Annotated in this window: 53 protein-coding genes (1 of these 53 only partly in view); 23 read left to right on the top strand and 30 right to left on the bottom strand. The window is 49.8% G+C overall.

Features of this window, described 5'->3' with window-relative positions:
• Nucleotides 1-266 precede the first annotated feature (266 nt).
• The 6 genes from ABD836_RS16625 to ABD836_RS16650 all read right to left on the bottom strand — a co-directional run bounded on the left by ABD836_RS16625 (nucleotide 267) and on the right by ABD836_RS16650 (nucleotide 8,465).
• The gene (locus tag ABD836_RS16625; protein WP_344938143.1) at nucleotides 267-1,193 is read right to left on the bottom strand and encodes a LysR family transcriptional regulator; all 927 of its coding nucleotides are present in this window, start codon (nucleotides 1,191-1,193) and stop codon (nucleotides 267-269) included.
• Between the two features lie 844 nt (nucleotides 1,194-2,037).
• The gene (locus ABD836_RS16630; protein ID WP_344938145.1) at nucleotides 2,038-2,499 is read right to left on the bottom strand and encodes an SRPBCC family protein; all 462 of its coding nucleotides are present in this window, start codon (nucleotides 2,497-2,499) and stop codon (nucleotides 2,038-2,040) included.
• Between the two features lie 123 nt (nucleotides 2,500-2,622).
• Entirely contained in the window at nucleotides 2,623-3,558 is a 936-nt protein-coding gene (locus ABD836_RS16635) for an SMP-30/gluconolactonase/LRE family protein (protein WP_344938147.1), read from the bottom strand.
• Between the two features lie 423 nt (nucleotides 3,559-3,981).
• Nucleotides 3,982-4,989, bottom strand: coding sequence for a TIGR03617 family F420-dependent LLM class oxidoreductase (locus ABD836_RS16640; protein ID WP_344938149.1), 1,008 nt, complete (start codon nucleotides 4,987-4,989; stop codon nucleotides 3,982-3,984).
• Nucleotides 4,990-5,017: 28 nt separating this feature from the next.
• A complete protein-coding gene (locus ABD836_RS16645; protein ID WP_344938151.1) occupies nucleotides 5,018-6,016 on the bottom strand; it encodes a hypothetical protein in 999 nt (332 codons plus the stop codon).
• Nucleotides 6,017-6,086: 70 nt separating this feature from the next.
• On the bottom strand, nucleotides 6,087-8,465 hold the full coding sequence (locus ABD836_RS16650; RefSeq protein ID WP_344938153.1) for a PEP/pyruvate-binding domain-containing protein: 2,379 nt from the start codon (nucleotides 8,463-8,465) through the stop codon (nucleotides 6,087-6,089).
• Between the two features lie 149 nt (nucleotides 8,466-8,614).
• On the opposite strand from ABD836_RS16650, the gene ABD836_RS16655 reads away from it, so the two are divergent.
• Entirely contained in the window at nucleotides 8,615-9,265 is a 651-nt protein-coding gene (locus tag ABD836_RS16655) for a TetR/AcrR family transcriptional regulator (protein ID WP_344938156.1), read from the top strand.
• 307 nt (nucleotides 9,266-9,572) lie between these two features.
• On the top strand, nucleotides 9,573-9,851 hold the full coding sequence (locus ABD836_RS16660; RefSeq protein ID WP_344938158.1) for a hypothetical protein: 279 nt from the start codon (nucleotides 9,573-9,575) through the stop codon (nucleotides 9,849-9,851).
• A gap of 334 nt (nucleotides 9,852-10,185) precedes the next feature.
• Here the strand turns inward: ABD836_RS16660 and ABD836_RS16665 are convergent, their stop codons facing one another.
• Complete coding sequence (locus ABD836_RS16665; RefSeq protein WP_344938160.1) at nucleotides 10,186-11,328, bottom strand: CaiB/BaiF CoA transferase family protein; 1,143 nt, start codon at nucleotides 11,326-11,328, stop codon at nucleotides 10,186-10,188.
• A 259-nt stretch (nucleotides 11,329-11,587) separates the two neighbouring features.
• Between ABD836_RS16665 and ABD836_RS16670 the strand changes: the two genes are divergently transcribed.
• Nucleotides 11,588-12,376: a crotonase/enoyl-CoA hydratase family protein gene (locus ABD836_RS16670; protein ID WP_344938162.1), complete on the top strand. Its 789-nt coding sequence runs from the start codon at nucleotides 11,588-11,590 to the stop codon at nucleotides 12,374-12,376.
• A 6-nt stretch (nucleotides 12,377-12,382) separates the two neighbouring features.
• Here ABD836_RS16670 and ABD836_RS16675 read toward each other — a convergent pair whose 3' ends face one another.
• Nucleotides 12,383-14,833, bottom strand: coding sequence for an efflux RND transporter permease subunit (locus tag ABD836_RS16675; protein WP_344938164.1), 2,451 nt, complete (start codon nucleotides 14,831-14,833; stop codon nucleotides 12,383-12,385).
• Between the two features lie 191 nt (nucleotides 14,834-15,024).
• Between ABD836_RS16675 and ABD836_RS16680 the strand changes: the two genes are divergently transcribed.
• Genes ABD836_RS16680 through ABD836_RS16690 form a run of 3 tightly spaced genes read left to right on the top strand, consistent with a single transcriptional unit; the run spans nucleotide 15,025 to nucleotide 18,108 of the window.
• Nucleotides 15,025-15,840: an outer membrane lipoprotein-sorting protein gene (locus ABD836_RS16680; protein WP_226968291.1), complete on the top strand. Its 816-nt coding sequence runs from the start codon at nucleotides 15,025-15,027 to the stop codon at nucleotides 15,838-15,840.
• 9 nt (nucleotides 15,841-15,849) lie between these two features.
• A complete protein-coding gene (locus tag ABD836_RS16685; protein WP_344938167.1) occupies nucleotides 15,850-17,064 on the top strand; it encodes a hypothetical protein in 1,215 nt (404 codons plus the stop codon).
• A 57-nt stretch (nucleotides 17,065-17,121) separates the two neighbouring features.
• Nucleotides 17,122-18,108: a CE1 family esterase gene (locus ABD836_RS16690; RefSeq protein WP_344938169.1), complete on the top strand. Its 987-nt coding sequence runs from the start codon at nucleotides 17,122-17,124 to the stop codon at nucleotides 18,106-18,108.
• 57 nt (nucleotides 18,109-18,165) lie between these two features.
• Here the strand turns inward: ABD836_RS16690 and ABD836_RS16695 are convergent, their stop codons facing one another.
• Genes ABD836_RS16695 through ABD836_RS16715 form a run of 5 tightly spaced genes read right to left on the bottom strand, consistent with a single transcriptional unit; the run spans nucleotide 18,166 to nucleotide 23,053 of the window.
• On the bottom strand, nucleotides 18,166-18,696 hold the full coding sequence (locus ABD836_RS16695) for an MOSC domain-containing protein (RefSeq protein WP_344938171.1): 531 nt from the start codon (nucleotides 18,694-18,696) through the stop codon (nucleotides 18,166-18,168).
• Between the two features lie 28 nt (nucleotides 18,697-18,724).
• Entirely contained in the window at nucleotides 18,725-19,366 is a 642-nt protein-coding gene (locus tag ABD836_RS16700; RefSeq protein WP_344938173.1) for a TIGR04282 family arsenosugar biosynthesis glycosyltransferase, read from the bottom strand.
• 12 nt (nucleotides 19,367-19,378) lie between these two features.
• Nucleotides 19,379-20,077, bottom strand: coding sequence for a TIGR04283 family arsenosugar biosynthesis glycosyltransferase (locus ABD836_RS16705; RefSeq protein WP_344938175.1), 699 nt, complete (start codon nucleotides 20,075-20,077; stop codon nucleotides 19,379-19,381).
• 2 nt (nucleotides 20,078-20,079) lie between these two features.
• On the bottom strand, nucleotides 20,080-20,895 hold the full coding sequence (locus ABD836_RS16710) for a DUF547 domain-containing protein (RefSeq protein ID WP_344938177.1): 816 nt from the start codon (nucleotides 20,893-20,895) through the stop codon (nucleotides 20,080-20,082).
• Between the two features lies 1 nt (nucleotide 20,896).
• Entirely contained in the window at nucleotides 20,897-23,053 is a 2,157-nt protein-coding gene (locus ABD836_RS16715; protein ID WP_344938179.1) for an FAD-dependent oxidoreductase, read from the bottom strand.
• A 189-nt stretch (nucleotides 23,054-23,242) separates the two neighbouring features.
• On the opposite strand from ABD836_RS16715, the gene ABD836_RS16720 reads away from it, so the two are divergent.
• Nucleotides 23,243-24,370 (top strand): diguanylate cyclase domain-containing protein, encoded by a 1,128-nt coding sequence (locus ABD836_RS16720; RefSeq protein ID WP_344938181.1) that lies wholly within the window; start codon nucleotides 23,243-23,245, stop codon nucleotides 24,368-24,370.
• A 150-nt stretch (nucleotides 24,371-24,520) separates the two neighbouring features.
• The gene (locus ABD836_RS16725; RefSeq protein WP_344938183.1) at nucleotides 24,521-25,648 is read left to right on the top strand and encodes a diguanylate cyclase domain-containing protein; all 1,128 of its coding nucleotides are present in this window, start codon (nucleotides 24,521-24,523) and stop codon (nucleotides 25,646-25,648) included.
• Nucleotides 25,649-25,667: 19 nt separating this feature from the next.
• Here ABD836_RS16725 and ABD836_RS16730 read toward each other — a convergent pair whose 3' ends face one another.
• Entirely contained in the window at nucleotides 25,668-25,907 is a 240-nt protein-coding gene (locus tag ABD836_RS16730; RefSeq protein WP_344938185.1) for a hypothetical protein, read from the bottom strand.
• A gap of 31 nt (nucleotides 25,908-25,938) precedes the next feature.
• A complete protein-coding gene (locus ABD836_RS16735) occupies nucleotides 25,939-26,409 on the bottom strand; it encodes a Dps family protein (protein ID WP_344938186.1) in 471 nt (156 codons plus the stop codon).
• Nucleotides 26,410-26,508: 99 nt separating this feature from the next.
• On the opposite strand from ABD836_RS16735, the gene ABD836_RS16740 reads away from it, so the two are divergent.
• The gene (locus tag ABD836_RS16740; protein WP_344938188.1) at nucleotides 26,509-26,907 is read left to right on the top strand and encodes a hypothetical protein; all 399 of its coding nucleotides are present in this window, start codon (nucleotides 26,509-26,511) and stop codon (nucleotides 26,905-26,907) included.
• Nucleotides 26,908-26,974: 67 nt separating this feature from the next.
• On the opposite strand, the gene ABD836_RS16745 is transcribed toward ABD836_RS16740, so the two are convergent.
• Complete coding sequence (locus tag ABD836_RS16745) at nucleotides 26,975-28,273, bottom strand: acetyl-CoA C-acetyltransferase (protein WP_344938190.1); 1,299 nt, start codon at nucleotides 28,271-28,273, stop codon at nucleotides 26,975-26,977.
• 268 nt (nucleotides 28,274-28,541) lie between these two features.
• Between ABD836_RS16745 and ABD836_RS16750 the strand changes: the two genes are divergently transcribed.
• From ABD836_RS16750 to ABD836_RS16770, 5 genes are all read left to right on the top strand, one after another.
• Nucleotides 28,542-29,924, top strand: coding sequence for a 3-oxoacyl-ACP reductase (locus ABD836_RS16750; RefSeq protein ID WP_344938191.1), 1,383 nt, complete (start codon nucleotides 28,542-28,544; stop codon nucleotides 29,922-29,924).
• 136 nt (nucleotides 29,925-30,060) lie between these two features.
• Nucleotides 30,061-30,600 carry an HD domain-containing protein gene (locus ABD836_RS16755; protein ID WP_344938193.1) on the top strand — a complete coding sequence of 180 codons (540 nt, stop codon included), beginning with the start codon at nucleotides 30,061-30,063 and terminating at the stop codon, nucleotides 30,598-30,600.
• 68 nt (nucleotides 30,601-30,668) lie between these two features.
• Nucleotides 30,669-31,043, top strand: coding sequence for a DUF3703 domain-containing protein (locus tag ABD836_RS16760; protein ID WP_344938195.1), 375 nt, complete (start codon nucleotides 30,669-30,671; stop codon nucleotides 31,041-31,043).
• Nucleotides 31,044-31,045: 2 nt separating this feature from the next.
• Nucleotides 31,046-31,420 carry a hypothetical protein gene (locus ABD836_RS16765; RefSeq protein ID WP_344938197.1) on the top strand — a complete coding sequence of 125 codons (375 nt, stop codon included), beginning with the start codon at nucleotides 31,046-31,048 and terminating at the stop codon, nucleotides 31,418-31,420.
• Nucleotides 31,421-31,462: 42 nt separating this feature from the next.
• On the top strand, nucleotides 31,463-31,918 hold the full coding sequence (locus tag ABD836_RS16770; protein ID WP_344938198.1) for a GNAT family N-acetyltransferase: 456 nt from the start codon (nucleotides 31,463-31,465) through the stop codon (nucleotides 31,916-31,918).
• Between the two features lie 19 nt (nucleotides 31,919-31,937).
• On the opposite strand, the gene ABD836_RS16775 is transcribed toward ABD836_RS16770, so the two are convergent.
• A complete protein-coding gene (locus ABD836_RS16775; protein WP_344938200.1) occupies nucleotides 31,938-33,005 on the bottom strand; it encodes a hypothetical protein in 1,068 nt (355 codons plus the stop codon).
• A gap of 145 nt (nucleotides 33,006-33,150) precedes the next feature.
• On the opposite strand from ABD836_RS16775, the gene ABD836_RS16780 reads away from it, so the two are divergent.
• Together ABD836_RS16780 and ABD836_RS16790 are read left to right on the top strand one after the other, a co-directional pair.
• Nucleotides 33,151-34,350, top strand: coding sequence for an APC family permease (locus ABD836_RS16780; RefSeq protein WP_344938202.1), 1,200 nt, complete (start codon nucleotides 33,151-33,153; stop codon nucleotides 34,348-34,350).
• 271 nt (nucleotides 34,351-34,621) lie between these two features.
• Nucleotides 34,622-35,497 carry a DNA ligase gene (locus tag ABD836_RS16790; protein WP_344938204.1) on the top strand — a complete coding sequence of 292 codons (876 nt, stop codon included), beginning with the start codon at nucleotides 34,622-34,624 and terminating at the stop codon, nucleotides 35,495-35,497.
• Nucleotides 35,498-35,519: 22 nt separating this feature from the next.
• Here the strand turns inward: ABD836_RS16790 and ABD836_RS16795 are convergent, their stop codons facing one another.
• Complete coding sequence (locus ABD836_RS16795; RefSeq protein ID WP_344938206.1) at nucleotides 35,520-36,578, bottom strand: AraC family transcriptional regulator; 1,059 nt, start codon at nucleotides 36,576-36,578, stop codon at nucleotides 35,520-35,522.
• A 156-nt stretch (nucleotides 36,579-36,734) separates the two neighbouring features.
• On the opposite strand from ABD836_RS16795, the gene ABD836_RS16800 reads away from it, so the two are divergent.
• The gene (locus ABD836_RS16800; RefSeq protein ID WP_344938208.1) at nucleotides 36,735-37,610 is read left to right on the top strand and encodes a MaoC family dehydratase; all 876 of its coding nucleotides are present in this window, start codon (nucleotides 36,735-36,737) and stop codon (nucleotides 37,608-37,610) included.
• Nucleotides 37,611-37,637: 27 nt separating this feature from the next.
• On the opposite strand, the gene ABD836_RS16805 is transcribed toward ABD836_RS16800, so the two are convergent.
• Nucleotides 37,638-38,567 carry an NAD-dependent epimerase/dehydratase family protein gene (locus ABD836_RS16805; protein WP_344938210.1) on the bottom strand — a complete coding sequence of 310 codons (930 nt, stop codon included), beginning with the start codon at nucleotides 38,565-38,567 and terminating at the stop codon, nucleotides 37,638-37,640.
• 113 nt (nucleotides 38,568-38,680) lie between these two features.
• Nucleotides 38,681-39,466, bottom strand: a complete 786-nt coding sequence (locus tag ABD836_RS16810; RefSeq protein ID WP_344938212.1) for a DUF3014 domain-containing protein — start codon at nucleotides 39,464-39,466, stop codon at nucleotides 38,681-38,683.
• Between the two features lie 33 nt (nucleotides 39,467-39,499).
• Here ABD836_RS16810 and ABD836_RS16815 point away from each other — a divergent pair, with 33 nt between their 5' ends.
• Nucleotides 39,500-39,715, top strand: a complete 216-nt coding sequence (locus ABD836_RS16815) for a hypothetical protein (protein ID WP_344938214.1) — start codon at nucleotides 39,500-39,502, stop codon at nucleotides 39,713-39,715.
• A gap of 5 nt (nucleotides 39,716-39,720) precedes the next feature.
• Here ABD836_RS16815 and ABD836_RS16820 read toward each other — a convergent pair whose 3' ends face one another.
• Nucleotides 39,721-39,903: a PA3496 family putative envelope integrity protein gene (locus tag ABD836_RS16820; protein ID WP_344938216.1), complete on the bottom strand. Its 183-nt coding sequence runs from the start codon at nucleotides 39,901-39,903 to the stop codon at nucleotides 39,721-39,723.
• Nucleotides 39,904-40,153: 250 nt separating this feature from the next.
• Nucleotides 40,154-41,554 (bottom strand): Si-specific NAD(P)(+) transhydrogenase, encoded by a 1,401-nt coding sequence (gene sthA / locus ABD836_RS16825; RefSeq protein ID WP_344938218.1) that lies wholly within the window; start codon nucleotides 41,552-41,554, stop codon nucleotides 40,154-40,156.
• Nucleotides 41,555-41,712: 158 nt separating this feature from the next.
• Here sthA and ABD836_RS16830 point away from each other — a divergent pair, with 158 nt between their 5' ends.
• The 5 genes from ABD836_RS16830 to ABD836_RS16850 all read left to right on the top strand — a co-directional run bounded on the left by ABD836_RS16830 (nucleotide 41,713) and on the right by ABD836_RS16850 (nucleotide 46,014).
• A complete protein-coding gene (locus ABD836_RS16830; RefSeq protein ID WP_344938220.1) occupies nucleotides 41,713-42,333 on the top strand; it encodes a class I SAM-dependent methyltransferase in 621 nt (206 codons plus the stop codon).
• Nucleotides 42,334-42,505: 172 nt separating this feature from the next.
• Nucleotides 42,506-43,033, top strand: coding sequence for a phosphatase PAP2 family protein (locus tag ABD836_RS16835; protein ID WP_344938222.1), 528 nt, complete (start codon nucleotides 42,506-42,508; stop codon nucleotides 43,031-43,033).
• A 39-nt stretch (nucleotides 43,034-43,072) separates the two neighbouring features.
• Entirely contained in the window at nucleotides 43,073-44,131 is a 1,059-nt protein-coding gene (locus tag ABD836_RS16840; protein ID WP_344938224.1) for an MJ1255/VC2487 family glycosyltransferase, read from the top strand.
• Complete coding sequence (locus ABD836_RS16845; protein WP_344938226.1) at nucleotides 44,131-45,261, top strand: DUF2817 domain-containing protein; 1,131 nt, start codon at nucleotides 44,131-44,133, stop codon at nucleotides 45,259-45,261. The genes ABD836_RS16840 and ABD836_RS16845 overlap by 1 nt, the downstream gene beginning before the upstream one ends.
• A 3-nt stretch (nucleotides 45,262-45,264) precedes the next feature.
• The gene (locus ABD836_RS16850; protein ID WP_344938227.1) at nucleotides 45,265-46,014 is read left to right on the top strand and encodes an alpha/beta fold hydrolase; all 750 of its coding nucleotides are present in this window, start codon (nucleotides 45,265-45,267) and stop codon (nucleotides 46,012-46,014) included.
• Nucleotides 46,015-46,149: 135 nt separating this feature from the next.
• Here the strand turns inward: ABD836_RS16850 and olsF are convergent, their stop codons facing one another.
• The 8 genes from olsF to plsB form a co-directional block, all read right to left on the bottom strand.
• Nucleotides 46,150-47,868: a bifunctional ornithine lipid synthase OlsF gene (gene olsF / locus ABD836_RS16855; RefSeq protein WP_344938229.1), complete on the bottom strand. Its 1,719-nt coding sequence runs from the start codon at nucleotides 47,866-47,868 to the stop codon at nucleotides 46,150-46,152.
• Nucleotides 47,869-47,886: 18 nt separating this feature from the next.
• On the bottom strand, nucleotides 47,887-48,705 hold the full coding sequence (locus tag ABD836_RS16860) for a UDP-2,3-diacylglucosamine diphosphatase (protein WP_344938230.1): 819 nt from the start codon (nucleotides 48,703-48,705) through the stop codon (nucleotides 47,887-47,889).
• A gap of 146 nt (nucleotides 48,706-48,851) precedes the next feature.
• The gene (locus tag ABD836_RS16865) at nucleotides 48,852-49,277 is read right to left on the bottom strand and encodes a response regulator (RefSeq protein ID WP_344938232.1); all 426 of its coding nucleotides are present in this window, start codon (nucleotides 49,275-49,277) and stop codon (nucleotides 48,852-48,854) included.
• Nucleotides 49,264-51,261 (bottom strand): sensor histidine kinase, encoded by a 1,998-nt coding sequence (locus ABD836_RS16870; RefSeq protein ID WP_344938234.1) that lies wholly within the window; start codon nucleotides 51,259-51,261, stop codon nucleotides 49,264-49,266. Before ABD836_RS16870 ends, ABD836_RS16865 begins: the two co-directional genes overlap by 14 nt.
• A 172-nt stretch (nucleotides 51,262-51,433) precedes the next feature.
• Nucleotides 51,434-52,741, bottom strand: a complete 1,308-nt coding sequence (locus ABD836_RS16875; RefSeq protein ID WP_344938236.1) for a cobyrinic acid a,c-diamide synthase CobB — start codon at nucleotides 52,739-52,741, stop codon at nucleotides 51,434-51,436.
• A gap of 223 nt (nucleotides 52,742-52,964) precedes the next feature.
• Complete coding sequence (locus ABD836_RS16880; RefSeq protein ID WP_344938237.1) at nucleotides 52,965-55,157, bottom strand: TonB-dependent receptor; 2,193 nt, start codon at nucleotides 55,155-55,157, stop codon at nucleotides 52,965-52,967.
• A gap of 166 nt (nucleotides 55,158-55,323) precedes the next feature.
• Entirely contained in the window at nucleotides 55,324-55,713 is a 390-nt protein-coding gene (locus ABD836_RS16885) for an MAPEG family protein (protein WP_344938239.1), read from the bottom strand.
• Between the two features lie 61 nt (nucleotides 55,714-55,774).
• Nucleotides 55,775-57,671, bottom strand: the 3' portion of a protein-coding gene (plsB, locus tag ABD836_RS16890) for a glycerol-3-phosphate 1-O-acyltransferase PlsB (protein ID WP_344938241.1). It continues 596 nt past the right edge of the window; the window shows 1,897 of its 2,493 coding nt (coding positions 597-2,493); its start codon lies beyond the right edge, outside the window; it ends in the stop codon at nucleotides 55,775-55,777.

Raw genomic sequence — 57,671 nt, forward strand, 5'->3', positions numbered from 1 at the left:
ACATTTGGATGCAAATTATTATGAACCCCGCTTCCGTCTACCAGATTGATTTAAGTACGCATCGACTAATCATTCAAATGAGTAATCCACATACTCCCTTACCAATTTTGCATGGACACACCCGAGCAACAATAGAATGGCCTAATTTCAATTCACTAGACCAGGCAGCATGATTAAGGGAAATCACTTCAGATCAGAGGATACTTAAATTGTGCTTCGTGGCATAAACCAATTACTGCAGAGGGGAAGTTAAGCGCTATCGAACGCTACACCGTAATACCGAGCTGTCGCATGACTAAGGATTTCAAACGCCGACTAGCAGGTGACAATTGCCGGCCTTTTAACTGCACAACATGATAAGGCGGCATAATGATCGGCCCGCGCAGCGGCAGGACCCGAAACTTCCCGCCGACAACCGGTCCGGTTAAGAAACTAGTGACCTCACTGGATAATAATGCAATAGCTGATGTCGAACCAACAATGGCAAGCATAGCAAGTTCTGACGTGGTATTTATCCTGTCTTTCGGTAATCTAATATCGGCATTCAATGCATATTCCATTGCTTCTAAAACAGGCTCACGATTAGTTTGTACTACCCATTCATAATCCATCAGCTCATCTATCGACACCCCTTCCGCATCTGCCAATGGATGATTCTCACCCACTAATACATTCTGTATCTCTGAACGTCCTTCATAGACTTCAAAATTATCAGCATCAAATCTCGGAGGTAATCTAGCTAGGACAAAATCATTTTTACCCTCAATTAAATCCTGTATTAACTCGGAACTTGTTTCTACATTTAGATGGACAGTCACCTTAGGTGATAACTCCTTCAGTTTCCTAATTGCCGGTATAACATATGCGACCGTAGCGCCAACGATCGACCCAACGGTGGCTACACCTCCCTCCCCAAGCTTGAGTTCATCTACTTCCTTAGACAAATCATTCAAATCAAGCAAAATACTATGAGCACGGCGTTCCAATGCTTCACAAATAGTCGTTGGTAACATCCCTTTTGTATGACGCTCAAACAATTGCACGCCCACAATATTTTCAATCTCAGACAACATCCGAGATGCGGCAGACTGTGTAATCGATAGGCTATCTGCTGCCAAGCCAAGCTGACGGCGATCCACAATAGCGTGAATGAGCCGCAGGTGATTCAATTTTAACTGCCTTGCAAGATCCATCTCGATATCAGAACTCTAAAACGTTAAATGAACTCACCACTAACCCACAGCGCTGAGTGAATATTTATCTGTTAAAATACTGATCTTATTATAAATTTCAACTTGCATACGATGACAAAATCCAGCTATTAACACAAGCAGATTCATCCCTATTAAGCATCTAATAATCAACACCTAACAATATATTTACTCTTACACTCAGCTTTACACCATATTAAAATCCCCTCCATCGGCTTACTATCTACCCAGCAGCCTGATTTTCATTTATTCTAATTCCCCACCCGAATGAATACTCACATTACTACCTCCAGTCTTACTGGTTTAATCCGCGCCGATAGTTTTGCAAGCATGATTTTTACGCATAGCCTTGCACTGTTGATACTTGGATTGGATTCCCAAAGAAAACAATGGAGTGCTATAAATTCCAACAATCAATTAATAACTGGTGAGCGCGCTCGCCTTATCCCTGTAAAAAAAGAAGAGAAGACAACCGCCTCACTTCTAGCAACATTCAGGGTGACTCCCGAGCTTGCAAAAGCTGTGTGGTCTGGCGCAGGTGCAAATATTGGGTCAAGAGCGGAAATCGATTGCTATAACAAAGTAGTCTTTAGGTCTGATGAGTTTAAAACAAGCGTCCCGATCGCTTGATTATCGCTAACACGGGAAAAAATCATGTTCCGCGTTAGTTGAGCCAAAGTTCAGTAAAGCTAGCCAATCCGTTGAACAGGTTGAAAAGTATCTCGGCGCTACAAAAGCCTTAGGAACAGATGCCCTACGGTCCTGACGACCCACCACCCAATGGTGGACCTCCTATGGTCAAGGTATAACTCCGATTTCAAATAAATTACTTTGATACTTTATTCTCAACATATTTCTTAAAGCGTCCAAGCATCCAGCGATTGGCCATACTCATAACTGGCCTCGTCAGCGCGTCCACCCAGCTTGAACCGCCACGGTTTTCCATGGCCATATACCAGACCACCCTGCAACTTCCATCGCCAAGATCAGATACGCGGTAATCTTCAATAAATTTTTCCGGATCTTTTTTGCTGCAACGTACGAATGTAAAGGCCATACGTTTGCCACGCTCCCACGCGACAAACTCCTCGTATCCAACGATACCGCCAACCATAGATACCGTACGCGTAGTGCCAACACCAAAGGGCTTGGGTGACGTCCACTCAACGTTCTGTATTGGAAGGGCCCAGACCGTCCAAGACTCGGCATCTTCAAACACATCGAAAATTTGTTCCGGTGTCGCCCGAACCACCTGTTCCGCTCTAAAAACATTTCTGGCTGTATCCAAAAAAGTTAGTCCCACAGGAGTACACTCGAAATTATCCGTCATTATTCTGCCCGTTAAGTAAGAAGTAAAAATACACCTACGACTTTAGCGCCTTCGCTAAAGTCGTAGCCCTTAGTAATCCACCTATTTCAACACCCAAAGACCATCGCCCGTGTAGCGTTCAGTAACGAGTATGCTTGCCTCGTCAAACAAAGGTGGGCCGGCTATGGTCACACTGGAAGGCTGAGCAAAGAGATTACTCGCTGTTTCCTGACGCAGGCCTCCAGCTAAATCTATTTGGAACAAGCCGCCGTTTTGCCAGTCCGTTACGATCAGACTGTCACCGACGACGGTCAGATCGTCCATGATACCTCTGGGTGCGATATTCTCTGGTTCCCCTGGCGTGCCGTCTGGGTTGATAGCTAGCCGTGTAACTTGTCCGCCGAAACCGGGCCGGTAGAAGGTGACGTAGAGCACGCCCTCGTGGTGTGCCAAGCCGTTGGGATAGTCCGGCAGGGTTGACAGCCAGGTATCCTGCGCCAAAACACGCGTCGGATCTGCGGGATCGATCGTTAAGTGGACGATCTTAGGCTCGATAGCCACAGGACCATCTGTTACATACAAGCCGCTCGGGGTTGCAACCATGCCATTGGGCAAAGTCATGCCCGTTAGGCTATAGCTAAAAACCGGGGTTGCGAGCGGGTCGTCAAGTGACATTGTGTACAAACCAGAAAAATCTGTGGGCCCTCCGCTCCCTGAGCATAGCGCATAGAGAATACCCTTGTCTTCAGACATGCCACTGCAACCAATGCCGTCAGGCAAAAGCGCATCGGCTCGATATTCTTGACCGTCGCGCTGAATCTCATAAAGATTAAATTGGCCACTGACGAATAGCCGACCACCTGAGGTAAATAAGCTATTTTCCAATTGAGGCAAGCTAACAATCTTACGCGGTGAGCCGCAATCTAGACATACATCATCGGCCGCGAGGTTTCCCGCTTCATAGGGACTACCGTTGTTTTTACAGGCAGTCAAAAAGACGACGCTAGAGAATATTAAGACAGCTAAACCGTAGTTCATTGTAAAACCATTTTTGGTATTTCGATCCTAACGCGGATCGAATAAATTTTAATCAGCCACGCCGTGGGACTTATATTATTAAATGCGTCGCATACGAGGGAAATCCGCTATTTTCAGCATACGCTCAAAGTAGACGTTAAGCTGAGAATGATCCTAGCTTTCCGTTGCCACCCAATAAGAAAATTCATTGCGGTAAGGCCACAAGCACCGGTATCTGAATTTTCTCCAGCGTAGCCTGAATTCCACACCTCAGGTCGCCTCTATTCCTAGCAAGTAAATTCAGCAGCATCAGCGGACAGAAGGTCTATCATCATTACATTTCCTGCCACGCTATGCCAATTCTACTGCCGATACTGCTAAAAAATTTTCCTGCAAATATCATTGACCAAAACATCTACCCTGTAGCTAGGGCCAAGAATGAAATTAGCTCTTTAACTCTTTAATTATTTTAGCCCACATTTTATCCGGCGCAGCGTAAGGTGCGTAAATTGCGAGTCTATCAGCATAGCTCCCGTATTGCTTTTTCAGTTTCCCAGCAATTTCATCGGGCTTACCGCGAACGCAGAAAGCGTCGAGAAAATCGTCATTAATGTAGTTTCCTAACTGCTCCCATTTACCTTCTTTTGAAAGCGCATTAAGTTTAGGTTGCAAGTCGCCCAAGCCCACAGCATCCATTGGCGGCCGGTAAGCTGGGGTGGTGGAATAGAAACCCAACAAGCCTTTCACACTTTGTTCAGCAGCCTGATATTCAGCGTCTGTTTCACCGGTTATAACAATAGCGTTCACCTGAATAATAAAGTCAGCTTCACTACGACCGGACTTCTCGAGGCCTTTCCGAACGGCCGGAAGCGCATTATTCTGCACAAAAGGCACACTATTAAATGGATGAATTATCAAGCCATCGGCAACTTCACCAGCAACTTGGGTCATCAGCGGACCAAGTGCCCCAAGCAGTATGGGTGGCACGCCATAGGGATTTGGACCGGGATTGAACATAGGCGTCATTAAGGTATGCCTATAATATTCGCCCTGAAAATCCAATTTACTGCCGTTCTGCCAACAATCAAAAAACGCTTTGACCGCCAATATATACTCACGCATGCGCGCTGCTGGCGGATTGAATGGCAATCCAAATCGCTTCTCGATATGTGTTTTTATCTGGGAACCAATCCCAAGCATAAACTTACCCTGGGAAAATTTCTGCAAATCCCAAGCCTGATAGGCGATGTGCGATGGATTTCTTGGGAAAGCAACCGCAATCCCCGTTGCAATGTCCAACTCAGGCGCATGTTCAGAAGCAAGCGCGAGTGGCAAGAAAGGGTCCCAACTACCTTCAAGAGTATAAACTCCGTCATAGCCAATCGCCGCAAGCCGCTTGGCTTCAGCAGCAGCACCGGCCATATCGGCATAAAATGGTCCGTCAATTTTCATAGGTGATACCTTAGATACTTGCTAAAAATTATTGATTAACTGGGTTCGGGCGATTGTATTCCAGCCATCCTATGCTCTCTTCACCACTATCAAAATAGCAGCGAATTAACGTTCGACGATACTCGGTGCGTTTTGGCGGAGTAAACGCATGAGTAATGTCTATTTCACTGCCAGCGATCGATTCAATTCGTCCAGCAATCAATCGCCCGCTTTCACAAAGTAGAGAAAAACTTCCGCGAACGGCGGAAAATGGCTGATTACTTATAAACTCCAGTTCAAAATTGGTTTTTGACAAATTTTCCATGTCATTCCCAAGCTCATGAAAGTAGCCCATTTGAATCAATGGCCATTCAGGAATCTCGACCTGTGTCGCTTGCAGGCTAAATTTTTCATTATTCACCACAAAGAATTGCCAGTTCATATCCCAGGGTCTTGGGCCCCAGGAATGATCGCGCTCACCACGCACAATAAGGTCGGTGAGATTATCTTCAATTGCCATTGTTCCGACCGCCTGAATGGGTTGTTCATAGCGATTAGTATTAAAGCCTTGGGCACTATGGCCTTCAACGCTGCCGCCACCGCGAGAGTAGGCTGAGCCCAGCGCAGTAATTTCCAGCACGAGGCTTACCGGCAACATCATTCCCTGCCGTGGGCCATAAGCGACTCGAGCAAAACCCTCAACTTTTAGACGGCCAGCCTGCAGTGGCGACAGGCAATCGTAACTAAAGTGGAGCCCCCACTGCTCGTAACAGAATACACTCTGACCGCCTAATGTAAGCGCCGAGAACGGCAGTCGGTTTTCCTCCACAATTAGCCAATCCTCCCCGTTCCAAATGTGTAGCCAGAACAAGATTCTCTGCTGAACAGGATGCCAACCAACACGACAATGGCCTGCCCCGCTGCCATCCTCGGTATACCAATCAAAAAAATACGACTCATTCCAATCATCATGAGACTGACTAAATGGATGACTAAACTCATCTTTTAACTCAACACCAAATTGCGTTAATTCTTGTTCGGAAAGCATACTTACCCCTTATGTTGAGTTTTTCTGTGGACTTACTCACGGCCGCCTAATTCAAAACCGTGAGCCGGAGCTACAATATGGTGACCACACCGGTATCTGCGTTAAGTCGAATCATATCGCCCGTTTTTATTTGCTTGGTGCCGTAACGAGCGTTCACTATCGCTGGCAATCCATACTCCCTTGCGATAACAGCGCCATGAGACACCGCGCTGCCAACGTCGGTAACTAAGCCTGCAATCATGCTGAAATATGGAGTCCAGCCAACATCTGTTATTGGTGCAACTAAAATCTCACCCGGCTGAATGGCCGCCGCCTCTGTAACACTAAACGCTACCCGCGCCCTTGCCTCGACAATACCCCGAGACACTGGGCGCCCGACTAATTGCCCCTCAATATCGAGGCTACGATTTCGGCCATCGATAGGCTGCGGGGCACCAACACATATCTCTTCAAACTCGAGTCGATTTTGAAAATCCAGAGCTCGCCGACGCATTTTAGTGTGCTGATTCCAATACCGATTAAACTCGTGGGAGCTGGTGTTTCGAACAAACGCCATTAATTCATCGTGCAAAAAGAAAAAAACCAAATCTGCATCATCGAGCTTATTTTCAGCCACAAGCTGATTTCCCAATGCGCGATAGCCACGCTTAAGTCTATTCGTAATATCAACCAACAATGATTTTGTAGCCTCTCTGCGCCTTACTGCATTGTGCGCCTTAGGCACAATCCAACGTAGTCCACGACTTAATCCAGAAACATCTGCCACGTCTGGACGCACGCTACTTAGCGGCCTCGTTAAACGTGCAGCAACGGACGCCTGCATGGTTGCCACCAATGTTTCTGGGGCATCTGACCAGCACACTTCTCGAACACAAAGCTCTCGATAAGCCCGATGACCGTGACGATCCAAAAAATCCGCAAACTTATGACCGACTGGTGATCCATTGCCGCGCAACCAAGCTAAAGCCACCCTCGGTGTAGTGTCGACAAAGCAAGCTTGCGCATCGTGGTGACGCGAAATTTCTTCGACAATTTCATCAAGCTGGTCAACGAGCACCGCAGATTCAACGTCCCGCGCACCGGCCATCAACCTGCCGGCCTCGGCCTCCTCTTCGGGGCTACTTTCCTGCCCGCCGGAAATCATAGCCTGCAGTACATTACTCGCAAACCCTGAGGTAGTTGATGATTGCAAATGAACCGCAAATGCTTCGTAGAAAAACGCCTTGCTTTCATCTAAGGCCATAGCAAGTTCGGCACTGCTACCCTTTACAGGAATCTGAAAAGCCTTAGCGCGTTGTTTAAATTCTTCGATCACTGCATCAGCCCGATGCAAATACCACAGCATTTTAATCATGCCGAACAAGCGAACAAAAATGGCTCGCTTAGGCGGTGGTTTTAACTCATCAACAATACGCCCACACAAACTCAAACCCATCGATTTCACATCGATGCCAAGCACAGTAGAGCCCGCTGCAGCAGACCCCGTCATATTGAGAAACATTTTACCGCTGCACATTGCCACCTGCGTCCAGGTATCGGTGATCGCAGCTCTGCCAGCATAGCTTACGTGCATATGCTGCATCCCATGTTCAATAGCTCGCCCCGTAGTCGAAAAAGTGAGAGGGCAACTTGCGCCGGGCATCATCTCGCCGATATTACACCGCGTCAGAACATCACCTGGGTTAATGGGCGTGTCTAATTCATTCAGGTCTGAACCGACCGTGGTCACTGGTCGAGCCTGCAACCAAAATAACTCCCCCTCTTTATTAAATGCCCATTCCATATCCAGAGGTTCATTGGCAGCAACCACCGCCTGACGCGCCTGCCGAACAAGCAACAATCGCTGCTCGGCCGTCAGGGTCGCGACGTCACCAACGAGCTCTTGGTAACAGAGCATATTGTCTAAATCGTATTCATAATGGTCTGGTGTCTCATCCCCACTCACCAGCGCCTCGCCTAAGCCGGGTACGGCGTCAATCACCAAACGGTCATGCCTTCCAGATACGGGATCCACACTAAACAGCACGCCAGCCGCTTCCGCATCCACCATTCTTTGCACCACCACAGACATAGAGCACTCATGGGCACCGTGTTGGTGACGGTACTCGCGTGCGCGCTGGCTATTCAGTGAGTCGACACACTGAAGCACAGCATCGACGAGCTTATCTTCACCCTCAACATCGAGTACGGATTCATAAAGCCCGGCAAAAGAGTGATCATTGCCATCCTCACCCAGCGCCGACGAACGCACCGCGACCTTCCCGCCGTCCATGGCGCGGTAATACCTTGCTAAAGTAGCGGTATCCAAGGTTTTTTTAGCATCGACAATGACAAAGCCGGTAGGTATTGCTAACCCCCACCCAATAAGCTTACGCAGCCCTGCAGCCTTACCTCCGACCTCTCCTGCTTGAGGGTCGATATCCTGTATCCACTCGAAGTGCGTTCCCATCTATATCACAGCCGTAATCTTATAATTATTTAATCAACAGACTATACGATCGTATTTTTTTATGCAAAAGTCAATCATCAAAATAAATTACTGCGTTAATAACGCTATAATCCGATAAACGTCGCAACATCACCGGTACAGCCTTAAACATGAGAACAGTTGATCGCAAAGCCCCCGCCACAACGACCGAAGACGACGCATTATCTAGACGCAGCAGAATACTTGCTGCTGCCGCAGACATTTTCGCCCAGCAAGGGTTTGACGGCACCTCCCTCGGAACCGTCGCTAATGCCGCCAAGGTAAAAAAATCTCTCGTGCAGTATCACTTCAAGAGCAAGGAGAACCTTTGGCAAGAAAGCATCCACTGGGTATGGAAACAGCGTGATCACGCACTTCCGAAATACTTACTAAAACTGCCCTCAGCCGATACCACCGATAATTCTCAGATGGTTCGCGACCTGTGCAGGCAAATACTGACCTTCACCTTCGACCAACCTCAATGGGTAAAGCTAATGTTTCAAGAAGCTTCGAAACCCGGCCCACGATTAGATTGGATGGTAGATACATTTTTCAAAAAGGATTTTTCTGACGGCAAGGCCATGATCGAGGTAGCACAGCAACAGGGCTTACTGCCGCACGTAAATGCTATGGATTTGCTGCACATACTGTCCGGGGCACTAATCTACTTAGTGAACGTTGCCCCGATTAGCGAACGGGTGCTAGGCGAAAAACCCAATAGCACACAGTACATCGACAGACACATCAATACCCTCATGCACTTATTACAAAACGCCAAATAAGCAGATCGCAACCACCGCATTGAAAGCTAGTGCTCTGGAGCAACGCATATGACGCACTCTTGCCTGACGGAAGCATTAAAATATCTAATTCGTCAGCATCCAACTATCAATAAATATCCGCCAATTTAGTTATAAACATTGGCTGCAGCCGGTAATATTTACGTTATTGTCACAAATAGTGACACTTTGTTAAAAAGTAACCATTTTACACACCCAATTGCGCCACTCTGGCATTGTATGCCGCTATCCCTATTCCTATAATCTCGCTCGAAATTTATATGGGTATTAATGAGGGGGTTTACTGGTCATGAGTATTTCGAAAAAATTACCTGCTGAAGTTCACACAGAGGAATATTTTGGCTGTGAAATTAAAGTATGGCGACCTGAAACAAACCAATACACAAGCTTTCCGTGGCGATATGAAATTTCTTTTAACGGGAAAACTTACCAGTATCCTGGCATTTCAAACAATATGAAGAGCAAGAAAGAAGCCCTAACCAGAGCCCACTGGAAAGCGAAATGTTTGGCTTTGGCTTGCAAGCCAGTAAACACTACATCAGGTCTTTTAATGGCCCGAGCAGGTTAATCTCAAAAAACGTATTTGCGGCTTACGCTCTCTTTTCACGAAAAAAAATCTGTACCACCGAGCTATTTCCGGTCATTTTCTAACTAACTTTAGAAATACTCACATTTACTTTATTCCAGATTTAACTCTCCTGAATTTCGTCAAAATTCAGCGACTTTTCGACACATCAAAACTGATTACTTTACATGGATATTTTGAAATCAGTAAAAGGCGAGGACCATAAAATAGAACGAAAATTTCTGTATAAAGCCACATCAAATTCTATTTCTAAACTATCTGTACCCCGCAAATAAAAAGGGCCACAAGGGCCCTTGAAACATTGCCTGACGCCGACTTAGCTTAACACCCCATCAGCGCGCAAAGCCGCTATAGTCGCCTCGTCATAGCCGGCAACGCTATTCAATACCGACTCAGTATCGCCACCTCGGCGCGGAGCACCTTTGGTGACTTCTGGCGCAGTACGGCTAAATTTAGGCGCAGGGCCTGGCTGAATGTGTCCATCGACTTTGATAAAAGATTTACGCGCAACATTATGGGGATGCTGCGGTGCTTCGGTCATCGACAAGATCGGCGCCACACAGGCGTCGGTGCCATCGAATATTTCACACCATTCGTCGCGGGTTTTAGTCAGAAAGACTTCGGTCAATCTGTCTTTTAGCGCTGGCCAACGCGCCATATCGAACTGGGGTTCAAACTCGGCGTCGTCTAATTCCATTTTTTCTTTTAGCAAGTGGTAAAACTGGGGTTCGATCGGGCCTACCGACATGTATTTGCCGTCGCGAGTCTCGTAGGTATCGTAAAAATGAGCACCCGTATCCAGTAGGTTTACACCGCGCTCGTCTTGCCAATCAAACATGCCGGTGTTCAAGCTACCGTACATCATGTGCATCAGCGATGCTGAACCCTCTACCATCGAGGTATCAACAACCTGCCCTTTACCGCTGCGTGTTGCCTCAAGCAGGGCTGATACCACGCCAAAGGCGAGATACATGCCACCTCCGCCAAAATCACCAACCAAATTAAGCGGCGGCACTGGCTTTTCCCCAGCGCGGCCAATGCCATGGAGCGCCCCAGACAGGGAGATGTAATTTATGTCGTGACCGGCCATTTGCGACATCGGCCCGGTTTGACCCCACCCCGTCATCCGCCCATAAACCAGTTTGGGGTTTCTTGCCATACACTCATCAGGACCTATTCCTAGGCGCTCAGTAACACCGGGGCGGAACCCTTCGATCAAGGCATCTGCGGATTCGCACAGTTTCAACACAGCTTCTATGGCGCGGGGATCTTTTAAGTTTAAGGCGATGGATTTTTTGCCACGCTCGCTAATACTATTCTCTACTTTAGCGTCTGCAGGCGCTGATTTCCGCGTAATGGAGATCACCTCCGCCCCCATATCCGCCAGCATCATTCCCGCAAAAGGCGCGGGACCTAGGCCCTCAAGTTCAATAATCCGCAATCCGCTAAGTGGTCCCATAATGTATTCCTGTCTTTATAATCGAGTTTATATTTATCTAATTTAAAGTGACGCCCGGTGTTGCTCCACGATATATATTCCGCAATTAGCCCGCTATTTTGCCCTGCGCCGCCGCTCAGGCAAAGTCCGGAAAAGCCAAAGTCTGTCCGCGAACAACATTATCTAACCCACCGAATAAGACGAAAACGAGCAAACTTGAAAAATTCACCCATACTGACACACTAAAACCGCAGCTTATAACCCTAACAGCGAGTATGTCATGAGTTCAGTAGCACCAGTGCAAGTCGAACGTTGCCCGCCACTTTATTGGGTCACGATAAACCGGCCTTTAGCCCGCAACGCGGTCAATGGCGAAACCGCACGCGCCCTCGCCGAAGCATTCCAAGATTTTGAAAACGACCCAGCGCTCTCCGTAGCCATACTCAGTGGCGCCGAGGATCACTTCTGTGCTGGCGCGGATTTAAAAGCAGTAGCCAGCGACGACCCCGAGCGGCGCAATCCACTTAATACTGAAGGCATCGGCCCCATGGGCCCTAGCAGAATGCAGCTGAGCAAACCGGTTATTGCCGCCATCGACGGTTATTGCGTGGCTGGCGGTCTAGAATTAGCCCTGTGGTGCGATATGCGAATTGCCACAGAGCGCGCCATTTTCGGGGTGTTTTGTCGTCGCTTTGGGGTGCCCCTCATCGATGGTGGCACCGTGCGTCTGCCACGCTTAATTGGCATGAGCCGCGCCATGGACATGATTCTCACCGGCCGCGCCGTTGATGCCGCAGAAGCCCAAGCAATTGGCCTAGCCAACCGGGTAGTGAGTGTTCACAATCTTCGTGATAGCGCCGAGCAACTCGCCATGCAAATTGCTGCTTTACCACAGCAGTGCCTACGCAACGATCGCCTCAGTGCCTACCAACAATGGGGAATGGATGAACAGCAGGCTATTCGCAATGAATTCATCCTAGGTATGGCCACGCTATCATCGGGCGAGACGGTTGCCGGCGCTCAGCGCTTTGAGCAGGGTAAAGGCCGTCACGGCAAGGCCGAAACCTAATTCCGCTCAGCCAGCTATGCGCGCGGCCGTTTCCCCGGGCTCAAACTCGGGGCCAAAAGGCTTGGTAAGCAATAATAAGGCTGGCATAAACAGCATATCGGCCAAGAGTGCCACGCTAATCGCCAAGCACAACAAGACGCCAAAGCTAGATATAATCGCCATATTCGACAGCAAGTAGCAGGAAAATGCGCCAAACAATATAACGGTGGTTATTAACAGCGCGGGCCCAACATCACGCATAGAATCTTCCAAGGCGCGGCGGTAATTGCCCGAGTGTAAAAAGCAGCGCCGGAAGCGAATAACTAAGTGCAAGGTATCGTCTACGGCAATCCCGATGGCAATGGTCGCCAGCAAAAGCTTCATATAGTCCAGATGAATACCCAGCCACCCCATTACGCCTAACACCACAACAACCGGCGCGAGATTAGGAATCATTGCCAGCATACCGACTTTTACCGAACCAAACGCTAAGCACAGAAAACCCGCGACCATTATAAACAGCAAGCTATAACCATAGAGCTGAGTATCCGCAATATACTCACCCATTTTTACCCACATAAGCCCGATACCCGTTTTGCGGATCTGCGCATCGGGGATTGGGTTTGCAGCAATATATTGGTCGATCGTATTTAGCAGCTCAGTGATAGCCGCCGAGCCGGTCATCTCAACCCGCAGCTCCATCACCGTGCGGCTGTAGTCCTGCGACACAAATTCCTGTAATTCTTCACCGCCGGAGATTTCGTAAACCAAGAAATACTGCGCAATTAAATCTCGCTCTTCTGGCAGGCGATACCACGCCGGATCGTCACCATGAAAACTGCGATTCAAATCCTTCTGCACATCTACCACCGAATAGGCCTTCTTCACCAAGGCCTGCGATTCAGCAAACTGCTGGATTCCCTCAATCGCCTTTAATACATCCGGGCGCTTAACGCCCTCACTGTCATTGGTATCAACTATGTACGTAACATTGAGAATACCGCCCATCACGCTTTCGGCGAGTTCGGTGTCTTGGCGCCACTCAATGTGCGGTTTAAAGTCTTCTAAGAAGTTGAAATCCACTTTAATCTGAGCCAAACCAACGAGCGACACAAGCAGCACTCCGGCTCCCAACACCACCAGCGTAAGCGGTCGCTTGAGATTTACGGTAATACAGACTTCTACAAGACGCATAACTATTGGCAATACGGTGGATTTTGTAGGGTTTTGCTTAGCGGCTCTCGCCTCGCCTGAACTAGGCGAAGACTTACCAAAGGACAAGACCACCACCAGCAAAGTCATAGACAGCACAAAGGTAAACACCACGCCCGACGCAGCGTACAGCGCCATTTCGCTCAGGACTTTGAGTTGCGATACTGCCATCACCAAAAATCCGACCGCAGTGGTGATCGACGCTAATAAACACGCGCCACCCACTTTCGCGATAGCCGCTTTCACCGATGCCTGACGATCACCCGTTTCAGCATGGGCGCGCTGAAATTCCAGCAGAATATGAACGGACTGGGCCACACCTACCGCGCATATCAAGGTCGGGACAATGCCAAAGAACAGACCTAACACCCAACCGAATGCGCCCATCATCCCCATGACCATGACAATACTCAGCACCACCACCGCCAATGGTCCTAGTAACGCGAGCAAACTGGCGCGAAACAAAATTGACGACAGAATGGCCAATACCAACAGGGTCACGGCGGTGCCAATAGCGGCATCTTCCATAAACACGTGGTTATAGGCCGAGTTCATTGGCACATCACCGGTCACAAAGAATTCAATCCCTGAATATTCTGATCGCGCGAGAATCTCGCGAATTTTATTGTCACTTACCTGCGGGTAGAGGTTTTCTAACTGATTACCCAGCGCTTCGTCGTAAATAATGTCTTCTAGCGGGTCGACGCTGCTACGTTCCATTTCCAGAATAATAGCGGCGTAATCGGCCTTGGCATTAATCAAATAATTTACATATAACGGCCGACTTAAGACTTCCTCGCGCAGCGCGAGCAGCTCCGCCTGCGTTTCAGGAAACTCGACCATTAACTCATCAACAGTAATGGAGTCACCGTCGGCGCGAATAAGCTCGACGGTGGGCAAACTGACCACGTCCCGTACATAGGCCACTTCGTCGGCGAAGGCCTGACTAAGCTGGGCAATTTGACTCATCGCCTCAATATTAAAGGGGCCATGCTCGCGATTAGGCACCCGATAAACAATGTAGGTCACTTCGTCCGACAGGAACTCATCAAGATATTCGCTATAGGCAATATACGCCGGATCACTTTTATCAAAATACGCATCAAGGCTATTGTCGCTTTTTACCATGCCAGCAAAATACAAACCGAGACCAAGCATTAGTAGCGACAGCACTAAAACCACGACACGGTGATGCACAGCCCATTCTGCAATATGCCCAAATAACTGATCGACTCTGTCGACAAATTTATTATTTTGAATGCTCATACCCTTCGGTAGCTCCCCAGCTAATTATTATCCCTTACCGAACAGGAACACGATGGCCACGCCACAGCAAAGAGCGTGCGCCTCTAAACTATTCATATTTGATTTATGACCCGATTATGCTTTAAGTTCACAAGCACATTCAAATGTATAATCGGCGACAATAATTCACTGCCTGCCTGGAGCTCCCCAGCGTGACAATAACAACACAACTAATCCGCACAATATTCATTGCCCTTTGCGCGAGCATATCGCATGCCGCAGCAGCCCAAGATCCGAGCAGCGAAGCCATCAGCGCAACAGAGAAAGGCCTTAGCATAGCCAAAGAAATGAAAGCGCGAGACCGTGGCTGGATCGACAATAGCGCTGAAATGGAAATGATCTTACACAATGGCAAGCGCGAAAGTCGCCGGGAAATGCGGGTTTTGTCCCTTGAAGTCGACGACGACGGCGATAAGTCGATGACAATTTTCGACAGCCCGAACGATGTAAAAGGCACGGCCTTTCTCAGTTTCACCCACACTAACGCCATGGATGACCAATGGCTTTATTTGCCAGCCTTAAAACGTGTTAAGCGCATTGCATCCAAAAACAAGTCCGGCCCGTTTATGGGCAGTGAATTTGCCTACGAGGACTTAAATTCCTTTGAAGTAGCGCAATACGATTACCGCTGGCTACGCGACGAACAGCTCGATGGTCAAGATTGCTTTGTTATTGAGTCCATCCCTCGGGATCAATACTCTGGCTACAGTAAGCAAGTGGCATGGATTGATAAGGTCCACTACCGCGCCTTAAAGATCGATTTTTATGATCGTAAGAACACCCTACTAAAAACCCTCACCTTGTCGGACTACCAATTGCACCTCGACAAATTTTGGCGGCCAACCAAGCAGAGCATGATCAATCACAAGAATCAGCGTCATACCGAAGTGTTCTTGCGCAACTACCAATTTAGCACGGGCCTAGACGCCAGCGACTTTACCGAAAACAGCTTGAAAAGGGCGCGTTAAGCTAAGTCCATGAAATCACAGCACTACAATACCAAACCCTTATGTGGCGCAGCTTGCTTAATGCTGTTGTCGCTCTCTGCCCACAGCGAGTTCCTCGGCTATGTCGGCCTGCAGGCTCGGGCTTACCCAATGGCAGCAGCAGCGCCGGAACAGGGCTCCGAAACGGTATCTGTGGTAGTCGCGCCCGAGTGGTTTAGCCAATGGAACGACGGCGACGACAGTTTTAATATAAAAGCATTTTACCGATACGACTCGCTAGACGACGAACGCAGTCATGCCGACCTGCGTGAATTTTATTGGCAGCGTGTTGGCAGCAGCTGGGAACTGAGCGTGGGGATTAATACCGTGTTTTGGGGTGTCACCGAGTCCCAGCATTTGGTCGACATCATTAATCAAACCGATTTTCTTGAGTCCGCCGACGGTGAAGACAAACTCGGCCAGCCAATGATTCATTTTGCCAGTATTCAGAACTGGGGAGTGATCGATGTATTTGTGCTGCCACAATTTAGACCCAGGGATTTTGCTGGCAATGAAGGACGCCTGCGCTCCATCCCCGCCACCGTCAACTCACAAGAAAGCTACCAGAGCAGCAAGGACGACAAGCATATTGACTACGCCCTGCGCTGGAGCCATTACCTAGGCGATTGGAACCTTGGCTTGTCTTGGTTTCAAGGCACGTCTCGCGAGCCTCTCTACCAAACAATCATCCAAGGCGGTGCGGTCGCCTTAGCAGCCTATTATCCCCTTATTGAGCAAAGCGGCATTGATGCCCAGTACATTAGCGGCGACTGGCTATGGAAGTTAGAGGCCATCCATCGCCGGGGGCTGGGCCATTCTAATGCAGAGGATATGAGTGCCAGCACCGCAGGTTTCGAATACACCTTCACCGGCATCAACAGCCAATTCTGGGATCTAGGCATATTATTGGAATACTCCTACGATAATCGCAGCAACGCGCAAGTCGGCGCATTTCAAAATGATCTATTTAGCGGCGGCCGCCTGAGCCTCAACGACATAGCGTCCACCGAAATTTTATTTGGCATTAGCCAAGATTTAGATGACGGCGACAGCCGGTCGGCCATTATCGAAGCCAGCACCCGCCTCGGTGATTCGATACGTCTGGTTGGCGAGCTTTACCACTTTCACAGCACCCAAGTACGCGATCCTTTATACTCCGTCCGCAAAGACAGTTATGTGGAACTGGCGCTTGAATTCTATTTCTAAGCGCCAGCTCAGTGAACCACCGAAGCACCGTATTTAGTCGCAGTTTAAAAGGCCGCAATGTTCAAGAATAAAATTGCCCGCTATGGTTTTATAGTCGCAGCCTTAAGTGGTTTTTTAAGCCTAATCTATTACGGCTACGCGCCGTCTGTAGCGCCGCCGATCGATGGCGCCACGCTGCGAACTATTGCGATTCAAGTCGGCGGTCAGCAACGTCACTACAGCCTATATATTCCCAAACAATTAAGTGACCACGCGCCACTGGTTTTTATGCTGCATGGATCCCTGCAAACGATTAACGACATTAGGGAATTCAGCGGTTATCAATTTGAGTTATTAGCAGAGCAGCATGGCTTTGTCTTAGTCTATCCTGCCGGTTATAAAAACAACTGGAATGACTGCCGCAAAGCAGCCAGTTATGCCGCCCGACTTGAAGAGATCGACGATCTGAATTTTATCGACAAGGTTCGTCAACAGATTCATAAACGCCTCGGCACCGATCTCAGCAAGACATTTATTGCCGGCTATTCGAGCGGTGGCCAATTGGCGTTTCGCTTTGCGCTAGAGCGCCCGAACAGCATTGCCGGAATTGCGGCCTACGCTGCTAACCTCCCCGCCAAGGACAATCTCGACTGTATTGAATCAGGTTCGCCGGTACCCGTGTTAATCATGAACGGCACCGAAGACCCTATTAACCCCTACTACGGAGGGCGAGCCAGCTTATTTGGTTTCGGCGATCGTGGTCAGGTGAAGTCTGCAGTAACTAGTGCCGAATACTTCGCCCGCTTAGCGGGTTACAGCGGCGGACCAACAGAAATAAAACACTTTAAAAATAGCCAAGCCAGCGATCCAACCAATAGCCAATATTACGCGTGGCGCGACCGTGGTCGTCCCGAGGTTATTTTGTACACGATTACTGACGGCGGCCACGTCATACCCCAGCCTGCGTACCGACCATTACGCCTATTAGGACGAGCCAGTATTGAGATAAATGGCCCGGAGGAAACCTGGCGTTTTTTTGCAAGGCAACTCGCCAAGCAGCAGTAAACGCTAACGCAAGCTAACCTTTCTTTGGCTGGCGGGATCAGCTCCGAGCTTAGCCATTCAGCACAATTGCATTTGCCTTTCTTGATAAACGCCAGGCGGTAAATACACCACAGCATCGCCGCATCGAATTTTCCCAGATTCTACAATTTTTGCGCATAAACCACCGTGCCCCAACATCGCGACCAAACCGCCCTTACCCAATGCGGCTTCCATGCGCGAGCATGGATGGCACAGGGCCGTCGCTTGAAACACAGCTTCGCCAATTTTAAAATATTGATGTCGCAAGGCATTGAGATTAATGCCCGACACGACCAGATTCCGTCGCAGCAATGCTGGCGAAATATCAGGCCGCGCCAAGTTAGTGGCTATCGATTGAAGAAACTCTTCACTGATAATACTGATTTGGCGTGCAGAGCCTTTACTGCCAATCATCCGCCGATCACCCTGCAGCCCGCGATCAGCAACGGCAAGCGTCTGTTCAACGACCGCCATTGGCGCCATGCGCTCTGGCCGCAGGCCAATCCACTCGAGGCGTCCCGGTTTAATATCATCAAGAAACCTTGCGATTAAACGACCTTGGGCGTTCATATCCAAAGACCTCACTAGCGCAACATCGTTATTGCCAAGCGGCGGGTAAATAAGCCAAATCGGCGGTCTCATCAATATCATGCACTTTAGAATGTTCTAGCAAGCTCATACCACACTCAGTCAAGCGCGAGCGTGTCTCACTGGCCACGGTTGCAGTACTCCAAGCAATATCGGCAAATAATCGCGGGGAATATCGTCGCAGCCCGAGCAAAGCGTAGCCGCCATCAAATGTCGGGAACATACAGCTATCGTATTTAAGCAAGGCCTTGGCCGCCCAGTGCAAACTCGCCGCCGAGATTGCCGGGCAGTCGCTACCGAGCAAAATAACGCCTGCTGCGTGGCTCAGACCCTGCTGAACGGCGGTTGCCATACGCGTACCTAGATCGCCTTCAGCTTGACTGTAAACTTGAAGGGGCTCAGGAATACTGATCGCGCCCCACGCCTCAGTACCTGGAGCCGGGGTCGCCCACAATTCGATATTCAATTGGTACCCATCGCTTTGCTGCGCCGCCGCTTGCGCACATTCCGCCATGGTGTGCTGCAGCATTTGCTTCGCTAACGCCGCCGCGCCGGTTTCGCCCAAGGCGGGTATAAGCCGAGTCTTGGCCAAACCGGCAAGCGGCGCTTTAGCAAATAACTGGATGGTAATACGCGGTATAGGAGAAACCACGACTAGGAATAACTATTCATAACGGCTGGCCAGTTGTTCGGCGGGAACACCCCGCCAGTATAAGTAACGCAAATGCCACATCAGCAAAATGGTTCGCCAAATACCCCGTTCTTGCCAACGTCGACCTGAAGTCTCTACTTTATTTCGCAAGCAAATTGGCGCCTCGCGCTCACGCAACGCGGACGACAAGGCAATGTCTTCCATCAGCGGTTGATCCGGGAAGCCGCCCACCTCAATAAAAGCGGTTTCACGAACGAAGATCCCTTGATCTCCGGTGGCAATTCCGCTGAGCCGGGAACGCCAGTTCATAAACCACGCTATAACTTTAAACATCTGCGCATCGCCGCGAATACGGACGTCAAAACGCCCCCACAAGCCACGTTCCAGCGTATTAATAACGCGTTCAAAGGCCCGCTCTGGCAATTGTGTGTCGGCGTGTAAGAACAGGAGGTAGCTTCCCGCGGCCTGTGACGCACCAAGATTCATTTGTTTGGCGCGGCCACGCGGCCCTGATATCAGGCGAAATGCGCTGGCGGCAATTAGAACGGTAGAAGCATCGCTGCTACCGCCATCCACAAAAATAACTTCTACCGTATCTTGGCACTGGGCAGCTTGCTCGGCCAATACCGCCAATAATGCGGGCAAGCCTACCGCCTCATTAAGTACCGGAATGATGACCGACAGCACGACATCCGAGTCGCTTAAGCTCATATTTATTTACCCACATCATTCAGGGCCCAATCGTAATCGCTGTACTCTATGGCAAGCTTGCCGGAAATAAGTTGCGCTTTTTCTGCATCACTCAAACCCAGCGCCTTAGCATAGATCGCCAAATAGGCTCGCAACGACGTCGCGCCCTGCCAACCTTTACTAAAGTCCTGCACATACCATTTAAAAATGGGAGATACTCGCAATACGCCTTTTTTGATGCCATTGCGCCGACGGTCGCTTAAAAAACCACGGCTAATCGCATCTAACTGACTCTCTAATGTCTCGGCTTTATACGCCCTGTTTAACAAAGCCGGGCAGCCTATACTGGCGCAATTCACCGCAAAATGAATACGGGGTTCCCCGTAACGGGCGGTGCCGCGAATCAATTTGTGCTCAATATCATCAAGGCTACGGGGCTCACCTAACAGAGGAATAAAGCTTTTTTTCCACGGTGACGACCATAAAAACCCAATATCTTTAATCGAGTCTAATTTTGGGTAGCGCGACAACACCAGCTTAACCGTCCATGCATTGTAAGCATTAATGAGAAAAGCGAGCTGGCTATCGTCGGACCAGCCATCAAAGCTAGACTGACTAACCTTTGCCAAACGTGCCAAATACTCATCGAGTGCAGCCTCGTTTTTCCTTATGGCGGCGTAGTCTACTCGACTTTGCTGGCCCTGCGGGCCCATTCGCACATGATCTTGGAGCAGCTGGTTCCACTGGCCATGAGCAACATCCGCGGCATGTAATGGTAAACACGCCGACAACAAGGCAATGAGCGCCATCCATCTACTGAATATTTTCATGGTTTTCATATTACCCCCTACGCCAGCGATGAAAGGCCAGCAAATATTTATACGTCCATTCCGGCGCATGGGATTTCTGCCACTCCCCTGCCACGTATTTATTGGCTTCAGCCATACTCGGATAGCTGTGAATGGTACCGAGTATTTTTTTCAGCCCCAAGCCGTGTTTCATGGCCAATACGTACTCGGCAAGCAATTCGCCCGCCTGCGCACCCATAATCGTCACCCCGAGAATCCGGTCTTTACCCGGTACAGTGAGTACCTTTATAAACCCCTCGGCCTGACTATCACAAATCGCGCGATCGAGGTCGTCTATTCCATAACGGCTAATCTCGTAAGGGATATTCTGCGCCGTGGCCTCCGCTTCACTCAAGCCCACCCTCGCCACTTCTGGGTCAACATAGGTAACCCAAGGAATCACTGAATAATCTGCCTTGAATTTTTTAAAGCCACCAAACAGTGCGTTCACGGCGGCATACCACGCCTGATGTGCCGCGACATGCGTAAACTGGTATGGACCAGCTACATCGCCCGCAGCAAAAATATTGGGGTAAATAGTCTCGAGATAAGCATTGGTATTTACCGTTCTGGCAGTATCAATCCCTAAATCCTCTAGGCCATAGCCGCTTAACCGCGCGCTGCGACCAACCGCACAGATTAGAGTATCAAACTCAATAGCCTCCTCCTCACCCTTGGAGTTCTGAACAATTAAGCGTTTAGTACCGCTATCTTGCTCGCAGCGCAGCGCTTTAGTGTCGCTCAACACCGCAACGCCATCGGCTGTCAGCGCCTTAGCCACTGCAAGTGAGACGTCTTCATCCTCACGAACCATCACTCTGGGCAGCATTTCAACTTGCGTTACCGTTGATCCGAGCCGCGCAAAGGCCTGCGCTAATTCACAGCCAATCGGCCCACCGCCCAGCACCACCGTGCGCCCTGGCGGCTCTGATTGATCAGCCAATGCGTCCCACAGAGTGTCACTGGTCAAATACCCGACGTCATCTAAGCCCGGCAGAGGTGGCACCGCCGGCTGGGCACCTGCAGCGATAATAATCGAGCGTGCACTTAGCCGCTGCGTACCGCCGGTACTCAAGCTAATTTCCACTGTCCACGGGTCGACAAGCTTGGCGTAGCCTTCAATAACCTCAACACCCAAATCAGTGTAGCGCGCAATACTGTCATGAGGCTCAATATACGCAATAACCGCCTTGATCCGCGCCATGACCACTCTGAAATCAAAACTAGGGATTTCACCCGGTAAACCATAGGCTTTACCGTGGCGCTGCTGATTAATCACTTTGGCCGTTTTTATTAGTGCCTTGCTCGGTACGCAGCCATAATTCAGGCAGTCACCCCCCATTTTATGTGACTCAATCAAGGTCACCTTAGCTTTAACGGCAGCGCCGATATAGGAGCTCACCAAACCTGCCGCACCAGCGCCAATCACAATCAAGTTGCGGTCAAATTTCGCGGGCCGCTGCCATGCGGCGTATATCCTACGCGCCTTAATCACCGCCAACAGCCACTTGGCAATAAAAGGGAACACGCCTAATAGCGCGAATGACGCCAGCAACATCGGCGACAATATTCCTGACAGACTGTTTAACTCACTTAGCTGACTACCCGCGTTTACAAAAATCACCGTTCCCGGCAGCATCCCCAGCTGGCTCACCCAATAAAATTGACGGGTTTTAATCGGTGTAAGCCCCATCAGCATATTGATCAAAAAGAATGGAAAAACCGGCACCAACCGCAAGCTGAACAGATAAAACATACCGTCACGCTCAACGCCGTCGTTAACAGTCTGTAAGCGCTCGCCAAAGCGCGCCTGCACGCTATCGCGAAGAATATAGCGCGTCATTAAAAAGGCCAGTGTTGCGCCAAGACTCGAAGCGAAGGACACAATCAACAGCCCCCACCCCAGGCCAAAACTCGCCCCCACCAAAAGCGTCATAACCGCAGCCCCTGGCAGTGACAGCGCGGCAATCGCGATATAAACCGCAAACATGATCACCGCCAGCAGCAATGGCTGTTCAGCTCGCCAGACCAACACATCCGCTTGCAGCGACCGTGCACCAGCCAGAGAGAAGTACTGATCGATACCGGCCAGAAAGAACCCGGCAATAGCGATAACGATTATGCTGAGAAGCAGCAATTTTGATCTCATATTTCACCCAACATTTTTTAGCTAGCCACGACCTTCAAGATAGCAGCTAATGTCGTTCGCTAGTGCTCACTTGCCGAAATAAACCGGTTCCCGAAACTATGAACCGCACGTAAATGCCTTTAGTATTAATACTCACAACCAAAGCGCGCAAATAATAATCATTTACAATAATGGAATGGATTGCAGTAAATGTCAGAATCATCTTGGCTTACAACGCAGGTCATTCAACCTTGGTTACCCAAGAAACCAGGCTTGTCGAATCACCAACAATTAGCGAACCGATTTGTGGTCAGTGTATTACTGAGCACCCTTGGTTATACCTGCCTGTTGATCCTCAGCTGCCATTTTCTGTTGATCTTAGAACCGCAGGGGAAAACACTTGTTACTCATGTATCAGCAGTGCTTGCCAGCGGCATTCTATTGGCGCTTATGATCATTCGCTTTGACGGAAACCGGATTGCCGCGCTGAATGTCTTTATCGCCACACTTTTTATCGGCTTTGTCTTCGTTAGCCTGCAGACAGGTGGCATTAACTCACCGGTCAATCCCTGCGCAATTGCGATACCCGCACTAGCCACCCTCAGTATTGGCGGTGGCGCGGGAATTCTCTGGGCCGTAGCCGTATTTTCTTCAGGTATTTTTCTATTTATTGCAGCCAATTACGGCTACGTATTTCCGAGTATCATCGCCCCACACAATTTTGCCGTCGCTGAATTTTACGGCCTATTTACCGCAGGCTCATTGACCTTATACACCGTCATTAAATTTGACAAAACATCGCGAAAGCTCCGTGAGCTCTTAGGTGAGGAACACGAAAAATTCATCGACTTAGCACACCATGACAGCTTAACGGGTCTATCAAATCGTCGTCATTTCACCCAACACATAGAATCTACAATTGCGAAAGCACAATACAGAGACAGCACTTTTTGCATATTGTATTTTGACTTGAATAACTTTAAAGAAATTAATGATAACTACGGCCATCACAGTGGCGATGTGGTGCTCCGCGAATTTGCCAAACGCCTACGTAAGCTGAATCGCAGCACCGACATCATTGCCCGCCTCGGTGGCGACGAGTTTTGCATGATTATTCCCGGTTTAAGTGATGCCGATGTGATCCAGAAAAAAATAGCGGTGTTTTATCTCGCGCTTGCAGAACCACTGCCGCTGGGAAACACGCGATATCAAATATCGACCAGTATCGGCTACGCGATATACCCCAATGACGGGAGTTGCTATGAAGCGCTAATTCAGGTCGCTGATCAAAAGATGTACCAAGAAAAACGTCAACAATATGCTGCGAGCACTGCATAAAATACATTGGCGCCCATTTAGGGCTAATTTCTATGGGGTAGCGAGCAGCTGCTTTTTTGACTATTATGGGCGCCGGCTACGTTACACAAACGATTTTGGTGTAGTTAACAATAAGAGATTCACAACACCAATACACCGAGATTAGCCGCAATGCAGCACATTCCCAATCTTATCCGCAGCTATTTAATAGAGCCGTGGCTCCCGCAAGTCCCCGGCATTAATGAGTATCGGCTTTATCGTCACCGGTTTGTGGTCAGTATTCTATGGGGCACTCTATTTTACATTGCCACGATCATCCTGCTTGCCCAATTTGGCTTTAATATTGAGATCGAAAGCCTAGATGTACTTCGCACCTTTGGCTTGATCGCCATTGTCGGCATTGCTGCCGCCCTTATTATTTTGCGTTCAACCGGCCGTCAAATACTCGCTTTAAATATCAGCCTTATCAGCTTAGGCCTTGGTTTGGTCTACCTTATTTGGTATACGGCGGGAATTTATTCTCCCTTCACCCCCTGTACCATTATTATTCCAGCACTAGCTACCCTCTGCATTAGTGGAACCGCTGGTATTGCCTGGAGCGTCATTACTTTTGTGCTAAACTCTATGCTGTTCGCCGCAGCCAATTACGGATTTACTTTTCCCAATGTGATCGCCGTAGAGACGCAAACGCTGGCCGAGTTCGCCGGACTTTTTACCGCAATCGCATTTATCGTTTTCATCACGGTGTATTACGATTTATCAAATCGAAAGCTTCGCGGTCTCTTTGAATTTGAGCACAATAAATTCGTACACTTAGCCCATCACGACAGTCTCACCGGATTGGCAAATCGCCGTCATTTTATAGATAAAATTGAACACGCTATTTTCGACGCAAGCGTCAACAACGGCACTTTCTGTGTTTTGTATTTTGATTTAAATGATTTTAAGAATATCAATGACACCCTTGGTCATCACAGTGGTGACATCATTTTAGTGGAATTTGCCACGCGCTTACGCGCGCACAGCAGAAGTAGCGATATTATTGCCCGCCTTGGCGGCGATGAATTTTGCATGCTGCTAGTAGGCTTAAACGATAGCGACACGATTAAGAAAAAGATCCGCGCATATTCCGACGCATTGGCAGTACCGCTGCATTTAGAAGAAACCACCTACCAAATATCCGCGAGCATCGGCTATGCCGTTTACCCGCGCCATGGCACAGACTACGAAAGTTTGCTGAAAGTGGCGGACCAAAAGATGTACAGCGTAAAACGCGGCAAGCCTGGCGCGATGCCATAAGCCAGCAGACCAATGCCAATTAAAAATAACTGGCCACGGCCTGTATTACTGCCGGCGAACCACCCTTAGACATCCACACTACCAAGGCATTGCGCGCCTGGCCGAGCTTGGGGATTTCCGGCGCATCAAGCATTGCGCTCGCCAGCCCCTTTTCAGCGGTGAGGTGATGGCGCTGGTGATTTAAAACAACAAAATCATGCTCTAACAGCCTTCCGCTATTCTCGCCATTTTCGATTGATGTTATTAAGCCCCTGCCCAATACCGCAACATGCGCCCACAGCCTTGTTACACTATTTATTAATCGCCCTCAGCATCCATGCGGCCTTTTCGTGAATACGCATACGATCAGACACCAGCGACGCGGTGGACTCATCATCGGCCTGCTGCGCCGTTTTCAAGACCACTCTGCACGTTTTTACGACCTGCTCGTGGCCTTTAGTAAGGAAGTCCACCATGGCATTTGCAGTAGGCACACCGTCCACCTCCTCAATGGAGCTTAGACGTGCAAACTCTTTGTAGGTGCCAGGCGCGGCCACATCGAGGGTACGGATTCGCTCAGCAATATCATCTACCGCCAGCGCCAATTCAGTGTATTGCTCCTCAAACATCAAGTGGAGGTCGCGAAACCGCGGCCCAGTGACATTCCAGTGAAAATTGTGTGTTTGCAGGTATAGGGTGTAAGAATCTGCCAGCAAGGCCTTTAGGCCTCCGGCAATTTCTTCACGATTCGCTTCGCTAATACCAATATCGATGCTTTCCATATACATACTCCTATGAATTTCTATGTCTTGATGCCAGACTAGCAAAAGCCTATTCATACCTAAAATATTAAATTATCATGGACAGGATAGCTTCTTGCTATGATGGTTTTTAAAGACCAGAGTTCACTTACCGCACCGGGTATTGACGAATTAAGTACAACAATGGATCGAGCAATGCAGATAAAGACCTTTCTACGCACCACCAAAATCAGCCTAACGCTAACCCTAAGTGCTGGCCTGCTCAGTGCTTGCGCAACATCACAGCCCGCGGCAGACACTAAAGAAACCGAGGGATTTACACACTGTGAAGCGCCCCGCCAACAGATGTGTACACGGGAGTATGTACCGGTCTGCGGGCACGTCAACACAGGTATACAATGTGTCACCACGCCCTGCCCTTCGCAGCGCCATCAAACCTACGGCAATGCCTGTAGTGCCTGCGCCGACGAGAAGGTAACGGGTTATGAACAAGGGGATTGTGCGAGTTACGGAAAGTAAAACGGCCAACTAAAACGCTGACCGTTAGGGCGTTCAGCTAGGGCGAACGCCCTAGCGAGGTATCGAATTAACGTTCAATTATGGCTGTTACGCCCTGACCACCCGCTGCACAGATCGAGATCAAGCCGCGGCCACTGCCTTTTTCTTCCAGCATTTTTGCCAAAGTAGCCACAAGACGGCCACCCGTCGCAGCAAAGGGATGACCCGCCGCAAGTGAACTACCATTAACATTCAACTTGCTGCGATCAATACTGCCGAGGGCGCGATCCAGACCGAGCTTATCTTTACAGAATGACTCATCTTCCCAGGCTTTGAGTGTTGCCAAAACTTGCGCGGCGAAGGCTTCGTGGATTTCATAGTAGTCAAAATCTTGTAAGCTCAAACCAGCTTTTGCCAACATCCGCGGCACGGCGTATGCCGGCGCTAATAACAAACCCTCTTTCTCAGAAGCACCATCTTTACCAAAGAAATCTACCGCAGCAGTTTCCACAAAGCTCAAATACGCGCGAACTGGCAAGCCGCGCTCAGCAGCCCACTCTTCGCTAGCCAAAAGCACTGCAGATGCGCCATCTGTTAGCGTAGAAGAGTTACCCGCCGTTAAAGTGCCCTGACCACTTTCTTTATCAAATGCGGGTTTTAAACCGGCCAATTTCTCGGCGGTAGTGTCTGGACGCAAAATATTGTCTTTATTCACGCCGTTAAACGAGGTGATTAAGTCGTTAAAGAAACCGCGCTCGTAGGCAGCCGCTAAGTTCTGATGGCTTGCTGCCGCCAGTTCATCTTGCTGATCACGAGGAATTTGCCAGGCCTTAGCCGTAATTTCGGTATGCCCACCCATAGACAAGCGCGTGCGCGGCTCAGCATTAGCCGGAATCAATACGCCCACATCTTTGGCGCGCAACTGCAAAAACGGCTTAACGCGCTCGCCAAAAGAACGCGCCTTATTTACCTGCAGTAAAATTTTCCGCAAACCTTCACTAACACCAATCGGCGCGTCAGAGGTCGTATCAACACCACCGGCAATCGCAGCATCAATTTGCCCAAGCGCGATTTTATTCGCTACCAAGTTAATGGCTTGCAAGCCAGTACCGCAGGCCTGCTGGATATCAAAACAAGGTGTATTAGCGTGCAGCGAAGTGCCCAATACCGATTCGCGGGTTAAATTAAAGTCCCGGCTGTGCTTCATTACAGCACCGGCCGCCACTTCGCCCAGACACTCGCCCTGTAAATTGTAGCGTTGTACTAAGCCTTCAATTGCCGCGGTGAGCATAGTTTGATTGCTGACACCAAAATAGGCTGTGTTTGAACGGGTAAAAGGAATTCGGTTACCGCCGATGATAGCAACGCGCTTAATAGCCTGTGTCATATCTGGACCTCGGTGTGAAATTAAAAAGGTGTTAGATGGAGCGTAAAGTGCGCGCAGTGTAACAAGCCTGAATCCCGCGGCATTGGCTGAAGCGACGGCTGCCAAGCGCGGTGCTGTCAATCCGGTTACCTTGACGAACCGTTACAATGCGCGCCACGGCATTAAACCGCTGAGCATTATCGGCCGCCATCAGCAAAAAATAGTCCTCGGCACCGGTAAAGTAAACAGAATTCAGACAATCGCCCTCTAGGGCTGCGGAGCACACAGTATGAGTGACAAATTCGAAGACCTGATCAATTCAAGCGTTGGCAAAAAGCTAATGGGGGCACTGGGTGTAACTGTGCCCACCGAATTACTACGTTACGATTCTGAGCAAAACAATTTTTTTAGTGGCGCACTGCTGTTTGGTGCTGGCAACAATGCCAAGCTGGTTGATGTAACACTCAGCAACCTTGCCGACAGCGACGCCCGCTTAGCACTAACCACCGAGTGCGCCGCGCAAGCAAGCAGCACCGTAGAAACCGTCATTGCCGATAGTTACCAGGCGCTGGTCTTTGATGGCAGCGGCTTTACCGATGGCCTGCAATTAATTCAAGCCTACCGCTTCTTTAATGCCAACATCCGCAAATTACGCCCCAGCGGCCGTATCGTAATCCTTGGCCGCCCGCATATGGCATGCGCCACCCCCGAAGCCGCTGCCGCTCAGCGCGCATTGGAAGGCCTTAGCCGCTCACTGGCAAAAGAAGTGGGCAGCAAAGGTGCGACCGCACAATTGATTACAATTGCAGAAGGCGCCGAAGCCAACTTGGACAGCAGCCTACGCTTTGTTCTGTCGCCAAAGTCTGCCTATATAAGCGGCCAGGTTATTCGTGTGCGCAGCGCCGCAGTGAGTGACAACGCCGATTGGCACAAGCCTTTAGCCGGTAAAATTGCCCTCGTCACCGGCGCTTCACGAGGCATTGGCGCGGCAATCGCAGAAACACTTGCTCGCGACGGCGCCACTGTAGTGGGTGTGGATGTTGTGCAGATGGAAAACGACCTTGCGCAAATCATGTCGCGCCTTAAGGGTCAGCCGGTGATTGCCGACATCACCAGCAGCGATGCCCCAGCTAAAATTGCCGCAGCCCTCAAAGCACTTGGCGGTGCCGACATTGTTGTTCACAACGCCGGTGTAACCCGTGACAAAACCATTGCCAATATGTCTGAGCAATTCTGGCAAATGACCCTAGATATCAACCTCGCTGCCGCACAGCGTATCACCAGCGAACTACTCAGCAGCGGCGCGCTAAACGACGGCGGTAGCATCATTGGTGTTTCATCCATGAACGGCATCGGCGGTCAGCGCGGTCAGACTAACTACGCAGCCTCGAAAGCCGGCGTTATTGGTTACGTCGACTTTATGGCCCAATCAGAAGAGCTCGCAGCGCGGAATATTACCGTGAATGCCGTGGCGCCAGGCTTTATTGAAACCGCCATGACTGCAGCTATCCCGCTATTCACTCGGATGTTTGGTCGCCGCTTGAACTCTCTGTCACAAGGCGGCTTACCAGTAGACGTTGCCGAGACAATCGCCTTCTTCGGCAACCCTGCCTCGCGCGGTGTTAGCGGCAATACTGTCCGCGTTTGCGGCCAGTCTTGGTTTGGTGCATAAAACCTAAACTCGCAAACTGAAAAGCCCCGTAGCCTTTGCGCTGCGGGGCTTTTTTATTGCCGCTCAAAAACGGCCTAACAATAATCTAAAAAAACCGTTATGTTATGCGCATACCAACAATAATTGAGACGGCTCCGTGGACATTGAACAAAATATCCCCCTGCTCGAAGAGATTCTCAGCGACTGGAAAGCCCTCATCGGCAGCGAATATGACGGCTATAGAAACCATGTTTATCGCATGATTCACCTATGCCTCGCCCTCAAAGATTGCAATGAGCAGGAGCGCGAGAAAATCATCATTGCCGCGGCATTTCACGATATTGGCATTTGGGTCGACGACACACTCGATTACCTCCCACCGTCAATACCGCCCGCCACGGTCTACTTAAAGGAAAATAACCGCGAAGACTGGGCCGAGGAAATTACCCTCATGATCAACGAACACCACAAACTTCGCGAGTACAAAAACGCCGCCTACCCACTTGTTGAGCTTTTCAGAAAGGGCGACTTGGTCGACTTCTCCTTGGCGCTGTTTACATTCGGCATTCCAAAGCCATATATTAAGACTGTTAAAGCCACTTTCCCCAATGCTGGCTTTCACAAAAATCTCGCGAAACGAGCGGCGCGTTGGTTTATTAAGCACCCATTGAACCCGGCGCCAATGATGAAATGGTAATACCCTGAAAACCGCCGCGGCATCAGAGCAAATCACCTCCCGCCGCAGCAAATTTTGGAGGATTTGACATGACCAGCGTATTCACTAAAAACATTGCGCCACATGTACAAACGGAAATTGAACAAGCTGCTCAGGCGCGTGCAAACGGCGACATTAATGCGGAATTCCAGCACCTTGAAAACGCTCACGTCATCGGCCAAGAGTCCACCTACTGGCACGTAAATGTGCATTGGCAAATGCTAAAGTGGGCTATGAGAAACGGTCGCCTCAAAGAAATTTTTGGCCAAGCGTTTCGCGTTGTCGGCGCAACAACAAAAACCGCGATCGGCTTAGTACCCCAGGGCAATACCGGCGGCGCCAATGTTAGTCCGTTCAAAGTCATGCCCATAAAATCTGAACACCAAAACATCATTAACAAAGCGAAAGCCGGCACGACGTACTAAAAATGACCAGAAAGGGGGCGTATGTAAGCCCAAACCGGCCAGCGCTGGAGAAGCGAGCGAAGCTAGCGGTGAAAAATTGGTTCTCAATAAATCTCGGTGACGCAATGCTTGCGGCCGAGGCGCTCGAATGTGTTGACGCTAAGTTCGCGGCTCACTACCACACGCAGGAAACATCTAATGATGCGGCCATATTCACTCGCCATGAGTCAGAAGGCCAGCTCCATTGCGACCTCATCATCTACCTATCTCCAGCACTAGCCGAACTGGCACGCGAGATGAATGCAAAAACCTGTAAAACACCGAGCCCACGCAGCTTAAGCCTTCTTGCCGGAAATGAAGGCGCGTGGCTAAGGCTATTTCCAGAATACCGGCGCTGAGATACACCGTTTTTAAAGTTCAGAGGCGCAAAATTTAAGCTCATGATTATTCGACAAGCAAAAAAATCCGACTTTCCTTGTATAGAAAAAATATACACGCTTTCGAAACTCGATGAGCTTCGTTTTGAATCAAGCGCGTTTAAACTATTACCCCTACTCGACGACAAACCACGCCTAAACGCTTTGCTAGAAAGTGATATTTTGGTCTGCGACGACAACGGCGTAATTGCCTATGGCGCGGTGTGTGACGCGGAAATTCGTGGATTATTTGTCCATCCAGCCTCACGTGGCCAAGGCGTAGGACAGAAACTCTTAGCGCAGCTAATTAATAAGGCTAAGCATCCGGCTACGCTAAATATTGCAAAATCTAATACACCGGCTAGAGCATTGTATGAAAAGTTTGGTTTCAAAATAACCGAAGACTTCGAAACTTCATACAATGGCACACCGCTTACTGCCAGCCGCATGCAAGTATCAGCAATGGAAAAATCATCCTGAACAAAAGGCGTATGTGAACTCAAATCGGTTCAATGATCGACGCGATATTCCCTGACTTAGCCATTTCCAAAAATGCCTCACCGAGTTCTAGGCTCCGATTAGCAGAATCCCACCACAATCGCTGCCGGGTGACATCGTCGCCCTGCATCTTCAAAAAGTCTCGGCGATCAGGAATTCGACCCAGCTCAGTAGACGCCAAGAACGACTCCGACGGGCTAAGCAACACCACTTTATCTAACAGCGCCTTAGGGGTCTTGCGCCAAAAGAAGTATTTATCAAACCAGCCAGAGGTCACTTCTGAATAAAAATGTGGGTATAGCACGAGGCCATCACCCTGCCACACATTTCCAGGCACAGGATGGTAATCGAGCAAACCACCATCGCGGTGCATGCCAAGCGGTGCGCCGGGTATGTCGCTAACCCCCTTCATCACCACTGGAATTGAACCCGATGCGGTGACAGCCGCGCGTAAATTATCCTGATTCAAACCTACCCGATGGCTTACATAGGCATCCCGACCGGCCAAGGTGTGGTCTGCCCGGTCATCGGCAAATATCACCCGCTGCATTCGGCTGGTGTGAATATTGCGGCCAAATCCGTTTAGCGCAAAGGCCAGCGCCATAGCGTATTTTTGTGGCGTTTCTCCCGCACTCGCCATGAGTCCCTTAGCCAGCACCGTACCGCAATGATAGCGAAATACCGGATGCGAAAGTATTTCAGCTACACCAGCGGTATCAACAACCGTGTCCAGTATTTTCTGAGTTTCTATATCGATAAGTTCGGCGCTAAAGCCATTTGGATAGGATTGCTCGATATAGGCATGCGCTAAATCATCCAGTGCCTTGGCTGGATCTTGCCGACAGGCGCCAGCAAGTTTAAACGCGCCAACGGAGGTGCCAAACAAATTGATGGGCTGCGGAGCGCCTGCCAGCCAATCTGAAAAAATGGCGCGGTCTAGTCCGTATATCGCCAACCACTTCGCCGCGCCAGATGCACCAAACACCGCAGCGATGTCAGCGGGGCTCAGACCATTTCTTTCAATATGGGCCAGTGCAGCCTGGCCAGCACGAATTCGTAGTAAACTCATTACATCCCATTACAATAGTTTGCTCATTTGTGTGCGACATATTACACCACAACGGCGCAAAACAAATTGGCGCCACCGGCCACGAGCAATACCGTACAATGACACGAGCACCGCACCATCTCGCAAAACGCTGGACACCTAGACTTTGACAACGATTGCCGTTCTACTCACTACCGTATTGGTTTTAGCTGCACTAATGCTACCCGCACTGCGTCGCTCCCGCGGCTGGCGTGCAACAGTAACGCCACTGGCCTCAATTATCGGTAGCGGCTTTTTAGTGGTCGCGCCACTGCTCACCTCAAGCTTCGGCAATTATGCCGTCATAGCCATGCTCACCATTGTTGTTACCGCCTATGGCCTAGGTGATGCCATGCGCTACAACATACTCCATATTGAACCGCTGCTCGCGCAAACTCCGCCGCCGATAAACCTAGCTCGGCGTGAGCAAATCTCGCGCTTAGTGCTCGCCTTCGCCTATGTGGTCTCCGTCTCGTTTTACTTACAGTTATTAGCCGCGTTTGTACTCGAAGCGTTGCCGACAGAGCTCCAACTCTCTGCAAAATCAATCACTGGCGCTATTTTATTGGTAATAGGTGGTTTGGGCATTTGGCGCGGTTTGCACATGCTGGAGTCTCTGGAAAAATACGCCGTCTCAATCAAACTTGCGATAATTGCGGGCCTGCTAGCGGGCCTTATGAGCCATGACTTTTCAGTGTTGGCAAATCCTGCGCTAGCAGCCTTTCCTAGTCTCCCCGTTCTAAATGGCGACAGTGTTCGCAGCTTGCTCGGAATGCTGATAATTGTGCAGGGCTTTGAGACCTCTCGCTATATTGGCGATGAATACAGTGCAGAAACCCGAGTCAGTAGCATGCGTCGTGCACAGTGGCTTTCGACACTGATTTACTTATTGTTCATTGTTTTAATTCTACCCGTGGCCGGCCACCAACAGGGCTTAAGCGAGACAGCAATCATTCAGTTTGGCGCACAAATCAGCTGGGTATTACCGCCACTGCTGATTATCGCCGCCCTCATGAGTCAGTTCAGCGCTGCCGTCGCCGACACCATTGGCGGTGGCGGTTTATTCAGCGAGGCAAGTGGCCACCAAATAGCGCCGCGCCGCGCTTATTTACTCGTCACAGGCTTAGCATTAGCAGTAACCCTACTGACCGATATATTTGAGGTTATAAGCCTCGCCTCGCGGGCGTTTGCGCTCTACTACCTAATGCAGTGCTTAGACGCTTTATTGCTGGCACACAAACGCAAGGAACGTGGTCGCAGCATTCTTTACGCAGGTCTAGCAGTGCTTATGTTGGCGGTAGCTGCACTCGGTATACCTGCCGAGTAAGTGAATAAGCAGGCCTAGCCGTCTGGAAAATTAGGGGGGGGGGGTACTGCAATAAGGCCAGTGCAGACTGCGGCAAGGCATTTGCCTGCGCGGTGATCGCGAGGCCGGCCTGCTGTAAAATTTGCGCTTTAATCAGCGTCGCGGTTAGATAAGGTCGTGTTGATTAACTCGTAGAAGCTGTTCTTGGCGTCCAAAGAATTGCGTAAAATCAATACTTCAGCGCTAATGGAACAGCGTAATAACGACAAGCTAAATCAAGGAGCGATTAGCTATGAAATCCACACCGATTCTGCCAGCACTCATCCTATTCACCATCGCCTTATTAAACATTCATTTTGGCTACGCGGAAGCCGCCAAGCAAACCGCGACTAAAACTAAGCCAGCACTCATGTTGGCCAAACCCTACCGCAGTGAAATCGAGCTGCATGAATACTGGGTCAGCGAAAAGCTCGACGGCGTTCGCGCATACTGGAATGGCAGCCAGCTTATTTCACGCCAGGGCAATACATTTACCGCGCCACAGTGGTTTACCGCCGATTTCCCGACAACCCCGCTAGACGGCGAATTATGGATGGGTCGCAATCGCTTTGCAGAGGTATCTGGCGCGGTTAGACGCCATGTTCCAGATTCAGAACAATGGCAGCGCATTCGCTTTATGGTTTTTGATTTACCTGCTGAGCCTGGTGATTTTAATCTTCGCCTGCAGGCACTAAGGAAACTAGTGAACACCTTAAACTCACCGTATATCGCGCTAGTTAAGCAGCATAAGGTCTTAGACGAAGCAGCGCTGATGCGAGAACTTGATCACGTCACCACGGGCGGTGGTGAAGGCCTTATGCTGCATTTGGGCAGCGCGCCCTATCGCGGCATACGCAGTAACGACTTATTGAAGTTAAAGCGCTTTAGCGACGCCGAAGCGGTCGTTATTGGCTACCTGCCGGGCAAAGGGAAATACAGCGGAATGCTGGGCGCATTAATCGTGAAAACCCCAGAGGGGCGCAAATTTAAAATTGGTTCTGGCTTTAGCGATGAGCAGCGCCGCCATCCCCCAGCAATTGGCAGCACGGTAAGCTATAAATACCAAGGCACGACAGCGTCGGGACTGCCGCGTTTCGCGAGCTTTTTTAGGGAACGAAATGACTATTAGCGCAATACCATTAACGCCCGATTTATTCGCTGTCATCCGAATTTTTATGCGCCGCTTTTTTTAGCTGGCGATATTCAATGGGAGTCAGTTCAGTCCAGCGCTTGAATGCGCGGTAAAAGGTGCTGGGCTCCGAGAAGCCGGTGAGGTAAACCACGTCAGCAATGCTTTCGTCAGTTCTAGCAAGTAGTTGCTTCGCTAGCACGCAACGGTAGTCCGCCAATACTTGGTTAAAGCTGGTGCCCGCTTCAGTTAACCTAGCGCGCAACACCCGCTCATTCATGTCTAGCCGCGCAGCAACGCTTTCCAGACTAGGTTGACCGAGCTCAAGCATTTCCGCAATGATCTGGCGAACATCAGCTACCACATCTTGGCGCGACAAGCGCTCTAATTGCTTGCTAGCCAATTTTTCATGAAGGCGCAGCAAATCGGGCTCGGCGTGCGTAGACGGTGTGGCAAGAATAGTGGACGCAAATACCAATGAGGCTTCCTGCTGCTTAAAATGCACAGGGCAGCCCATCACCTTGCTGTATTCGCTGGAATCGCCCTCAGCCTCGTGTAATAAATTGACTTCGTCGGCGACAAAAGCGCCGTCAGTAACCGCCTGAAAATAGCGAATCAAAAATCGCGCAAAACACTCATTGCGGTGACGAAAATGCTCGCCATCGTCGCCGGCAAACGCCAACACCAGCTTCGACTGGTTTTCACCAATATGCAGTTCAAACTGCATTGCATCCGTTACCAAACGCTGATAACTCTGTGCCCGCTTGAGGCCTTCGCCAAAATTGGGACTACTCAAAAACAAGTATTCCAAGACCTGGCCACGATAGACCTGCACTGCGTCGGCTAGGTGTAAGCCAATATGATGATCGCCGCTCACCTCTTCCAAGACGCGCCAGAAGTGCTGCTGCGCGGCATGGGGAAAGCGCGAGCTGCGATCTTGCAGTAAGGTGGTGGAAATCCGGCACTCACTGACAATACGCTCAACATCTAAGCCCATCGCTTGCATGGCGGGATATACCAGCTGAATTAAGAAGCTGGAGTCGCTGAGATCAGAGAGGTTTTTTGAACTTATTTCAGTCATTCAACACGGTTTCTGCTGGGTTTAAAGATGAATGGGATCAAATCAACGGCTATTGGCCGAAATCCAAAAAAAAGAGCATGATCGGGCTAATTATTGCCGCGCTGCTATTCATTATACTGCACCACTGGAATTTCCCCAGTATGGAGATAGAGTTGTATGACCGCAAGTCATGAGTTAACGCTAAAACGCCTGCCAAGCACACTACCAATGTTACTAAAAGCCGCCGTTACTCGGAAAAAGCCTGGTTCAACACCCAGCTTTCCTAGTCATAGCTTACGGGTAGACAATATCCTTAACTCACAAAGCCAATTACAACGCTATCGAAAGACCTGCGGCTTCGAACTCAACAGCGACACACTACCTGTCACCTTTCTGCATGTTCAGGCCTTTCGCCTGCATATGAAAATGATGCTAGACAAGCAATTTCCCGTATCGCCAATGGGCTGCGTGCATTTAAGCAATCGTATTAGCCAATTGCAGCCGGTTAAAGCCAACACCCGCGTCCAAATGCAATGCCGCGTTGCCGAGCACCAAATCACCGACAAAGGGATTGAATTCAGCTTTCACTGCGAAGCCTTTGCCGACGGCGTAAAAGTGTGGGAAGACACCAGCCGCTACCTGTCACGCTGCAAAACCGGTGTCGCGGCTGGCCCTAAAGCGGCGCGCGGCGCAGCGCGTGTATACGGTCAGAATAAAATTCTGGCGATTGGTCGCCAAGACGCCCGCAACTATGCTCGCGCCTCCGGCGATTTTAACCCAATTCACCTTCACGACATCAGCGCCAAAGTCTTGGGCTTTAAACGCATGGTAATTCACGGCATGTGGAGCAAGGCAGCGTGCTTAGCCGCGTTGAGCGGTGAGATCACGAGCGATCGCTATCACTGCGACATCGACTTTAAAACGCCGATTTTCTTGCCTACGCAAGTCCAGCTGCATTTTGAGCAGGTCGCTGATGGGCTTGATTTTGAACTCCGCGACAAAGCGGGTATTAAACCCCACCTCATCGGCACCATCCGCGCAATCAGTAGCTAAAGCCCTGCCGAAATAGCCCCGGCTGAGCTACGATTTGAGTAGTAATTCCGGGGCCATATTGCGCACCATCTCGCGAATGCCTTGACGCCAATCGACACGCGTCTCACCAATCAATGCATGCATGGTTCCGGTGTCAATCGACAAGCTGCCGAAGGCTTTTGGATTACTCTGAAAACGCGGTTGAAAACCCGTTAACTCGCTAAGATAGTCACACCACTCCTCAATACTCACCGCCTGCGAACCGCCAAAATTGGTCGTCGTAACTTCTGGCGTCGCGGCTGCAAGCAAGTAGGGGATTTTCGCCACATAATCATCGGAATGCAGCAAATTGTAATTATTGGGCGCGTCAGGGTGCAAATCGATAGCAATGTTTTCTTTCATCATCAGCAGGTGAAAGTATGGCCAACCACCGTTATTCCCGTAGGGCACACTCAACCTAGCAATTGTTGTCGGGATTTTAAATTGATGTGCAGCAAATCGGCACACCGTTTCCGCTGCAATTTTTGCAATACTGTAGGTTGGAAACATCGCACGATGATTATCGCCCAGTGCATCATTCTCGCTGCGCGGCGACTGCCCGGCATACTCGTAGACCGCCGTAGAAGAAAAATGTAGAAAGGCTCTAACATTGCGGCAGTGAGCCATTAAATTGCCCACGCCTTCGCCATTGGCGGCCAAATCGTAATCAAAATGACCGGTCTTCACCACGGCGAAATTCAGCACATAATCAAAATCACTTGGGCAGGACGCGAGGCTATCCATATCAGCCAGGTCAGCGCGAACCGTATGTATGCCACGCTTATCTAAGGCCAAGCGCGCAGACTTATCGGTAAACCGCGCCAATGCAGTCAATTCAGCGACACCACTCAAGGCTTCTAGCACCGGCGCGGCGACTTGGCCTGTCGGGCCGGTCACCAGAATTTTTGCGCCTTTTAGATCTACTGGAGTTACCGCCATAAACACCCCTCATAAACTTTATTTGTATTATAAGGGAAGTGTATACGGGCTACGGAACGTCGGGCACCGTCCGAACGGATGGCACCCGCAATTTACGGAGAAGCAAAGAAAACTTAGAGGTAGCTTTCTAGCTCACGCAACCATGTTTGTAGCTTTTTCATATTGTCTGGCCCCAATCGCCACATCCACTTGCTTAGTGGGTCGGCATTTTCAAGGACCGGATCGACATATTCATACAATACTTTCGGGCGTTTCATCGCGGCGTTTGCAGGGATTGGCTCAACCACCAGCAAATGCTCAATCATGGCCCGCAGTTGATTATCAAAGGACTGAGGGTTGCCAAGCTCGTTGTAAGTGCCCTCTAAAAACGGCGACCATTTTTTATAAAAAATAGCTAAACTCTTGGGGTCGGCGGCCGTCACGGTCGAGATCATGCCGTCCCAACGGACGTAGTTACCAGGGTCATTGGTAAGCCCGTTTTCCGATTTAATCGCCAAAAAGGGTTCTTTGCTATACACAAAAGGCAGATGTTTTGTTGGCAGGCGATAGGTAGCCAATTGATCAATAGCCGATACCCATTTGCGCACTTGCTCCGAGGGTTGCAACCAGCCAGCAAGAGGCGCTGACAATTTAGCCGCGGCGGCACGGAGCTGTTCGTCACTGCCATTTACTGCGGCAGGCGGCTCTGGCACTTCGGCTTCTTTCTCGCGGTAATCCGCTTCGGATTCGACTGCAAGTGTTTGCTTAACGTTTTTTTCTGGTGGAGTTGCTTGGTCAATAACAACCGGGTGCGCAGATTCGTCGTTAAATTCACTCGTCGCAGAGCGCTCTAATACAAACCATACAAATGCGGCAATTCCGACGATGACGACAACCGCAGATAAGGCTTTCCAATTCATCACAAAATCCTATTGTTGAATGAGGCTAAATTATTGCTGAACCACAGAGTCGGGCCAGACGCAGGCAACTACCGTAACGTCCCCGGCAGCTGCATGCAAATGAAGTACGCTAATACAGCGATGGTATTACTGCTGTCGGAATTCAGCAATAACCTATCGCAAAACCAAGGGGATATATATGAAAAACGCCACAATCTGTGGCGTTTACGTGGTGAACTCGGTGCTCGCTCTATTTTTAAGGGTAAATAAAGCAACTACAGGTCGAAGTCATCCAGTAGATCCAGTTCATCCATCAGGCGCTTACGCTCTAAGCGTTCTTCAATTTTGCGGCGGATGCTACTATCGCGACCACCCATTTCCCGCCGCTCATCAAAATCGGCGCTCGAATCATCTTCTACCAGATCATCGAGATCATCATCAGCTAGGTCACTTGCCATTGCTTGCCCACTCCAGTACTACGTCGATACAGAATGAACACCTCGGCTAACCGTGGTGGTTCAGGGCACTATTTATGATGATCTCGCGACGCTGTCAATAAAAATTTTTCATTATTTCCAAGCGCGGTTTTAGGTACTGCCGCACCGCGATGTCCTCTCGAAAATAATCACCAACATTTGCTAGCTGCTATCGCTAGCGGGCACTAACTTCCTGCAAAAGCGCGTAAGCATAATTCGCAGTCTCGCTCGCTTATTTCCCGAGCCTATTTAGGCCGTTCAACGCGGCGATACGATAGGCCTCAGCCATGGTTGGGTAGTTAAACGTGGTCTCGACAAAATAGCGCAAGGTATTACCCCCATTTTGCTGCTTCATAATTGCCTGACCAATATGGATGATTTCCGCCGCCTCCGCACCAAAACAGTGGATTCCAAGAATTTCCAGAGTATCGATATGGAAAAGCAACTTGAGCATGCCCACGGTTTCGCCGCTAATCTGCCCGCGCGCCGTATCCTTAAAGAACGCACGCCCCACTTCATAGGGTATTTTCGCTTCGGTTAGCTCGCGCTCGGTTTGCCCCACCGAGCTAATTTCCGGCAAGGTGTAAATACCCGTGGGGACATCATCAACAAAACGACAATGCTCCTTGCCACGCGCCGAGGCCGCTGCCGAACGCCCCTGATCGTAGGCCGCGCTCGCCAAACTAGGCCAGCCAATTACGTCACCAGCAGCAAATATATTAGCCACCGCAGTTTGATAGTGTTCATTGACCACCAACTGACCTCGATGGTCGGTCTGCAAACCAATTTCCTCTAAGCCAAGTCCATCGGTATTACCGCTACGTCCGTTGCACCACAGCAATGCATCAGCGTGGAGGCGCTTTCCTGATTCTAAATGCAAAACGACTTCTTTATCACTTAGTTCAACAGACTCGTAGACCTCGCGATGGCGAATCATTACGCCGGTATTGCGCAACTTATAACTTAAGGCGTCGGATATCTCGTCGTCCAAAAACTCCAATAATCGATCCCGGCTATTCACTAACTCCACCTTCATACCGATGCCCGAGAAAATCGACGCATATTCACAGCCAATAACACCCGCACCGTAAACAATGATTTTATTGGGGGTATTATTCATTTTAAGGATGCTATCGCTGTCATAGACACGGGGATGACTGAAATCAATATTCGCAGGTTGATAAGGCCGCGATCCGGTGGCAATCACCACACTCTCGGCGGTGATTACCTCATCGAGACCATCGGCACAGCGCACCGATATCGTATGTGCATCGACAAAATGGCCCGCACCGTGGATAAGGCGAATTTGATTGCGATGATAAAAGCGGCTGCGCATATCTACCTGCCGCGAAATAACCTCATTGGCATGACTCAATAAGCGCGGGTACGTCAAAGTACGGGCGTCGCCAATGTCGCGAAAAATAGGTGTTTGGTTAAAGCGAATTGCCTGCCGAACCATATGCCGAAGGGCTTTGGACGGGAGGGTGCCTTGGTGCGTACATGCGCCACCCACGGTACCCTGCGCCTCGATCACCACAACGCTCCGACCATGCTTAACCGCATTTAACGCCGCGCTTTCACCGGCTGGGCCACTGCCCAATACCACCATATCGTAATCAAACTTCTTAACCACCGTGATTCCCTCCTCGCCTTAGTCGTAATCTCGTTCCACTGGTTAGCATACTCCGCAAACGCCCCAAAGGGGATTCGACCTTCTGCTAATAAAAAACTCGCCTGCCACGAAAGCAAACTTTAAAATAACGCATTTTCAGCGCGCAGCCGGAGACCAACGTGCCTGACTCTACGCCTCATAGCCGCCGTTATTACGGCGTGACCACGCTATTATCAAGCCACCCTGATATGCGCCGCCTCAAGCGCACCGGCCTTGCGACCCATTTACATGGCAATAAACTGTGGGGCAGCGCCTACCTTCTTATGGACTACCTACATGAGCACCCTTTAGAACCCGGCAGTCGAGTCCTTGAGCTAGGATGCGGCTGGGGCTTGGCCAGCATATATTGCGCCAAGTATCAGCAGGCCGACGTCACCGCCCTCGACGCTGACCCCGCCGTGTTCCCCTATCTTGCTCTACTCGCAGAACACAATCAGACCGCAGTCAAAACAGTGAGCGGTGATCTAACCGCCTTGAGCGAAAAAGAACTCGGCGAATACGACACCCTTATCGCGAGTGACATCTGCTTTTGGGATGAGATGAGCGAGGCACTTTACCAACTCATCACGCGTGCCATCGACGCAGGCGTAAAGAAAATTCTCATTGCCGATCCCAATCGACCACCCTTCATCGACGTTGCGGAAGCCTGTATCGACGATTTCTTTGCCGAGTTATTACCCCGCGAAATCAATGCCCGACGCCGCCATAGCGGAAGCATTTTGCTCATCGAAAATGCCTAAGCAACTGCGACTTAGCTGCGGCGCGCAGAATCTAAATCACTGATCAAGGTTTGCCGCGAGCAGCACTTTGCGCGCTTGCCCATCACAACAATACCGCGTCTTAAAAGTGACATAACTTTGTCACACAACTGCAAACAGCCAAAGGTATGGTCTCAAGTGTGAGGATCATACTATGCGTTTAATACAGTCGATTAATCAGTTCGATATAAGAATGTTTCTGGCCTGCGTGAACACGCGCCACCAGCAGCACTTATCCCGCATTGCCCGCAGCGTTTCAAAAACGGGAGATGGCTATTTTCAGCTCGGCCTTCCCGTTCTGGTCTACGCCGCTGGAATCCAACAGGGACTGGCCTATTTTAGTGCAGTCTTGATCAGCTTTGCCGCGTGGCTGCCCGCCTACTGGGTACTGAAAAACACCTGCCGAAGACGACGCCCACCTGCCGCTATTCCCGCTTTTAGCGCGTCGATTATCGCATCAGATGAATTCAGTTTTCCGTCAGGCCATACCGCCGCGGCATTTTTGCTGGCAACCATGACGGTGCTGTTCTTTGGCGTCATAGGTGCACCCCTATTCATCTGGGCCGCAGCCGTCGCCGCCTCCCGAGTGATCTTAGGCGTTCACTTTCCCACCGACACCTTAGCCGGCGCAAGTCTCGGCATTGCTATCGCGCACTTAGGCCACAGCATTGTGGCGGTCTAGCCACAAGCCTGCACCCACCTTGCTAGGAATAGGATCACTATGAAATTGCTTTACGGTATCCAAGGTACCGGCAACGGCCATATATCGCGCGCCAGAATGATGGCTAAGCACTTTGCCGCGCGTAATGTCGACGTGCAGTATTTATTCAGTGGCAGAGCGCCGGACCAATATTTTGATATGGCGGCGTTCGGCGACTATCTCGTTTACCCAGGCCTGAGCTTTGCAACTGACAAAGGCCGTATTAGTAATTTAAAAACCCTACGACAATTGCGGCCTATTCAATTCATCCGCGACCTGCGCGCCTTAGATTTAAGCGCATACGACGCAATTATCAGCGACTTTGAACCACTCACAGCGTGGGCTGGCCGTCTGCAAAACAAAGCGGTTATTGGCATCGGCCATCAATACGCTTTTGCGCATGACGCGGTTCCCGAAAACGGCGCAGACTTACGTAACAAATTAATTATGCGCTACTTCGCGCCCACTAAATTCCGTTTAGGCCTGCACTGGGACCGTTTTAACGGCCCTATTGCGCCACCAATAATCAATCCTGACGAACGCCGGCTTACTGCCGACGAGCATATTTTAGTGTATCTGCCCTTTGAGGATCAGCAGCTAGTAAGCGCTGCATTACAAAACATTAGCAAGTACCATTTCATTCAATACTCACCCGATCTTACTGACGCCGAAATCGGCAATGTCAGCCAGCGCAAAACCAGTCTTCACGGTTTCAAACACGACTTATGCTCTGCGCGCGCGGTCATTTGCAATGCCGGTTTCGAGCTAATCAGTGAATGCCTCCACATGGGCATTCCGGCCTTAGCCAAACCGGTTTCAGGCCAGGGGGAACAACTAAGCAATGCTACTGCGCTCAAGCATCTCAAATTGGCCGACGTGATGGACACGTTCAGCGAACAGACCATTGCTCAATGGCTGCAAAATATTCCGGAGCAAACACCACAACACTATCCCGATGTAGCCGAAGCGATTTGTGACTGGGTGCTGCAAGGGCAGTGGCAAGAGAACGAGGCTCTCGTCAGTAAACTCTGGCAAAAAACTGGTAACGCCTGCAGCCCAGCGTCACTATCGACCTCATAATGCCGCAAACTGAATACAGTACTCACCACAGTCCGCCGGAAAGCCCAAAAAGCGAGATCAACGGCCCCAACTTCCCCGACTTCACCGCTGTCATGGATGCCTGCCGTGGCCGCCTGCACAAACGCCTATCAGAGTTACTGGCATTAGAACAATTGTGTCGTCAAGCAGGGCCACTCATTCACAGCCGAACCGAAGCATTAATTTATGCTGAAGAGTTTACGCTGCCACTGGTGTCCTTGGTCATTGGCAACCCCGATACCGCCAAACATTGCCTACTCGTTACCGCAGGTATTCACGGCGTAGAACGTATTGGCACGCAGGTCTTGCTCGCTTGGCTGGAAACCGTGGTAGAACGCTGTCGTTGGGACGAGCACTGGCGTCGCCAATTTGAGACCGAAATCTGTATCGTTGCCGTACCGATTGTGAACCCGGGCGGCATGCTCGGCGATTCGCGCTGCAACCCCAACGGCGTCGACCTCAATCGCCACGCACCGATCGATGCCGAAGATAAAGTGCCGTTTCTTGTCGGTGGCCAACGTCTGTGGCGAAAAATTCCCTGGTATCGCGGCCGCCGTGACGATGATTTTGAACCGGAATTTATCGCGCTAAAAAACATAATCCAACGCCACTGCCATATTAACCGCCCTTGCATTGCCGTGGACTTTCACTCAGGTTTCGGCTTTCAAGATCACTTGTGGATTCCCTATGCCTATCGCCGCTTACCCATCCCCGATATTGGCAGCTACGTCGCCCTTAAACTGCTTTGGGAACGTAATTTCCCCCACCACAACTATGTCTTTGGCCCTCAGGCCATGCACTACCTTAGCCACGGCGATATTTGGGACTACTTCTATCAACGCTGTCGTGCCGACGGCATCACGCTATTGCCACTCACATTAGAAATGGGTTCTTGGCTGTGGGTGAAAAAACATCCCCAACAATTATTCAGCTTTGCGGGTTTGTTCAATCCAACCGTGCCGCATCGTCACGCTAGGGTCTTGCGCGGGCATTTACTACTGATCGATTTTTTACTGGCAGCGGCCCGGAATATAGAACACTGGCGCCCCCAGGGCGAACAGGAAAGAGAGATGCAACAAATGGCACAAAGTCTCTGGTATCGGCAGCTTTAAAATATGGCGATCAAACACTGGGTATTCCTGCGCGGTCTTGGTCGCGAGCAAGCACACTGGGGCGATTTTATTGACCGCTGCGCAACCCAGCTTAACTGGCAGTGCCACTGCATCGACCTGCCCGGTTTTGGCAGCGAACATCAACGGCCCTCGCCAACACGTATCCAGACTATCCGTGAAGACGTAGCACAACGCCTGCCAGCAACACTCAATAACGGCACACCGTTTGGCATTGTCGCATTGTCACTCGGGGGCATGGTCGCCCTTGATTGGCTAGCGAACAATCCAGAACAAATTGCTAAAGTTATTTTAATTAACACCAGTACCGGTGACTGCCCACTTTTTCAACGGCTCAAATTGTCGGCACTACCAAGAGCCATAGGTGCTTTACTTGCGCCGAGCATCATTGCCCGCGAGCGAGCGACGATTGCCATGGTCAGCAATCGTCACAGCAGGGATCCGTCCCTGTTGGCCATATGGTGCAAGATAAGTAAACTGCGGCCAGTTAGCCGCATAAATGTTTTACGACAACTCCTCGCGGCGTCCCGTTATCGCGCGCCAGCAACACTCGCCAGTACGTCTCACCTACTTATCAGCAGTCAAGCCGACCGCATGGTTTCCTACCGCTGCAGCGAATTCTTGGCAAGCAAATACGCCTGGCCAATTACCCTGCATAACAGTGCGGGGCACGATTTGCCGGTTGATGATGCTGAGTGGTTAATCAATGTATTTGCCGAGCAACTTAATACTTAAGATAAGGAGGCAACAATAAATAACAAGACGTGGGATCTAATACGGTAAAAATCTAGGCTTAAATCGATAAAGCGATCCCTGACTTACATCAAGAATCGCACGTTCATTCTAACGTTTAAACGCTAGCCTACAATTTTAGTCGGCTGACTCAGAACCAAGATAACGCTTGCGGCGCGCGGCTTTCATTTTTGTAATATCCACCAACACCAAGCCGTCGATGCAGTCGGCAAAATCAGGATCAACATTAAACCCAGCAAAGCTCACTCCACCCGGCTCACACAGCTCTGTGTACTGTTTATAGAGAGTAGGAACAGCACAGGACAAATCTGCTAGGGCCTGTTTAAGCTCGGTAAATTCGCTACGGTAATCTTCACCATTGAATCGAATCGTTGTTGACTCTGGACGGTAGGGGCTCTTGGCTTTCGCCCACGCCTGGCTAGTGGGAAAATGCGTCTGATAAAAGGGAATTAATAAATCCTTTGCTGCTCGCGGCAAGCTGTCACTTAAGCTCACAGGGCCAAACAAATAGCGCACCTCAGGATAACGCTGTAAATAGGTACCCAGGCCCTGCCAGAGATAATCTAAACCATTGCGCCCCCAGTATCGCGGCTGTACAAAACTGCGACCTAGCTCAGCCCCCTGCTCAAAGTATGCCTCTGCATAGGGAATTTGATAATCGAATAAGGTTTCACTATAAAGTGTCTCACCATCATTGAGACTGCTAATTCGCTTTAAACGATATGCGCCAACCAGCTCTAATTGATTCTCATCCCACAGCACAATGTGGTCATAGTAAGCGTCATAACAATCCACATCACGACGACGACCAGTTCCCTCGCCAACTGCCCGAAAACTGACTTCGCGCAAGCGACCTATCTCGCGCATTACGGTGCAATCACCGCTGTACTGGTAACAATAGATCTCCATGCCGTCGCGGGTATTACCCAAGTGATCACACTGGCGAATGGCGGCGCGTAATTCTTGGCGGTCTTCTGGGTGCGCAACTGCCTGCGCAACCGGCATAAAACACGGCTCCCCTGCGCGCTTCCGCCGACCTAGCTTATACAAATGTTTTTTAAACAACCGGGCTTTTGCGGGTGCGGTGACCGGTAGATTCTGATAAACACCGTGTTCGATGGCAGAGCCGATCGTCACGCGAACGGTGCGATTGTTTTGCTTAAACATTTCTCGTATCAACCACAGGGTCGACAAGGGTTTTGCCAGCAAAGACAGCGCATAGAAAAACACCGAATTTCGCGCATTAATATGCACCGGTAAAATTGGCGCCTTTGCCTTAGCGGCAAATTTAATAAAACCATTACGCCAGCGACCGTCGCGAATACCGGCGGGACTAAACCGCGACACTTCACCAGCGGGGAAGATAATCACTGCACCCTCGCCACTCAAATGACCGTGAATCGCTTGCAGGTTTTCCTTGCGATTGCGCTTGCCGCTCATATTATCTACGGGTAGCAACAAACTGCGCAGCGGCTTTATTGCATAGAGCAATTCATTGGCCACTACTTTTACATCCGAACGCACCTCTGAAACTAATTTTAAGAGGGCCAGACCATCCAAACTACCAATCGGGTGGTTAGAAATAATCACGACACGGCCGGTCACCGGCACACGCTCTTTGTCTAAGGCACTGACCGCGTAGCCAAAATCAAAATATTCGAGCGCTTTCTCAACAAAATCCAGTCCCTGTAAATAGGGATAATCACGTTCAAACTGTTTGAATTCGGCCTCGTGAAAAAGGTATTTAAGCAGGGCCGCTAACGTCTTTCTTAGGCGTGGGCTGCCCTTGGAAATTCGTGGAAATTGCTCATCAATGACTGAATCAACTGATATCATTTTTATTACTCCTAACCATCAACTCGCGCGGCGCAGCGGTAGTACATCGGCCTTAACGGGGCCACCATTGGCAGTCATGCTTTGCAATAAGGTTTGGTGTTCAGTCCACTGCAGCAACTCCAAGTCACCCTCGTAGGATTCACCCAAAACAGTACAGTTTTCTATCCAGTCGCCATCATTGCAGTACAGCAGGCCGTTAATTTTGCGAAGTGCAGGCTGATGAATATGACCACAGATAACCCCGTCGAGTCCGCGTCGGCCAGCCTCGCGAACTGCGGCCTCTTCAAAGACACTAATGACTTGGCGGGCGTTGGGAATACGCTGTTTTATATAGGTCGCCAAAGACCAATAATTACGGCCAAAGCGACGGCGAATAAAGTTGGCCCAGCGATTAAGAAAGAGCAGCAAATCATAGGCTGCATCGCCAATAAGATGCTCCCACTTACTCAGCCGAATATGTTCGTCAAGGCAATCACCGTGGAACATTAGCAAGCGTTTACCTGATACGGTGGTGTGGATTGCTTCGCGCTTGATTTCTATAGGACCAAGAATATGGCCGACATAGTCACGCAAGGGTTCGTCATGATTACCGGGAATATAAACGACTCGCGTACCGGAACTGGCTTTTTTAAACAGCGCGCGAACCACCTCGTAGTGACTTGAGGGCCAGTATAAACTGCGCTTCAGCGCCCAAAGATCGACCACATCACCAACCAAATACAGCGTTTCGCAATCGGTTTTAGAGAGAAAATCCAATAGATAATCAGCTCGGCAATCTTTAAAGCCGAGATGGATGTCTGATAACCAAATGGTTTTGTATCGCTGTCTTAGCTGCACCCTTTTGCATCCTCGCCACCTATTTAGCGCAAGGATAGGGCTTCTATATGACAGTAGCGGGACTAATACTAGACAGTTTTATGACAACAAAAGGCAAGATTAAGCTTTATAAGGTCGTGTTTAGGCAAGCGAAAAAACAGCTAAGCTCAATCAGCCGCTTTCACTAAATGAGGGTAATGCTCCTTAAGTACTTCCGATAATTTCTGTTCTGTGAGCGGTTTACTCGAAAAGTTTTTCACTTCACGCCTGCTTTCTGCTAAATCGGCATCATCGGGGTTTAAAGAAGTTGTTAGCATAACCACCACCACACCCGCTTGATGATCTGCAGAAAGCTTGGCGTATTCATCTAAGAACTGCCAGCCGGTCATCACTGGCATATTAATATCTAAAAAAACCAACTCCGGCTGAGGGTATTTGCCATCAATCGGCGTATTTAAATAATCTAATGCTTGGCGACCGTCATTTACATCAACAACCTGTTCAGCACAGCCATATTTTTCGATCACTAATCGATGGATGTAATTAGTCGCTTTACAGTCATCAACGAGTAAAATGCGTTTAAGCTTGTTCATCTTGTTCATTCCTGAGCGTAAAATAAAACACAGTGCCCTTATTAACTTCAGATTCTAACCAAATTTTACCGCCGTGTAATTCGACGATTTTTTTGCAGTGTGCCAAGCCTATGCCACTGCCTTCATATTGATCTCGGGCGTGTAAGCGCTGAAAAATAAGAAAAATTCTTTGGAAATTGTCTTCGTCAATACCAATGCCATTGTCGCGAACGCTAAACAGCCATTCGTCTCCTGACAATTCTGCCGCAATGCTAATGACTGGGCTCACCCCCTGCTGGGTAAATTTCAAGCCGTTGCTAATCAGGTTCTGAAAAAGCAAACGTAAATCCGTTTTTCTACCCTTAATCAGCGGAAGTTCGCCAATCACCACCTCGCCACCAACATCGGCAATTCGTAAGGCCAGATCAGCACAAACATCAGCAACTAATGCTTTGCCGTCAATTACACTCAACTCTGATTCAGAGCCTAACCGGCCGTAGTCCAGCAAGCCCTTAATCAGGGCAGACATTCGCTCGGTGGACTCATTAATAAAACCCAAAAAAATCTTAGCCTCACCATCTAATTGCTCGGCATAATTTTGCTCAAACAATTCGACAAAACTTTGCACTGTGCGCAGTGGCTCTTGCAGATCGTGAGAGGCGATATAAGTAAATTGCGATAATTCCTTATTCAAGGCCGCCAACTTTTGATTATTGCGTCGCAACTCATTTTCAGCGACTTTCCGCTCACCATTTTCTGCAGTCAGCAGCCGCTCACGATGCGATAACTCCTGTAACAAATTATCGAAAACCCGAGCCAGCTCGCCAAGTTCACCACTGTCAGTAATCGGCAGATCTTTACTTTTTGTTGCCATACCGTCGCGTTTAAGAGTATTGCGCATATTGATGATCGGTGTGGCAATCCGCTGCGACACATATATCGCCAAGCCAGTTGATAACAACAGCACCAACGCTAGAATCATATACACTTTATTCAGCAGGCGATCTTTAACAAGTAAGGTGTCTTGGAGGTCATGACTCGTTGCTAAAATTAATCGGTCTCGGGGATTATCTGGGTTATAAGAAACGCTGCGCATTGAATACACGGACGATTGTTCAGCCGAACGGTTCACGCCATTCACAACATCAAGCTGAGGCTCCGACAACATGCGTTGCGCTTGCGGGAAGTCCTCAATTATATTGCTGCTGCGCTGGTACTCAAAGGCAAAACGACGACTCTCGTCAGGGTGAACCAAATATTCGCCGTGACTGTTGGCAATTTGAAACTGCTGTTCAAGCCCGGCCAAGCTTTTCAGCTGATCAAAGGTCGCTTGCAAATTATGATTTATAATCACAATGCCGAACAATTGGCCGGCGGTGCTATAAATCGGCGTTGCCGCGCGAATAACCGGTTGCCAGGGCTCTACAATTTTACCAAATTCACGGTTAAGCTCGATCTCTGAAACATAGACACGGCCCTCAGCTAAGGCGATGGTTTCAGTAAAGTACTGGCTCTGACTTTTGTCTTGTAATTCTGCAGGCGGAACAAGACGTATACTGCCATCAAGCCCCGAGCGGTCTACCCGAATGAACTCCATACCATTACTGCGAATAAAGCGGATTTGTATGCTGGGTTTGACCTTAAGTATTTCAGTAAATATAACACCGAGCCGCGTTACCCACTCTTGCTCGGTAGAACCATCCAATGGATCTACACCGTCATTGTGCTCTGCACGAGCTAAACCTTGAATCGGCGGGGTGCCCGCCAAAAATTGCAAGTCACGAATTAACTCAAGAATGTTTGCCCGAAACTGCACAGCTTGCAGTTCCGACTTGTTCGCTAATGTTTGTTCCGTCGCGTCAATCAGCTGGGTATCCAATTGCCGCATAATAACCGTGACAATAAGCGCGTTGCTGGCAACGATAAGCAGCAATAACGGAAGCAGGATTCGCCAGGTAATACTCTTTTGATTACCTAAAGTGGGTAAATCCTTGGTTTTAGTCATGCAGCGACGACCTTGTTTTCATTGCAATCCTGTTGTTGATGGCAGCCTCAGGCTGTTAAAGACTATAAGGGCTACAGTAACATATCGCTATTGGCGTCTAACGAATGCGCCTAAGTAGTTTCACCTAGTCGAAATGACGAATAGGCTCAGCAAGCCCTATTGCGCCTCGTGTTTAAGCATTTTCGCCCGTAAATAGTTGCGCGACCAAATGAGGCGCCGAAGGGAAAAATAAATGGATATACGATGCCGTTAAACCCTTGTCGCAATAAATTGCCTCACCAGGCGCACTGTGAGCGGGTCGCTTACCGAAGGCAACAGGCTCAATATCGACGCTTGCCAATGATCGATGATGGGCGTGCCCGCGCATTTCCCCGCTAGGTAAAATTACTGTTTGCATTCCCTGACAGCCGCCCCGCTCACGCATCACCGCCTCGCCGGGCAACAAGCCCAACATTGGATAAACATTTCCGGCAAGATCCCGCAATTTACTTAAGCAATACATAAAGCCACCACACTCAGCCACAATCGGCCGACCTGACTGGAAGAACGCCTGAAGCTGTGCGTGCATTGCGGTATTGTCGGCCAGTGCCTGCGCGTGTAATTCAGGATACCCCCCCGGGAGCCATAGCGCATTTACCGAAGGCAAGGCCGAGTCGTGGATAGGGGAAAAATAATGGAGCTCGGCGCCCATTCGTTCAAGTAATTGAGTATTGGCAGGGTAGATAAAACTAAAAGCCTCATCTTTAGCGATCCCCAGCTTCAAACCACTCAGTAATTGTGGCGGCGGCGCCAAATGCTGAGAATAAAACGGCACGCCCCTCGGTAACTCGGCAAGCGCGGTAGCACTGACACATTGCGCCGCCGCATTAAAACGCTGTTCCAGCTCCTCGCTAATCTCATTGGCTTGCACCAAACCTAGGTGACGCTCAGGCAAACTAATTTCAGGGTTATTGGCAAAGCTCGCCAATAACGGAAGCTCTGCGGGCAGCGCATCCTCTATCAGCTGCAGATGACGTGCAGACGCGCAGTGATTGGCAATTAAGCCGACCACGTCTACATCTGCTCGGTAATTTGCCAAACCAGTGGCTAGCGCCGCAGCGGTTTGTGCCATGGCCTTCACATTCATCACAATTGCCATGGGAATACCAAACCGCACCGCGAGATCGGCACTGGACGGCTCGCCATCGTACATACCCATCGCGCCTTCCACCAAAATCAGATCTGCGGTTTTAGCCGCATCATAAAACTGCTGGCGACAATAGGCTTCACCGGCCATCCACAAATCAAGCTGGGTTACCGGATGACCCGAGGCTTGCTCTAATATCTGGGGGTCAAGATAGTCTGGACCCATTTTAAAAATGCGCACCTCACGCCCTTGCAGGCGATGATAACGGGCAATTGCAGCGGTAATCGTGGTTTTACCCTGGCCTGACGCGGGCGCGACTATAAATAGCGCAGGGCATAAAATCTCGGTGACCATAAATCTCGTCCAGTACTGGGAGGTTTCGCCGTAGACGGCACGGTCAAAATACTAGGATTAATATCGAACGCAAGGCCAAAACCCAGATAATCTGTAAGAAATGGTTTATTTAACGGCGTAGGGGAAAACGAAAATAACTACAAAGAACCAATAACGAAGGTCAATTAAGAGGGGGAGATTAGGGCTAAAGCATTACACAGTAGCCCCTTAGACCGTGGCTTAATTAAAAGCTAAGGCGGACATCAACACCAAAGCTTTTTTCCTCACCAAAATAGGCAGCTTGGTACGCACCTAAACTAATACCGTGAACCTTGTATTCCTCGTCACTGAGGTTACGTCCCCACAAAGCGACTTCCAAGCCTAGACTACCGACACTGATATCTGACAACGCGAGTCGAGCATTTACCAAGCCGTAATCGTCGAGGAAAAAACCGCTCATATCGTCATTAAAGGCTGTGCCATAGCGTTCATCGGTCCACTGATAATCAATACTGGCATTCAACATCATTGGGCTTGATGCGCTTCCCACCGCACGCTCATACTCTAAACCCACAGTGTAGTTATGCTCAGGGGCGTAGGGCATTTCAGCTTGATCGGCAACGTTCTGCCCTTCTGTCGGGCTCCCGCCGCGCTGATCGATATACTCAATAAAATCAGCATCGGTATAGCCGTAGGACAGCTGCATAGTGAGACCACGAACCAACACAGCCATCACATCGAGTTCAAAACCGTCAATCTGAGCCTCACCTACGTTAAACACATCGGTAAGGAAGATCGTCGCATTATTAGTGATTTGCTGAAGTTGCATATCTTCATAGTCAGCACGGAACACCGAGGCATTGACGCTGACACGATTATTAAGCCAGCTCGATTTCAGCCCTAACTCGTATGAAATCATGTGTTCTTCATCAAAGGGCGGGGTAAAACCGTCCTCGGTGCTGCGTACGTTGTAACCACCCGACTTATACGCGGTGACTACTTTAGCAAAGGTGCTCAGCTCGTCAGTCCAGTTGTAATCTAGCGTCAGACTGGGGTTAAAGTTACTCCAAGTCGCGCTGTCTGATTGTTCGCCACCGGTAAAGTACACCGCGCTATCTTTACGCGCCTCACGCTGGTCTTCGGTGTAGCGTCCACCCAGAGTCACATCTAAACGATGCTCAAGTGCTGCCGGTGACCAAGTTAGCTGGCCATACGCCGCATAGGCTTCAGACGTCGAATAGATTTGGCGATCTTCAAGGGTAATGGTTGTTAAGCTTGGCGGTAATGCCGGATTAGCATTGGGTATCAGCACTGGGACCGTGTCGGTCTCAAGCTCACTGCCATGCTCTTTAAAGTAATACAGGCCCGCAACATAGTTAAAGCTTTCGCCATGGTCCCCGACAAACTGGAACTCTTGGGAAACTTGATCCTGTTCAATGCCGACCCGAATTTTAAAGCCAGGCAAACCGCCACCGTAGTTTTGCACAATGTCTTCGGCTAATTCACGATATCCAGTTATGGATTTTAGCTCGCCCCAATCGGTGTCAAAACGCACAATGAGACTGTGACCACTGATTTCGGTCTCGCTTGGCTCCACACCCCCATCCCAGCTTCCAGTGTCACTGCGCTTTTCATCGGCAGGAATAGCCGGCACAGTAGAAGACGTGGTTTGGTAATAGTGCTGGGGGCCGTCAATATTAGAAAAGTCATACGCGTAATCAACGCTTAGCGCTTCGCTGGCGTCCCAACGCACAACGGCACGACCGGCTTGCTTCTCTTCCTCGCCAAAGTTATCGCCCTCCCCGGTATTTTCTACCCAGCCGTCGTGGCCCGATTCTAAGTAACTCAGCTTGCCCGAAAAACCGCCGACTTTGCCGGTTTCTATTTTACTTAGGGAGCGCCAGTAGTCGCGATTACCCGCGCTAAATTGCTGGCTAATGGCAAACTCATCGCCCGGCTTGGCGGTGATTAAATTAATCGCGCCGCCGGTGGTATTACGACCGTATAAAGTACCCTGCGGGCCACGCAAGACTTCGACTCGCTCTAAGTCGGCAACATCACTGGTCAATCCAATGCTGCGCGCCACATAAACACCGTCTAAATAAACACCTACTGCAGGATCTTGAGTCGACTGGCTGTCGTTATTGCCGACTCCACGCATAAAGACCACAAGAGAACTGCGGCTATTGGGGAAAGGGGTAATTGTGACATTGGGCGCCAAACCGGCAATATCGCCAAGATCACTAATGCCAAAGCGCTCTAATCGCTCGCTAGAAAAGGCGAGAATCGAGATAGGCGTATCCTGCAAGGAGCTCTCACGCTTTTCGGCTGTTACCAGAATTTCTTCCAGCGCCAAATCATTCGCAGCGTTTGCGCCGTAAGAATTAAGCGCAACCGCTATCGCCAGGGCGGATGCCCGGCAAACCAATTTACTCATGTTGGCCTCACTTGTCGTTTTTATTATTGCGGTCATTACAACCGCCCACTTAGTGAGGTGATATTGGCAGATTATTGCGGTTCTAAACCATCGTCTGTATGGCTTATCAGCTATTCACTCGCTAGGGCACGGATTAAATATAATGCCTGTGCCCCAACTACCGCGCTCAACTAAAAAACGCTGCGGCCACTGTGCCATAGAAAGCGCCGACGACGAGAACAATCGATGCTAAAAAACCGATCCCAAAGCCAGCGCCACGCTTCTCGGCAGCAATCAAATACCCCCGGCAATACACCGCGCGCCCCACCACAAACAGCAAACCAAGCCCAGCAGCGACAGCCGCGCTAAGGTAGTTTGCGAATAAATACATGGCTGGAATTACCACCACAATTTGCTCAAGGGTGTTCAACTGCACTCGCAGCATACGCTCTAATTTCGGATCGCCCGTCATGGCAGGGGCCTGAATCCCAGTTTTGCCCCGTGTCATACCGACCATCATCACAAATACAAAATACTCAAGTAAAATAAGGCTTACTACTACACCGACTAATGCCATTTTTTAACTCCTATTTTTAGGTATAAACCCGTTATAAACTAAGGCGCCACTCTAAGCTAATTCAAGCGCCATTGATCGCTTGCTTACGAATTAACTGCTGCATGCTCTGCTGAACATCGGGTCCCAACAAAGCCACCCAACGCTGCGACAACGACTCCAAACGCTTATCGACCCGCAGCAATTGCTCATCATCATCCCCTTCAACGAGTAATAAACCTTCCTTGATTAAGGTGTCCATATAAACACGGAATAAGTTTTTATCGAAGTACTCCGGCGCCTCCCGGCCACTTAGAATAGCCAAGCGCTGGGCCATTTCAATGGTATGTTGTTCAATTTGCTTGCGCGGCGCGGCAGTGTCTGATATTTCCTGAACCAGGAGCAAACTGGTCACGGTGTAACGCTCAAAGGTCTCACGCAATATGCGGCCCAGCCCGGTAAGTACGGCGTAGGTTTCAGTGCCTACATTGGCGCGGCTCAGCGTGCCATCCTGCTCATTGCGGCTCAGTAAATTGAGTTCGACTAAATTATTAATTTGCTCGGCAACCGCCGCCGCACAATCTTCCACGCTCACCCGTAAAAACAGCTCTTGCTTCACAAAGGGATAAAGCAAAACACAGGCTTCGATCAATTCGGCTTCGTTTACTGTCTGGCTATGACGGAAGAATCGCGCCACCAAGCTCGGCAATGCCAATACATGCATCACGGAATTTCGGTAGTAAGTGAGCATTACCGCTTCTTTGCCGGTGGCGGTAATGATTGGTCCCCACGGGTGATCGATACGCGAAAGCCCGGCTGTGCGCGCCGCTTGCTCAAAAATCTCTGTAGCACTGCCCTCTGGTAGCGTGATATCTGGGCTATAGGGCAAACGCGTCAACAAGGCGACAAAGTGATCGATCTGCAGGAGTAATTCATCTTCCGCCATAGCCCGCTGCGGGCTCGACAACAGGATCATCGACACCAAACCAATGGGATTCACCACCGCTGCAGAATTGATGCGCTCCATGTTCTCCTGGGCAATATAATCAACAACCTCAGGGACAAAGCTCTGATCACCCTGCTGTGCTAATTTGCGCCAGTTGGGTTCTATGTGGCTAAAGCATTCGTCTAAACTCAGTGGTTCACCAAACGCGACGTGGGGGCTGCCGTAGGAAGATTTAAAAATTTTACGCGCCTTGAGCAAACCGCCAGCAGACTCTCCCTGTTTAGTGGCGCCACGCAGTTCTTTTACGTAAGAGGCACTTTCTACCAATTTGTCGTAACAAACATAAATAGGGACTATTGCCACCGAACGGCCAGGCTGCTGAATAAAACTGTCGACCGTCATTCGCAGCATGCCTTTTTTCGGGGGGAGCAATCGTCCGGTACGGCTACGGCCACCCTCAGGGAAAAATTCGACAGGATAGCCGCGACTCAAAATAACATCTAAATACGATTTAAATACAGCGCTATACAGTGGCTGTCCCGCAAAACTGCGGCGAATATAAAAAGCACCGCCCCGCCGTAACAATCCGCCAACGGGCCAAAAATTGAGGTTTACACCGGCCGCTATATGGGGCGCCACTAGACCTTGCACATAAAGCGTATAAGAAATGAGCAAATAGTCGAAATGACTGCGATGTGATGGCATGTAAATAAGCTGGCGGCTATTCGCCGTTTCCCGCAGGCGCTCAATATGATGGGTATTTAAGCCCGAGAATATCTTGCGGAACACCCAGCTCAATATCAATTCTAGCGCACGTATCATGCGGTCATCATAATTCGCGGCAATTTGCTCAACCATTTTGCGTGCTTTTTTCTTTACCGCATTAACATCGTCGTCCGGACCGCTGAGTTCTGCCGATATTGCGTCGCGCACGGTTTGGCGCCGCAGCACCACATCAATAATCTGTTGCCGAGAAAGGGAGCGTGGACCAAGGCTCGCGGTCGCGCGCCGTGAGAAGTAAAACGACACCAAGCGG

The sequence above is a fragment of the Zhongshania borealis genome (assembly GCF_039539625.1).
GTDB lineage: Bacteria > Pseudomonadota > Gammaproteobacteria > Pseudomonadales > Spongiibacteraceae > Spongiibacter > Spongiibacter borealis.

Bases quoted from the DNA above. Each gene is read 5' to 3' on its own strand.
- ABD836_RS16665 (WP_344938160.1), bottom strand. From the start codon at position 11,328: ATGGGACCACTTAGCGGATTGCGGATTATTGAACTTGAGGGCCTAGGT.
- ABD836_RS16635 (WP_344938147.1), bottom strand. From the start codon at position 3,558: ATGAACTACGGTTTAGCTGTCTTAATATTCTCTAGCGTCGTCTTTTTG.
- ABD836_RS16720 (WP_344938181.1), top strand. From the start codon at position 23,243: ATGTCAGAATCATCTTGGCTTACAACGCAGGTCATTCAACCTTGGTTA.
- ABD836_RS16750 (WP_344938191.1), top strand. From the start codon at position 28,542: ATGAGTGACAAATTCGAAGACCTGATCAATTCAAGCGTTGGCAAAAAG.
- ABD836_RS16800 (WP_344938208.1), top strand. From the start codon at position 36,735: ATGACCGCAAGTCATGAGTTAACGCTAAAACGCCTGCCAAGCACACTA.
- ABD836_RS16765 (WP_344938197.1), top strand. From the start codon at position 31,046: ATGACCAGAAAGGGGGCGTATGTAAGCCCAAACCGGCCAGCGCTGGAG.
- ABD836_RS16650 (WP_344938153.1), bottom strand. From the start codon at position 8,465: ATGGGAACGCACTTCGAGTGGATACAGGATATCGACCCTCAAGCAGGA.
- ABD836_RS16705 (WP_344938175.1), bottom strand. From the start codon at position 20,077: ATGAGCTTAAGCGACTCGGATGTCGTGCTGTCGGTCATCATTCCGGTA.
- ABD836_RS16640 (WP_344938149.1), bottom strand. From the start codon at position 4,989: ATGAAAATTGACGGACCATTTTATGCCGATATGGCCGGTGCTGCTGCT.
- ABD836_RS16835 (WP_344938222.1), top strand. From the start codon at position 42,506: ATGCGTTTAATACAGTCGATTAATCAGTTCGATATAAGAATGTTTCTG.
- ABD836_RS16880 (WP_344938237.1), bottom strand. From the start codon at position 55,157: ATGAGTAAATTGGTTTGCCGGGCATCCGCCCTGGCGATAGCGGTTGCG.
- ABD836_RS16735 (WP_344938186.1), bottom strand. From the start codon at position 26,409: ATGGAAAGCATCGATATTGGTATTAGCGAAGCGAATCGTGAAGAAATT.
- ABD836_RS16845 (WP_344938226.1), top strand. From the start codon at position 44,131: ATGCCGCAAACTGAATACAGTACTCACCACAGTCCGCCGGAAAGCCCA.
- ABD836_RS16745 (WP_344938190.1), bottom strand. From the start codon at position 28,273: ATGACACAGGCTATTAAGCGCGTTGCTATCATCGGCGGTAACCGAATT.
- ABD836_RS16740 (WP_344938188.1), top strand. From the start codon at position 26,509: ATGATGGTTTTTAAAGACCAGAGTTCACTTACCGCACCGGGTATTGAC.
- ABD836_RS16670 (WP_344938162.1), top strand. From the start codon at position 11,588: ATGAGTTCAGTAGCACCAGTGCAAGTCGAACGTTGCCCGCCACTTTAT.
- ABD836_RS16870 (WP_344938234.1), bottom strand. From the start codon at position 51,261: ATGACTAAAACCAAGGATTTACCCACTTTAGGTAATCAAAAGAGTATT.
- ABD836_RS16805 (WP_344938210.1), bottom strand. From the start codon at position 38,567: ATGGCGGTAACTCCAGTAGATCTAAAAGGCGCAAAAATTCTGGTGACC.
- ABD836_RS16810 (WP_344938212.1), bottom strand. From the start codon at position 39,466: ATGAATTGGAAAGCCTTATCTGCGGTTGTCGTCATCGTCGGAATTGCC.
- ABD836_RS16710 (WP_344938177.1), bottom strand. From the start codon at position 20,895: ATGAAAACCATGAAAATATTCAGTAGATGGATGGCGCTCATTGCCTTG.
- ABD836_RS16625 (WP_344938143.1), bottom strand. From the start codon at position 1,193: ATGGATCTTGCAAGGCAGTTAAAATTGAATCACCTGCGGCTCATTCAC.
- ABD836_RS16885 (WP_344938239.1), bottom strand. From the start codon at position 55,713: ATGGCATTAGTCGGTGTAGTAGTAAGCCTTATTTTACTTGAGTATTTT.
- ABD836_RS16850 (WP_344938227.1), top strand. From the start codon at position 45,265: ATGGCGATCAAACACTGGGTATTCCTGCGCGGTCTTGGTCGCGAGCAA.
- ABD836_RS16770 (WP_344938198.1), top strand. From the start codon at position 31,463: ATGATTATTCGACAAGCAAAAAAATCCGACTTTCCTTGTATAGAAAAA.
- ABD836_RS16655 (WP_344938156.1), top strand. From the start codon at position 8,615: ATGAGAACAGTTGATCGCAAAGCCCCCGCCACAACGACCGAAGACGAC.
- ABD836_RS16645 (WP_344938151.1), bottom strand. From the start codon at position 6,016: ATGCTTTCCGAACAAGAATTAACGCAATTTGGTGTTGAGTTAAAAGAT.
- ABD836_RS16715 (WP_344938179.1), bottom strand. From the start codon at position 23,053: ATGAGATCAAAATTGCTGCTTCTCAGCATAATCGTTATCGCTATTGCC.
- ABD836_RS16875 (WP_344938236.1), bottom strand. From the start codon at position 52,741: ATGGTCACCGAGATTTTATGCCCTGCGCTATTTATAGTCGCGCCCGCG.
- ABD836_RS16865 (WP_344938232.1), bottom strand. From the start codon at position 49,277: ATGAACAAGCTTAAACGCATTTTACTCGTTGATGACTGTAAAGCGACT.
- ABD836_RS16775 (WP_344938200.1), bottom strand. From the start codon at position 33,005: ATGAGTTTACTACGAATTCGTGCTGGCCAGGCTGCACTGGCCCATATT.
- ABD836_RS16820 (WP_344938216.1), bottom strand. From the start codon at position 39,903: ATGGCAAGTGACCTAGCTGATGATGATCTCGATGATCTGGTAGAAGAT.
- ABD836_RS16795 (WP_344938206.1), bottom strand. From the start codon at position 36,578: ATGACTGAAATAAGTTCAAAAAACCTCTCTGATCTCAGCGACTCCAGC.
- ABD836_RS16790 (WP_344938204.1), top strand. From the start codon at position 34,622: ATGAAATCCACACCGATTCTGCCAGCACTCATCCTATTCACCATCGCC.
- ABD836_RS16675 (WP_344938164.1), bottom strand. From the start codon at position 14,833: ATGAGCATTCAAAATAATAAATTTGTCGACAGAGTCGATCAGTTATTT.
- olsF (WP_344938229.1), bottom strand. From the start codon at position 47,868: ATGATATCAGTTGATTCAGTCATTGATGAGCAATTTCCACGAATTTCC.
- ABD836_RS16840 (WP_344938224.1), top strand. From the start codon at position 43,073: ATGAAATTGCTTTACGGTATCCAAGGTACCGGCAACGGCCATATATCG.
- ABD836_RS16725 (WP_344938183.1), top strand. From the start codon at position 24,521: ATGCAGCACATTCCCAATCTTATCCGCAGCTATTTAATAGAGCCGTGG.
- ABD836_RS16685 (WP_344938167.1), top strand. From the start codon at position 15,850: ATGAAATCACAGCACTACAATACCAAACCCTTATGTGGCGCAGCTTGC.
- ABD836_RS16760 (WP_344938195.1), top strand. From the start codon at position 30,669: ATGACCAGCGTATTCACTAAAAACATTGCGCCACATGTACAAACGGAA.
- ABD836_RS16660 (WP_344938158.1), top strand. From the start codon at position 9,573: ATGAGTATTTCGAAAAAATTACCTGCTGAAGTTCACACAGAGGAATAT.
- ABD836_RS16690 (WP_344938169.1), top strand. From the start codon at position 17,122: ATGTTCAAGAATAAAATTGCCCGCTATGGTTTTATAGTCGCAGCCTTA.
- ABD836_RS16695 (WP_344938171.1), bottom strand. From the start codon at position 18,696: ATGAACGCCCAAGGTCGTTTAATCGCAAGGTTTCTTGATGATATTAAA.